Origin of the sequence: Kribbella sp. NPDC058245 (assembly GCF_042882005.1) — a bacterium.
Classification (GTDB): Bacteria; Actinomycetota; Actinomycetes; order Propionibacteriales; family Kribbellaceae; genus Kribbella.
On the sequence record NZ_JBHVWY010000002.1, the window covers coordinates 230,714 to 287,012 of the forward strand.

Annotated in this window: 58 protein-coding genes and 3 riboswitches (2 of these 61 cut by a window edge); of the genes, 12 read left to right on the forward strand and 46 right to left on the reverse strand. The window is 68.7% G+C overall.

What is annotated here, in order from left to right:
* From gcvP to ACFVWG_RS04625, 10 genes are all read right to left on the reverse strand, one after another.
* Positions 1-2,769: the 5' portion of an aminomethyl-transferring glycine dehydrogenase gene (gene gcvP, locus ACFVWG_RS04580; RefSeq protein ID WP_391541747.1), read on the reverse strand. The gene continues 63 nt to the left of window position 1, outside the view; only the first 2,769 of its 2,832 coding nucleotides appear in the window; the start codon lies at positions 2,767-2,769; its stop codon lies off the left edge, out of view.
* Positions 2,770-2,846: 77 nt separating this feature from the next.
* Positions 2,847-2,937, reverse strand: a riboswitch (glycine riboswitch).
* 20 nt (positions 2,938-2,957) lie between these two features.
* Positions 2,958-3,578 carry a MerR family transcriptional regulator gene (locus ACFVWG_RS04585; protein ID WP_391541748.1) on the reverse strand — a complete coding sequence of 207 codons (621 nt, stop codon included), beginning with the start codon at positions 3,576-3,578 and terminating at the stop codon, positions 2,958-2,960.
* A 189-nt stretch (positions 3,579-3,767) separates the two neighbouring features.
* On the reverse strand, positions 3,768-4,262 hold the full coding sequence (locus ACFVWG_RS04590; RefSeq protein ID WP_391541749.1) for a bifunctional nuclease family protein: 495 nt from the start codon (positions 4,260-4,262) through the stop codon (positions 3,768-3,770).
* 23 nt (positions 4,263-4,285) lie between these two features.
* A complete protein-coding gene (locus tag ACFVWG_RS04595) occupies positions 4,286-4,945 on the reverse strand; it encodes a MerR family transcriptional regulator (protein WP_391541750.1) in 660 nt (219 codons plus the stop codon).
* Positions 4,932-5,468 (reverse strand): FHA domain-containing protein, encoded by a 537-nt coding sequence (locus tag ACFVWG_RS04600; RefSeq protein WP_391541751.1) that lies wholly within the window; start codon positions 5,466-5,468, stop codon positions 4,932-4,934. The genes ACFVWG_RS04595 and ACFVWG_RS04600 overlap by 14 nt, the downstream gene beginning before the upstream one ends.
* 122 nt (positions 5,469-5,590) lie before the next feature.
* On the reverse strand, positions 5,591-5,974 hold the full coding sequence (gcvH, locus tag ACFVWG_RS04605) for a glycine cleavage system protein GcvH (RefSeq protein WP_391541752.1): 384 nt from the start codon (positions 5,972-5,974) through the stop codon (positions 5,591-5,593).
* A gap of 24 nt (positions 5,975-5,998) precedes the next feature.
* A complete protein-coding gene (locus tag ACFVWG_RS04610) occupies positions 5,999-7,066 on the reverse strand; it encodes a DUF881 domain-containing protein (RefSeq protein WP_391541753.1) in 1,068 nt (355 codons plus the stop codon).
* A gap of 1 nt (position 7,067) precedes the next feature.
* A complete protein-coding gene (locus ACFVWG_RS04615) occupies positions 7,068-7,400 on the reverse strand; it encodes a small basic family protein (RefSeq protein ID WP_391541754.1) in 333 nt (110 codons plus the stop codon).
* On the reverse strand, positions 7,397-8,236 hold the full coding sequence (locus tag ACFVWG_RS04620; RefSeq protein ID WP_391541755.1) for a DUF881 domain-containing protein: 840 nt from the start codon (positions 8,234-8,236) through the stop codon (positions 7,397-7,399). Before ACFVWG_RS04620 ends, ACFVWG_RS04615 begins: the two co-directional genes overlap by 4 nt.
* 3 nt (positions 8,237-8,239) lie before the next feature.
* Positions 8,240-8,833, reverse strand: coding sequence for a CDP-alcohol phosphatidyltransferase family protein (locus ACFVWG_RS04625; protein ID WP_391541756.1), 594 nt, complete (start codon positions 8,831-8,833; stop codon positions 8,240-8,242).
* Between the two features lie 165 nt (positions 8,834-8,998).
* On the opposite strand from ACFVWG_RS04625, the gene ACFVWG_RS04630 reads away from it, so the two are divergent.
* Positions 8,999-9,370 (forward strand): YciI family protein, encoded by a 372-nt coding sequence (locus tag ACFVWG_RS04630; protein ID WP_391541757.1) that lies wholly within the window; start codon positions 8,999-9,001, stop codon positions 9,368-9,370.
* On the forward strand, positions 9,367-10,566 hold the full coding sequence (locus tag ACFVWG_RS04635; protein ID WP_391541758.1) for an RNA polymerase sigma factor: 1,200 nt from the start codon (positions 9,367-9,369) through the stop codon (positions 10,564-10,566). The genes ACFVWG_RS04630 and ACFVWG_RS04635 overlap by 4 nt, the downstream gene beginning before the upstream one ends.
* Before the next feature lie 4 nt (positions 10,567-10,570).
* Here ACFVWG_RS04635 and ACFVWG_RS04640 read toward each other — a convergent pair whose 3' ends face one another.
* Positions 10,571-12,046, reverse strand: a complete 1,476-nt coding sequence (locus ACFVWG_RS04640) for a DNA polymerase Y family protein (RefSeq protein ID WP_391541759.1) — start codon at positions 12,044-12,046, stop codon at positions 10,571-10,573.
* Between the two features lie 65 nt (positions 12,047-12,111).
* Positions 12,112-12,828, reverse strand: coding sequence for a hypothetical protein (locus ACFVWG_RS04645; RefSeq protein ID WP_391541760.1), 717 nt, complete (start codon positions 12,826-12,828; stop codon positions 12,112-12,114).
* A gap of 212 nt (positions 12,829-13,040) precedes the next feature.
* Between ACFVWG_RS04645 and ACFVWG_RS04650 the strand changes: the two genes are divergently transcribed.
* Positions 13,041-13,505 carry a PPOX class F420-dependent oxidoreductase gene (locus tag ACFVWG_RS04650; protein WP_391541761.1) on the forward strand — a complete coding sequence of 155 codons (465 nt, stop codon included), beginning with the start codon at positions 13,041-13,043 and terminating at the stop codon, positions 13,503-13,505.
* Positions 13,506-13,508: 3 nt separating this feature from the next.
* Here ACFVWG_RS04650 and ACFVWG_RS04655 read toward each other — a convergent pair whose 3' ends face one another.
* From ACFVWG_RS04655 to ACFVWG_RS04720, 14 genes are all read right to left on the reverse strand, one after another.
* Complete coding sequence (locus ACFVWG_RS04655) at positions 13,509-13,898, reverse strand: DUF1761 domain-containing protein (protein ID WP_391541762.1); 390 nt, start codon at positions 13,896-13,898, stop codon at positions 13,509-13,511.
* Positions 13,899-13,984: 86 nt separating this feature from the next.
* Positions 13,985-14,677: a GntR family transcriptional regulator gene (locus ACFVWG_RS04660; protein WP_391541763.1), complete on the reverse strand. Its 693-nt coding sequence runs from the start codon at positions 14,675-14,677 to the stop codon at positions 13,985-13,987.
* 107 nt (positions 14,678-14,784) lie between these two features.
* Positions 14,785-15,729 carry a zinc-binding alcohol dehydrogenase family protein gene (locus tag ACFVWG_RS04665; protein ID WP_391541764.1) on the reverse strand — a complete coding sequence of 315 codons (945 nt, stop codon included), beginning with the start codon at positions 15,727-15,729 and terminating at the stop codon, positions 14,785-14,787.
* Between the two features lie 52 nt (positions 15,730-15,781).
* Positions 15,782-16,693, reverse strand: a complete 912-nt coding sequence (locus ACFVWG_RS04670) for an amidohydrolase family protein (RefSeq protein WP_391541765.1) — start codon at positions 16,691-16,693, stop codon at positions 15,782-15,784.
* Positions 16,683-17,075 (reverse strand): cupin domain-containing protein, encoded by a 393-nt coding sequence (locus ACFVWG_RS04675; RefSeq protein WP_391541766.1) that lies wholly within the window; start codon positions 17,073-17,075, stop codon positions 16,683-16,685. Before ACFVWG_RS04675 ends, ACFVWG_RS04670 begins: the two co-directional genes overlap by 11 nt.
* Positions 17,076-18,659 carry an FAD-dependent monooxygenase gene (locus tag ACFVWG_RS04680; RefSeq protein ID WP_391541767.1) on the reverse strand — a complete coding sequence of 528 codons (1,584 nt, stop codon included), beginning with the start codon at positions 18,657-18,659 and terminating at the stop codon, positions 17,076-17,078. It abuts the gene before it with no gap.
* Positions 18,656-19,387: an SDR family NAD(P)-dependent oxidoreductase gene (locus tag ACFVWG_RS04685; protein ID WP_391541768.1), complete on the reverse strand. Its 732-nt coding sequence runs from the start codon at positions 19,385-19,387 to the stop codon at positions 18,656-18,658. Before ACFVWG_RS04685 ends, ACFVWG_RS04680 begins: the two co-directional genes overlap by 4 nt.
* Complete coding sequence (locus ACFVWG_RS04690; protein ID WP_391541769.1) at positions 19,384-20,112, reverse strand: GntR family transcriptional regulator; 729 nt, start codon at positions 20,110-20,112, stop codon at positions 19,384-19,386. Before ACFVWG_RS04690 ends, ACFVWG_RS04685 begins: the two co-directional genes overlap by 4 nt.
* Positions 20,109-20,318, reverse strand: a complete 210-nt coding sequence (locus tag ACFVWG_RS04695; protein WP_391541770.1) for a fumarylacetoacetate hydrolase family protein — start codon at positions 20,316-20,318, stop codon at positions 20,109-20,111. Before ACFVWG_RS04695 ends, ACFVWG_RS04690 begins: the two co-directional genes overlap by 4 nt.
* 1 nt (position 20,319) lies before the next feature.
* A complete protein-coding gene (locus tag ACFVWG_RS04700; RefSeq protein ID WP_391541771.1) occupies positions 20,320-20,754 on the reverse strand; it encodes a RidA family protein in 435 nt (144 codons plus the stop codon).
* The gene (locus ACFVWG_RS04705; protein ID WP_391541772.1) at positions 20,754-21,842 is read right to left on the reverse strand and encodes an Ldh family oxidoreductase; all 1,089 of its coding nucleotides are present in this window, start codon (positions 21,840-21,842) and stop codon (positions 20,754-20,756) included. Before ACFVWG_RS04705 ends, ACFVWG_RS04700 begins: the two co-directional genes overlap by 1 nt.
* A complete protein-coding gene (locus ACFVWG_RS04710; protein ID WP_391541773.1) occupies positions 21,839-22,618 on the reverse strand; it encodes an ABC transporter permease in 780 nt (259 codons plus the stop codon). The genes ACFVWG_RS04705 and ACFVWG_RS04710 overlap by 4 nt, the downstream gene beginning before the upstream one ends.
* Positions 22,615-23,424: an ABC transporter ATP-binding protein gene (locus ACFVWG_RS04715; protein ID WP_391541774.1), complete on the reverse strand. Its 810-nt coding sequence runs from the start codon at positions 23,422-23,424 to the stop codon at positions 22,615-22,617. The genes ACFVWG_RS04710 and ACFVWG_RS04715 overlap by 4 nt, the downstream gene beginning before the upstream one ends.
* Before the next feature lie 6 nt (positions 23,425-23,430).
* A complete protein-coding gene (locus ACFVWG_RS04720) occupies positions 23,431-24,441 on the reverse strand; it encodes an ABC transporter substrate-binding protein (protein ID WP_391541775.1) in 1,011 nt (336 codons plus the stop codon).
* Positions 24,442-24,802: 361 nt separating this feature from the next.
* Between ACFVWG_RS04720 and ACFVWG_RS04725 the strand changes: the two genes are divergently transcribed.
* Positions 24,803-26,065 carry a sensor histidine kinase gene (locus tag ACFVWG_RS04725; protein ID WP_391541776.1) on the forward strand — a complete coding sequence of 421 codons (1,263 nt, stop codon included), beginning with the start codon at positions 24,803-24,805 and terminating at the stop codon, positions 26,063-26,065.
* A gap of 5 nt (positions 26,066-26,070) precedes the next feature.
* Positions 26,071-26,727, forward strand: coding sequence for a response regulator (locus tag ACFVWG_RS04730; RefSeq protein WP_391542141.1), 657 nt, complete (start codon positions 26,071-26,073; stop codon positions 26,725-26,727).
* A 3-nt stretch (positions 26,728-26,730) separates the two neighbouring features.
* Here the strand turns inward: ACFVWG_RS04730 and ACFVWG_RS04735 are convergent, their stop codons facing one another.
* Positions 26,731-27,282 (reverse strand): MarR family winged helix-turn-helix transcriptional regulator, encoded by a 552-nt coding sequence (locus tag ACFVWG_RS04735; protein ID WP_391541777.1) that lies wholly within the window; start codon positions 27,280-27,282, stop codon positions 26,731-26,733.
* A 126-nt stretch (positions 27,283-27,408) separates the two neighbouring features.
* Between ACFVWG_RS04735 and ACFVWG_RS04740 the strand changes: the two genes are divergently transcribed.
* Entirely contained in the window at positions 27,409-28,077 is a 669-nt protein-coding gene (locus tag ACFVWG_RS04740; protein ID WP_391541778.1) for an FMN-dependent NADH-azoreductase, read from the forward strand.
* A 111-nt stretch (positions 28,078-28,188) separates the two neighbouring features.
* Here the strand turns inward: ACFVWG_RS04740 and ACFVWG_RS04745 are convergent, their stop codons facing one another.
* The 9 genes from ACFVWG_RS04745 to ACFVWG_RS04785 all read right to left on the reverse strand — a co-directional run bounded on the left by ACFVWG_RS04745 (position 28,189) and on the right by ACFVWG_RS04785 (position 38,185).
* Complete coding sequence (locus tag ACFVWG_RS04745; RefSeq protein WP_391541779.1) at positions 28,189-29,028, reverse strand: putative RNA methyltransferase; 840 nt, start codon at positions 29,026-29,028, stop codon at positions 28,189-28,191.
* A 15-nt stretch (positions 29,029-29,043) separates the two neighbouring features.
* Positions 29,044-29,904, reverse strand: coding sequence for an ABC transporter permease (locus tag ACFVWG_RS04750; RefSeq protein ID WP_391541780.1), 861 nt, complete (start codon positions 29,902-29,904; stop codon positions 29,044-29,046).
* Positions 29,891-30,892 (reverse strand): ABC transporter ATP-binding protein, encoded by a 1,002-nt coding sequence (locus tag ACFVWG_RS04755; protein WP_391541781.1) that lies wholly within the window; start codon positions 30,890-30,892, stop codon positions 29,891-29,893. The genes ACFVWG_RS04750 and ACFVWG_RS04755 overlap by 14 nt, the downstream gene beginning before the upstream one ends.
* Before the next feature lie 2 nt (positions 30,893-30,894).
* Positions 30,895-32,022, reverse strand: coding sequence for an outer membrane lipoprotein carrier protein LolA (locus ACFVWG_RS04760; protein WP_391541782.1), 1,128 nt, complete (start codon positions 32,020-32,022; stop codon positions 30,895-30,897).
* Positions 32,023-32,138: 116 nt separating this feature from the next.
* A complete protein-coding gene (locus ACFVWG_RS04765) occupies positions 32,139-32,750 on the reverse strand; it encodes a hypothetical protein (RefSeq protein WP_391541783.1) in 612 nt (203 codons plus the stop codon).
* Positions 32,747-34,150, reverse strand: coding sequence for a 5,6-dimethylbenzimidazole synthase (bluB, locus tag ACFVWG_RS04770; RefSeq protein ID WP_391541784.1), 1,404 nt, complete (start codon positions 34,148-34,150; stop codon positions 32,747-32,749). Before bluB ends, ACFVWG_RS04765 begins: the two co-directional genes overlap by 4 nt.
* Positions 34,147-35,481, reverse strand: coding sequence for a cobyrinate a,c-diamide synthase (locus ACFVWG_RS04775; protein ID WP_391541785.1), 1,335 nt, complete (start codon positions 35,479-35,481; stop codon positions 34,147-34,149). The genes bluB and ACFVWG_RS04775 overlap by 4 nt, the downstream gene beginning before the upstream one ends.
* 14 nt (positions 35,482-35,495) lie before the next feature.
* Entirely contained in the window at positions 35,496-36,110 is a 615-nt protein-coding gene (cobO, locus tag ACFVWG_RS04780) for a cob(I)yrinic acid a,c-diamide adenosyltransferase (RefSeq protein ID WP_376031823.1), read from the reverse strand.
* On the reverse strand, positions 36,110-38,185 hold the full coding sequence (locus ACFVWG_RS04785) for a putative cobaltochelatase (protein ID WP_391541786.1): 2,076 nt from the start codon (positions 38,183-38,185) through the stop codon (positions 36,110-36,112). The genes cobO and ACFVWG_RS04785 overlap by 1 nt, the downstream gene beginning before the upstream one ends.
* A gap of 80 nt (positions 38,186-38,265) precedes the next feature.
* A riboswitch (cobalamin riboswitch) is annotated at positions 38,266-38,341 on the reverse strand.
* Positions 38,342-38,427: 86 nt separating this feature from the next.
* Between ACFVWG_RS04785 and ACFVWG_RS04790 the strand changes: the two genes are divergently transcribed.
* On the forward strand, positions 38,428-38,595 hold the full coding sequence (locus ACFVWG_RS04790; protein WP_391541787.1) for a 3-keto-5-aminohexanoate cleavage protein: 168 nt from the start codon (positions 38,428-38,430) through the stop codon (positions 38,593-38,595).
* A 1,066-nt stretch (positions 38,596-39,661) separates the two neighbouring features.
* Here the strand turns inward: ACFVWG_RS04790 and ACFVWG_RS04795 are convergent.
* From ACFVWG_RS04795 to ACFVWG_RS04820, 6 genes are all read right to left on the reverse strand, one after another.
* On the reverse strand, positions 39,662-40,522 hold the full coding sequence (locus ACFVWG_RS04795) for an alpha/beta fold hydrolase (protein ID WP_391541788.1): 861 nt from the start codon (positions 40,520-40,522) through the stop codon (positions 39,662-39,664).
* Positions 40,519-41,280, reverse strand: a complete 762-nt coding sequence (surE, locus tag ACFVWG_RS04800; protein WP_391541789.1) for a 5'/3'-nucleotidase SurE — start codon at positions 41,278-41,280, stop codon at positions 40,519-40,521. The genes ACFVWG_RS04795 and surE overlap by 4 nt, the downstream gene beginning before the upstream one ends.
* 12 nt (positions 41,281-41,292) lie before the next feature.
* A complete protein-coding gene (gene cobN / locus ACFVWG_RS04805; protein ID WP_391541790.1) occupies positions 41,293-45,000 on the reverse strand; it encodes a cobaltochelatase subunit CobN in 3,708 nt (1,235 codons plus the stop codon).
* 35 nt (positions 45,001-45,035) lie between these two features.
* Positions 45,036-45,172: riboswitch (cobalamin riboswitch) on the reverse strand.
* 120 nt (positions 45,173-45,292) lie between these two features.
* Positions 45,293-46,246, reverse strand: a complete 954-nt coding sequence (locus ACFVWG_RS04810; RefSeq protein ID WP_391541791.1) for a DUF3500 domain-containing protein — start codon at positions 46,244-46,246, stop codon at positions 45,293-45,295.
* Entirely contained in the window at positions 46,237-46,920 is a 684-nt protein-coding gene (locus ACFVWG_RS04815; protein WP_391541792.1) for a phosphoglycerate mutase family protein, read from the reverse strand. Before ACFVWG_RS04815 ends, ACFVWG_RS04810 begins: the two co-directional genes overlap by 10 nt.
* The gene (locus ACFVWG_RS04820) at positions 46,911-47,837 is read right to left on the reverse strand and encodes a cobalamin biosynthesis protein (RefSeq protein ID WP_391541793.1); all 927 of its coding nucleotides are present in this window, start codon (positions 47,835-47,837) and stop codon (positions 46,911-46,913) included. Before ACFVWG_RS04820 ends, ACFVWG_RS04815 begins: the two co-directional genes overlap by 10 nt.
* A gap of 43 nt (positions 47,838-47,880) precedes the next feature.
* Here ACFVWG_RS04820 and ACFVWG_RS04825 point away from each other — a divergent pair, with 43 nt between their 5' ends.
* Genes ACFVWG_RS04825 through ACFVWG_RS04835 form a run of 3 tightly spaced genes read left to right on the forward strand, consistent with a single transcriptional unit; the run spans position 47,881 to position 50,596 of the window.
* Positions 47,881-48,675 (forward strand): serine hydrolase, encoded by a 795-nt coding sequence (locus ACFVWG_RS04825; RefSeq protein ID WP_391541794.1) that lies wholly within the window; start codon positions 47,881-47,883, stop codon positions 48,673-48,675.
* Positions 48,672-49,730, forward strand: coding sequence for a mandelate racemase/muconate lactonizing enzyme family protein (locus tag ACFVWG_RS04830; protein ID WP_391541795.1), 1,059 nt, complete (start codon positions 48,672-48,674; stop codon positions 49,728-49,730). Before ACFVWG_RS04825 ends, ACFVWG_RS04830 begins: the two co-directional genes overlap by 4 nt.
* Positions 49,727-50,596: an NlpC/P60 family protein gene (locus ACFVWG_RS04835; protein ID WP_391541796.1), complete on the forward strand. Its 870-nt coding sequence runs from the start codon at positions 49,727-49,729 to the stop codon at positions 50,594-50,596. Before ACFVWG_RS04830 ends, ACFVWG_RS04835 begins: the two co-directional genes overlap by 4 nt.
* Before the next feature lies 1 nt (position 50,597).
* On the opposite strand, the gene ACFVWG_RS04840 is transcribed toward ACFVWG_RS04835, so the two are convergent.
* The 3 genes from ACFVWG_RS04840 to ACFVWG_RS04850 form a co-directional block, all read right to left on the reverse strand.
* Positions 50,598-51,632, reverse strand: coding sequence for a TerC family protein (locus ACFVWG_RS04840; protein ID WP_391541797.1), 1,035 nt, complete (start codon positions 51,630-51,632; stop codon positions 50,598-50,600).
* A gap of 260 nt (positions 51,633-51,892) precedes the next feature.
* Positions 51,893-52,630, reverse strand: coding sequence for an SDR family NAD(P)-dependent oxidoreductase (locus ACFVWG_RS04845; protein WP_391541798.1), 738 nt, complete (start codon positions 52,628-52,630; stop codon positions 51,893-51,895).
* Between the two features lie 65 nt (positions 52,631-52,695).
* Positions 52,696-53,067, reverse strand: a complete 372-nt coding sequence (locus ACFVWG_RS04850) for an MmcQ/YjbR family DNA-binding protein (protein WP_391541799.1) — start codon at positions 53,065-53,067, stop codon at positions 52,696-52,698.
* A gap of 278 nt (positions 53,068-53,345) precedes the next feature.
* Here ACFVWG_RS04850 and ACFVWG_RS04855 point away from each other — a divergent pair, with 278 nt between their 5' ends.
* Positions 53,346-54,371, forward strand: a complete 1,026-nt coding sequence (locus ACFVWG_RS04855) for a LacI family DNA-binding transcriptional regulator (RefSeq protein WP_391541800.1) — start codon at positions 53,346-53,348, stop codon at positions 54,369-54,371.
* Entirely contained in the window at positions 54,358-55,617 is a 1,260-nt protein-coding gene (locus ACFVWG_RS04860; protein ID WP_391541801.1) for an MFS transporter, read from the forward strand. The genes ACFVWG_RS04855 and ACFVWG_RS04860 overlap by 14 nt, the downstream gene beginning before the upstream one ends.
* On the opposite strand, the gene ACFVWG_RS04865 is transcribed toward ACFVWG_RS04860, so the two are convergent.
* Positions 55,590-56,299: the 3' portion of a class I SAM-dependent methyltransferase gene (locus ACFVWG_RS04865; RefSeq protein WP_391541802.1), read on the reverse strand. Its footprint extends 190 nt past the window's final position; only the last 710 of its 900 coding nucleotides appear in the window; its start codon lies beyond the right edge, outside the window; its stop codon occupies positions 55,590-55,592. The two genes, ACFVWG_RS04860 and ACFVWG_RS04865, sit on opposite strands and share 28 nt — an antisense overlap.

The window sequence follows — 56,299 nt, forward strand, 5'->3', positions numbered from 1 at the left end:
GATGCGGCGGACCGGCGGCCAGTACTTCGAGGCGCGGTCGACCGACTGCGGGAAGGCGGCCTCTTCGCGGGTGTAGGCGTGCTCCCACTTGTCGTTGATGACCGAGGCGGCGGTGTGCGGGGCGTTGACCAGCGGGTTGTCGTCGGCCGGCCACTCCCCTGCCGCGACCCGGTCGATCTCGTGCTTGATCGCGATCATCGCGTCGCAGAAGCGGTCCAGCTCGCCGAGGTCTTCGGACTCGGTGGGCTCGACCATCAGCGTGCCCGCGACCGGGAACGACATCGTCGGCGCGTGGAAGCCGTAGTCGACCAGGCGCTTCGCGACGTCGTCGACGCTGATGCCCGTCTCCTTGGTCATCGGCCGCAGGTCCAGGATGCACTCGTGTGCGACCAGGCCGTTCTCACCGGTGTAGAGGACCGGGAAGGCGCCCTCAAGCCGCTTGGCGACATAGTTCGCCGTCAGTACGGCGGCCTTGGTCGCGGCGGTCAGACCCTCGCCACCCATCATCCGGATGTAGGCCCACGAGATCGCCAGGACACCGGCAGAACCGAAGGGAGCCGCGCTGATCGGGCCGACGCCGGACTCGGGGCCGGCCTGGTCGAGCAGCGGGTGGTTCGGCAGGTACGGCGCGAGGTGCGCGGCGACCGCGACCGGGCCGACGCCCGGACCGCCACCGCCGTGCGGGATGCAGAAGGTCTTGTGCAGGTTCAGGTGGCTGACGTCGCCGCCGAACTGACCCGGCTTCGCGAGCCCGAGCAACGCGTTCAGGTTCGCCCCGTCGACGTACACCTGGCCGCCGTGCTCGTGGACGATCCGGCAGACCTCGGTCACGCTCTCCTCGTACACCCCGTGGGTGGACGGGTAGGTGATCATGATCGCGGCCAGCTTCTCCGCGTGCTCGGTGGTCTTGGCGCGCAGGTCGTCCAGGTCGATCGTGCCGTCATCGTTGCCCTTGACAACAACAACCTTCATCCCGGCCATCACGGCCGACGCAGCGTTCGTTCCGTGAGCGCTGGAAGGGATCAGGCAGACGTTGCGGTCCCCGTTGCCCTGGGCCCGGTGGTACCCGCGGATCGCGAGCAGCCCGGCGAGCTCACCCTGTGAGCCGGCGTTCGGCTGGATGGACACCTTCGCGTACCCGGTGACCTCGGCCAGCCAGCGCTCCAGCTGACCGATCAGCTTCACGTATCCGGCGGCGTCCTCGATCGGCGCCAGCGGGTGCATGTCGGCGAACTCCGGCCAGGTGACCGCTTCCATCTCGGTGGTCGCGTTCAGCTTCATCGTGCAGGAGCCGAGCGGGATCATGCCGCGGTCGAGCGCGTAGTCCTTGTCGGACAGCTTGCGCAGGTAGCGCAGCATCGACGTCTCGGACCGATGCGTGTTGAAGACGGGGTGCGTCAGGTACTCCGAGCTCCGCGGTACGGCGACCTCGGGCGCGGCCAGCGTGTCGTCGTACTGGACTCCGAAGGACTGGCAGACCCGGGTCAGCGCGGCGGCGTCGGTCTTCTCGTCACAGGAGATGCCGACGTGGTCGGCGTCGACCTGGCGCAGCCAGATGCCGTTCTGCCGGGCAGCGTCGACGACGTCGGCGGCCGCGCCGGGGACGCGGGCCAGCACGGTGTCGAAGAAGTCGCCGTGCACGACCTCGACGCCACCGGCGCGCAGCGACGCGGCCAGCTTGCCCGCGTAGTCGTGCACGCGGCCGGCGATAGCCTTTAGCCCATCCGGTCCGTGGTAAACGGCGTACATGGAGGCGACCACGGCCAGCAGGACCTGCGCCGTACAGATGTTGGAGGTCGCCTTCTCGCGACGGATGTGCTGCTCACGGGTCTGCAAGGCGAGCCGGTACGCCGGAGCGCCGTCCGCGTCGACCGAGACGCCGACGAGCCGGCCGGGCAGTGACCGCTCGAGACCGGCGCGGACCGAGATGAAGCCGGCGTGCGGACCGCCGTAGAAGAGCGGGACGCCGAAGCGCTGCGAGGAACCGATCACGATGTCGGCCCCGGCCTCACCCGGCGCCTCGAGCAGCGTCAGCGCGAGCAGGTCGGAGGCGACCGCGACCAGCGTCTCGCGCTCGTGCGCGGCGGTGATCAGCGGCTTGAGGTCGCGGACGGCACCGCCGGAGCCCGGGTACTGCACCAGGAAGCCGAAGAAGTCGCCCTCGGGCAGACCGCCGGTGGTGTCGGCGACGACCACCTCGATGTCCAGTGCCTCAGCGCGCGTCTGCACCACGGCGATCGTCTGCGCGAAGGTGTCCGCGTCGACGAGGAAGCGGTTCGACTTGCTCTTGCGGTTGGAGCGGTGGGCGAGCGTCATCGCCTCGGCGGCCGCGGTGCCCTCGTCGAGCAGCGACGCGTTCGCGGTCGGCAGACCGGTCAGGTCGGAGACCACGGTCTGGAAGTTCAGCAGCGCCTCGAGCCGGCCCTGGGAGATCTCCGGCTGGTACGGCGTGTAGGCCGTGTACCAGGCCGGGTTCTCGACCAGCCGGCGGACGATCACCGACGGCGTGAAGGTGCCGTAGTAGCCCTGGCCGATCATCGAGGTGGCGACGTTGTTGCGGGCCGCGAGCTGGCGCAGCTCGGTCAGCGCGTCGACCTCGGAGGCCGGCTCCGGCAGCCGCAGCGGCTCGGTAGACCGGATCGAGGCCGGTACGGCGGCATCCGCGAGCGCGTCGACATCGGCGTACCCGAGGAGTTCGACCATCCGCGCGACCTCGTCCGGGCGGGGCCCGATGTGCCGGTCGGCGAAGATTGCTGAAATTTCCGTCATCAAAGAGGCTCCGTTGCTGGCTGTAGCTTCCGGGGGCCTCCCCCTCTGTCACGCACGAGCGCACGCTTCAGAGTCGCCTATCGCACCCGGTCCATGGGCCTGAGAGGTTCCGGGGAGGAATTGCCCCTTCGGCGCCCGGTTTGCACGGGTCTCTCCCGAGTGCGGTGAACAGCTAGGTAGAGGGTACCTCAGCCGGTCATGCGGGCCCGGCGGCGGGCAGCGAGCTCGTCGCTCGCGTGGTTCTCGCCGTCGCCCTCACCGTGACCGTCGGCACGCTCGGTCGGCAGCTCGGACAGCGAGCCCTCGACCTCCCGCCAGACACCGCCGAGCGCGATGCCGAAGACGCCCTGGCCACCGGCCAGCAGGTCGATGACCTCGTCCGGCGAGGTGCACATGTAGACCGACGCGCCGTCGCTCATCAGCGTGATCTGGGTCAGGTCGTCGATGCCGCGCTTGCTCAGGTGGGCGATCGCGGTCCGGATCTGCTGCAGCGAGATCCCGGCGTCGAGAAGACGCTTGATCACCTTCAGCAACAGGACGTCACGGAAACCGTACAACCGCTGCGTACCCGAGCCGGTCGCCGGACGCACCGACGGCGAGACCAGGCCGGTGCGGGCCCAGTAGTCGAGCTGGCGGTAGGTGATCCCGGCCGCGGCGCAGGCCGTCGGTCCACGGAACCCGACATCCTCCGGCATCGGCCGCAGGTCGTCGTCGAACAGCAAGCCCTGGACGCCGGCCGCGGCGACCGCCTCGGCGCGTGCTTCGGACGTCGACTGCGCCGTCAGATCCGTGTCGCCGGTGCGTGTCACGCCTGAGCCTCCCTGGATACCTACTGGAACGAGTCACCTCCGTGGAGTAACTGCACCCCACAACTCCTTCACGGTAAGCCGCCGACCTGAGAGGGTCAACGACAACCGCTCCGAGCCGAATGCGTGTCGCGGCTCCCGCCCGAATCGTTACCTTCCCGGTCTTGCCTGGTTCAGGCGCCCAGAACCGGTTCAGCTCTTGTCGAAGTCCTCGGGGGTGATCTGGTCGAGGAACTCGCGGAAGCGCTCGACCTCCTCCTCTTCCTGGACCTCGTCGACGGCTCCGGACTCACTCTCCGGCACCGGGATCCCGGCCTCGGCGAGGATCTCGTCGGCGCAGAACACCGGCGTACCGGTCCGCAGCGCGATCGCGATCGAGTCCGACGGGCGGGCCGAGATCTCGGTCTTGTCGTCGAAGACCAGGATCGCCTCGAAGACGCCGTCGGTCAGGTTCACGATCCGGACCTGGGTGAGCGTGTGCCCGAGCACCCGGATCGTCTCCGCGAACAGGTCGTGGGTCAGCGGCCGGGGCGGCTCCATCCCCTGCTGGGCGAACGCGATCGCACTCGCCTCGGCCGCCCCGATCCAGATCGGCAGGTACCGCTCGCCGCCGACCTCCTTGAGCAGCACGATGGGCTGACTCGAGGGCATCTCGACCCGGACTCCGACTACGTCGACTTCGCGCACAAGTTCACCCTACTCCGCGCCGGTCAGCGCGGCAGCCGGGATCTCACCAGTGCCGTGTGCAACCGCACAGTCAGCGCCGCCAGCTCCTGGGTCTGATCGGTACGGCGGGGTCCGGTCACCTGCTCGATCAGCCCCACCTCGCGGTCGGCCGCGGTCCGGAACGGCCGCAGGTGCCGCGGCTCGATCCCGTACGTCGCGAGCTCGGCCGCCACCTGGGCGACCACGATCGCGTCCCCGCCGAAATGCTTGCCCTCGGCCACGATCAGGCCGTGACTCTCCAGTTCGGCGAGCAACGCCGTACTGACTCCGGCCGCGGCGCAGAGCTCCGCCCTGGTCAGCCGGAGATCGGTGCCGGTGGCACCGAAGTCGTCGGCGGCCGGCCCCGCGGCCGGCGTACTGGGAGCGATCGGCGGTCCACCCGCGGCCGGGCGCAGTCCGCGGTCGAGGGCACCGAGGTGCTCCTTGATGACCTTCAGCGGCAGGTACTGGTCGCGTTGTGCGGTCAGCACGTAGCGCAGCCGCTCGACATCGCCCGCGCTGAACTTGCGGTAGCCCGACGCGGTGCGCGCCGGTGTCACCAGCCCCTCGGCCTCGAGGAAACGGATCTTGGAGATGGTGACATCGGTGAACTCGGCCTGCAGCAGCTGCAGGACCTCGCCGATCGACAGCTCAGGCTTGGCCACTGGCGTAGTAGACGAGCCGGTACTTGCCGATCTGGACCTCGTCGCCGTTGCTCAGCTGGACCTCGTCGATCCGGTCCCGGTTCACGTAGGTGCCGTTCAGGCTGCCGACGTCACGGACCTTCACGCCGTACGCGTCGCGGCGGAACTCGGCGTGCCGGCGCGAGACCGTCACGTCGTCGAGGAAGATGTCGCTGTCCGGGTGCCGCCCGGCGGTGACCACGTCGACGTCGAGCAGGAACCGGCTGCCCGCGTTCGGGCCGCGCTGGACGATCAGCAGGGCCGACCCGGCCGGCAGCGCACCGACCGCGGCCTGGTCGTCGGCCGACAGCGGCTCGCCCTGGTCGAAGCGCTCGGTCTCCGGCTCGGCGCTGATCGGCGTCAGCATCGCGGTGTCCGTCACACCAGGCGTCGGCGTCGGCGTCGCGGCGGCCGGCCGATCCGCCCCAGGGAGCAGCGCTCCGCACTGCGAGCAGAAGCGGCTGCCCTCGGAGTTCTCGTGCCCGCACTGGTTGCAGAACGGCATGCTGTGATCCTCCCGATCGCCGTTAGGCGACGTTGTTTTCGTAGACCCCGTGATGACAAGTGTGGACCCGGGCCCCAACCCTCGACCAGCGGTTGAGGTCCGGTAAACCTATCAGTGCGTACCTAGCTCGGGTCGAGCTGGCCCTGGTAGGTCTCGGCGTCCATCAGCGCCTCGACCTCGGCGATGTCGTCGACCTCGATGTCGAGCAGCCAGCCCTCGCCGTACGGGTCGGTGTTGACCAGGTCGGGCTGATCGGCCAGGGCCTCGTTCACCGCGCGCACGGTGCCGTTCACCGGAGCGAACAGATCGCTCACACTCTTGGTCGACTCCAGCTCACCGCAGGAGTCACCGGCGCGCACCGCGCTGCCGACCTCGGGCAGCTGGACATACACGATGTCGCCGAGCGCGTCCTGCGCGAAGTCGGTGATACCGATCCGCACCGGAGCGTCCTCGTTGGCCTTCACCCATTCGTGCTCGGCCGTGTACTTCAGGTCTTCGGGGTACACCGTCGTTCCTCTTTCTCGAAGGAATTACTTGGTCGGGCTGGGCGCCGGGCGAGCGTAGCGATGCTCCTCCTGCGCGTGCAAGGCGGTGATGGAGACGCTGAGTTCCTCGTTCACGTCCGCCGTACCGCCGATCTGGGGACCGGTCACCTCACTGACCAGACCACCAGGAAAGTTGGACGCCTCGGCCAGGCTGTGCGAGTCGCCGATCGCCTCGATCACGTACGGCGAGTTCACCTTCGTGCCGTCGATCTGGATGCCGGGGGCGTCGTCGACGAAGTCCGTACTGGCCACGACCCGCGCCGTACCGTTGATCTGGATCGCCTCGGCGCCGGCGTCGCGCAGCTCCTCGATCGCGTCGAGCAGGTTGCTGGAAGTCATCTTGCCCTGCGGATCGTTCAGCGTGATCCGGACCCCGGGACCCCGGGCGGGCAGCGTGCCGGCCAGGATGCCGAGCGTCCGGATCTGGGCGTCGGCCTGCTCCTGAGCGGTCTTCGCCTTGTTGGCGCTGGAGGACAGCGTGTTCTTGCGCTCCTCCAGCTCGGCGATCTCGCTCTCCAGGCGCCGGGTGTTCTGGCCGAGGCCGTCGAGGATCGCGATCAGGTCCTCGCGGCGCGCGTTCTGGTAGCCGTCGTCGGCCCGGTTCACCCGGACCTGGACGACCGCGGTCGCGGCGACGAGGGCGAGGACCACGGCCACGATCGCCTGACCGCGGGACGGCTTGAAGCCGGCCTTCAGCCGCCGGAGGGCGAGGTTCGGGGTGCGCGGCTTCTTCGCGGACGGCATCGGCGTCGGTTCCACCGGGTGCGCCTGCTCGAGAGGCTCCGGTTGCGGACGCGGCTCCGGCTTGGTGACCGGTGGGTCGAAGCGCGGCGGCTTGGCGTGCTCGGACTTCGGGCGGCGCGCGGGATCGTCCGGCGTACCGGCCGTCTTCTCCTCGGCGGGCTTCGGGGTATCGGCGGGCTTCGGGGCGTCGGCCGGCTTTGAGGCGTCGGTGGGTTTGCCGTCGGCGCTCCACCAGCTGGCGACGACCGTCGGCTGGTCGTCCGCGGCGGACTTGTCGGGCTCCGGGACGTCCGGCTTCTCGTCACTCATGTCAGGCCCGGAAGATGTGCCGGCGGATGGCCGCCATGTTGGTGAAGATCCGGATGCCCAGGACGACGACCACGCCGGTGGACAGCTGCGAGCCGACGCCGAGCTGGTCGCCCAGGTAGACGATCAGCGCCGCGATCAGCACGTTGGACACGAACGACACGACGAACACCTTGTCGTCGAAGATCCCGTCCAGGAACGCCCGCAGGGCGCCGAACACCGCGTCCAGCGCCGCGACCACCGCGATCGGCAGGTAGGGCTGGGCCCACTCCGGTACGTCGGGCGCCAGCAGCAGCCCGAGCACCACACCGATGACCAGTCCCAGTACGGCGATCATTTCCCGATCACCTTCGCGTATCGCAGCGCGATGGTCGCGTCCGCCGGCACCAGCAAGGAATCCTCCGTCGTGATCGTCTTCCGGACATCGAAGTTGCTGACCAGGTACTGCACCCACTGGCCCCCTGAGCTCTGCGCGAACCGGGCCTCGAGCGTCCCGGTGTCGCCGATCGCCAGCACCGTGTACGGCGGCGTCAGCGACACGTAGTCGACCGTGATCGCACTGCCCGCACTACGGATCGCGGTCATCGCGGTGAGCCGGTGACCGTTCACCGAGACCGCCTCCGCACCGGCCGTCCACAGCCCGTTGACGAGCTGCTGGAGGTCGACGTCGAGCAGCCGGCCCTCCTTGTCCGCGTCCTTGGCGTCGTCGACGACGACCTTGACTCCCGGGCCGGTCACCGCGACCGCCCCGGTCTGCAGCTCGAGATCATCGAGCTGCTGCTGGAGCGCCGTACCGTCGCTGTCGCTGCCCAGTCCCTCGGCCTGCAGCCGGCGGACCTCGTCGGCGAGCTGGGTCTGGTCGGTGCGCAGCCCGGACAGCCGGTCGTCGGCCTGGTTGATCCGGGTGATCAGCTCCTTGCGCTGCTTCTCCGCCTCCGGCGCGGCCTGGTAGTTCTGCGCCGCCGCGACCGCGAGCAGGAAGCCGAGCACCAGGGCCGCGACCGTCAGCATCACCCGGTGCCGCACCCGGGCCGGCTTGCCGTCCTGCTGCGGCCGGCTCCGGGCGGCAACGGCGTACCCCTCGTCGATCGGGTGCGCCATCAGGTTGTTCAGCAGCGACATCGACGCGTCGACCCGCCGCGGCGGTGCTGGTTTGGTCGCGGGCTCGGTCACTGGCTACCGGGCCTTGTCGATCGGTTTCACTGTCTGGATCAGATGCCGCAGCTGCTCGAAGTAGAGCACTCCGGCCCAGTAGTAGAGCGCCGTACCCCAGATGGCGAAGGCCCAGCCGAAGACGCGGGCCAGCAGGTTCAGCGTGCTGTCGCCGTCACCGAGCAGCAGCAGCGGGAACGCGTAGAGCAGGCAGAAGGTCGCCGACTTGCCGAGGAAGTGCACCGGCAACGCGTTGAAGCCACGGCGATGCAGCGCCGGCAGCGTGAACGTGAGCAACAGGTCACGCAGCGGCAGCGCGATCGCCAGCCACCACGGAATGATGTCGCGCAGCGCCAGCCCGAGCACCGTGGCGAAGATGTACAGCCGGTCGGCCACCGGGTCGAGCATCTGCCCGAGCCGGGTGGTCTGGTTCATCCGCCGCGCGATCTGGCCGTCGGCCCAGTCCGTGAACCCGGAGATCGCCAGCACGAGCAACGCCCAGCCGTCCTCCTTGGGTCCCAGGATCAGCCACAGGAACAGCGGCACACCCAGCAACCTGAGGAAGCTGAGCGCGTTCGGGATCGTGAGCACCCGGTCGGACACTTCCAAGTCCGGCACGCGCCCCCTCCTCTCTCACCCCTTGGCTCTATCGTTTGGATAGGCGGTCGTAACTGTACTTGGGGCCATGGCCCGGGCCATGGCCGGACACCCTCTACACCTGAACGTCTCGGCGGGTCACCCGCTATGGGTGCTGCGAACCGGTAATCCGATCGATACTGGACCGTGTCTAAGTTCCTGGTACTCATCTACGGCAATCCGGAATCCCGCGCGGTGTGGGACGGCCTGAGTGACGAGCAGAAGCGTGAGGGCATGGCCGGGTACGCCGCCCTGCACGAGGCCCTCGCCGAACGGGACGAGCTCCTCGCCTCCGAGTCCTTGGCTCCACCGGCCGCGACCAAGCAGGTGCTGGTCCGCGACGGCAAGCCATTCACCACGGACGGTCCGTTCGCTGAGGTGAAAGAGCAGCTGGCCGGCTTCTATCTCCTCGACTGCGAGTCGATGGAGCGGGCGGCCGAGATCGTCGCGCTGATCCCGGAGGCGCCGTACAGCGTGGTCGAGGTGCGGCCGGTGCGCGATCTTTCGGCGTACCGATGACTTCGTTGGAGGAGGTGCTGCGTGCGGAGGCACCGCGGGTGCTGAGTGCGCTGACACGCCGGTACGGCGATTTCGACGCCTGCGAGGACGCGGTTCAGGAGGCGTTGCTCGCGGCATCGATGCAGTGGCCTTCCGATGGTCTGCCGGACAATCCGCGGAGCTGGCTGATCACGGTCGCGTCCCGGCGGCGGATCGAGGTGCTGCGGTCGGAGGCAGCTCGGGTACGGCGTGAGTCGGTGACTGGTGAGGTGGCGCCCGACTCGGTGTCGTCGGTCGACGACTCACTCACGCTGCTGATGCTGTGCTGTCATCCGGACCTGACCACGCAGTCCCAGGTCGCCCTCACCCTGCGCGCGGTCGGCGGCCTGACCACCAGCGAGATCGCCCGGGCGTTTCTGGTGCCGGAGGCAACCATCGGCCAGCGGATCAGCAGGGCGAAGGCCAAACTGCAGGACGCCCGGTTCGCCCTGCCCCCGGCCGACGAGCTGCCGGCCCGACTGACCGCCGTACTGCATGTGCTCTATCTGATCTTCAACGAGGGCTACACCGCGTCCTCCGGGGATTCCCTGCACCGCGTCGAGCTCAGCACCGAGGCCATCCGGCTCACCCGGCAACTCCACGCGCAACTACCGGCCGAAGGTGAAGTCGCCGGTTTGTTGGCGTTGATGCTCCTCACCGACGCCCGCCGCCCGGCCCGCACCACCCCCGACGGCCACCTCGTCCCCCTCCCCGACCAGGACCGCTCCCGCTGGAACCGCGAGGCCATTGCCGAGGGCACCGACCTGATCACCACCACCCTCGCCACTGCGCCGGTCGGCACCTACCAACTCCAGGCCGCCATCGCCGCCGTCCACGACGAGGCCCTCCAGTCCGACGCCACCGACTGGCGCCAGATCCTGATGCTCTACGAACTCCTCGAGTCCACCGCCCCCGGCCCCATGGTCACCCTCAACCGCATAGTCGCCGTAGCCATGGTCCACGGCCCCACCGCCGGCCTGACGCTGCTGGACGACCTCGACCCCGCTCTGACCGACCATCACCGCCTGGCCGCCGTCCGGGCCCACCTCCACGAGCTAGCCGGCGACAGGGCAGCCGCTCGCGAGTGCTACCTCGTGGCCGCCCGCCTCACCCAGAGCACCCCCGAACAGCACTACCTCCAGTCCCGAGCCGAAGCTCTGACCAACCCGAGCACCTGAAGGGTCAGTCGTAGGTGGCCTGTAGGTGCCAGGTGTTTTGGCGGAGGGTGAAGAGCCAGGCTCGGGTGTCGGCGGTGACGAACTGGAAGCGGGCTTGGCGGGAGGTGGTGGTGGGGTCCCACCAGCGTTCTTCGGTGGTCCAGGGGCCGGCCCAGACGGTGATGGGGTGGAGTTTGTTGCTGTCGGCGACGCGGCGGCCGGGGGCGAGGCGGAAGGCGGTGGGGGCTGCGGAGAGGTCGCCGCGGGCGGTGACGGAGACGTGGGTGCCGTCGGCGGCGTAGACCTGAGCCGGGAGGGGGTCGGGGAAGACGGTGGTGGGGGCGAGGGCGGTGATGGCGCCGGGCCAGGGCTGGTCAGGGGCGTGGGCCGGGACCGGGCGGTCGCCCCAGGGGATGTGGGTCTGGCGTTCGGCGAAGCCGCGGCCGCCGCCGACCACCACTGAGACGACGGCGCCATGGCCGAGCATGCTCTGGACTCGCGTCAGCGCGCGATGGATCCGCTCGTCCGGTCCACCACCCCACAGGCCGTCGGCCTGGGAGCCGATCGGGTCCACCTGCTCGGGGACCAGCCGGAGCCGGGTGACCGGTGAGGTCAGCCCACTGGTCGCCGTACCGCTGCCTTGGAGTTGCCCGCGGACCCGGTCGACCACGTCCGCGGCGGTGAACCAGCGCGGGTGCAGCCACTCCCGCTCGTGGATCCGGCCGGACTCGGTGCCGACCTCGACTCGCAACGTCGTACAGACTCCGCCGAGCTCGGTCAGCCGGGCGACCAGCTCGTCGGCCACCGACCGGACCGCGAACGCCACCTGGTCGACGCGGTCCACCGGCGGCTCGAAGTCGAGCGTTCGGGTGAGCTCCGGCGGCACCTCCCTCGCGACCACTGGCCGGTCGTCCGCCCCACGAGCGAGCCGGTGCGCGAAAGCGCCGTCGGGGCCGAACCTGGTCAGCACCTCGGCCCCGGGCAACTGCCCGAACGCCCCCAGCGACCGCAGCCCGAGCCGGCGCAGCAGTCCGGTGAGTGTGGGCTGCTCGAGTACGTCGACGCTGAGCGGTGCCAGGAATCCCGGCGACTCCCCCGGCGGTACCACCAGCACCCGCGTCTGCTCCGAGCTCGCCCGAGCCGCCTGCTCGGCCGCGAACGGACCATCCGCAACCCCGATCCGCCCACCCGGCACCTCGAACGTCTCGAGCCGGTCCAGCAACTTCTCCGCGGCCTTGGCCTCACTCCCGTAGAACCGCGCCGGCCCGCGCGCCTGCACCGCGCACATCCCCGGCCGGATCACCTGCACCCCCGGCGTCAGCGCCTCCAGACACTCGACCACCGGATCGAACGCCCGCGCATCCGTCACCTGGTCGTACTTCACCACCACCAGCTCCGGACACCGCGCCTGCGCCTCCCGGGCCCGCTGCCCCCGCCGCACTCCCTCCCTCCGAGCCGCCGCCGAAGTAGCCAGCACCTTCCCCTTCTCCAACACCGCCACAGCCCCGTCCCCCACCCCTGCCGCCACCACAGGCCAGTCCGGCACCCAGACCACCATTACCCGCCTCATCCGACCGCCTCTTCCTGCCAACTCGGGGCAGTAGTGAGAGCAGGGGTGGTGGGGATAGTGCGGAGGGTGCCGTCGGGGGCCGGGAGCCAGAGGTGGTGGCGGCGTGGAGTGGTGCCGGCTCGGCGGGTGGTGACGACGACTGTGGCTTGGCGAGCGGCGAGTAGTCCTTCGCCCTCGCCGAGGCCGGTCCAGGTGTTGCTCTCGATCTCCAGCCGCGCCTCACTGCCCGGCCAGGAGCCGGAAGCGATCAGGAGCGCACCACGTGTCCGCAGCCGAGCCGCCAGACGGGACGCCTCCCCCGGCGTCACCTCACCGGGCGGCCGGACCACCACGACCGTGAGCGCATCGACCAGCGCCGCGACCACGCTGAGCCAGTCCGTCCCGGGATTCGGCACCAGCACCAGCCGCTCCAGGTCGACCCCGAGCGCCCGCGCCGCCTCCGCGCCGAACGACGGCAGCCCGACCACCCCGCACCAGGCCCCCTCCGCGGACGGCCCCGCCATCAGCGCCATCACCAGCGCGGTCGACCCCTGCACCGAATACACCGCGCCACCGCGCAGCGGAGCACCCGCCAGCAGCTCGGAGACCACCGGCGACGTCGGCAGCCCCCGGTCCACCGTCGCCGTGTCCAGCGCCTGCTGCACCCGGGCCTTCGTCCCCCGTGTCTTGGACAGGAAAGCACGAGCCTCGTCGAGCGCCGTGATCCCCGTCATGACCCCATGTTCGAACACCTGTTCGACTGTGTCAATCCACCGCCCACACCCCCCTTGAGCACCGCTCAACCATTTCGCCCGCGATGACGTGGTCGATGGGTGCTCAAGGTGAAGGCCGACCGCGACCTTGAGCACGGCTCAGTCACTCCCGCGCGCCGAAAATGGTTGATGGGTGCTCAAGGTGCGGCGGGGGCGGGTCATAGGGTGGAGGCATGGCTCGAGCTATTGCTACGAATACGAAGGTTGATCTTGAGGGGCTGCTGGAGTTCGTGCGGCCTCGTCATCACATGTTGCTGATCACCACGCGAGCGGACGGTACGCCGCAGGCTTCGCCTGTGTCGGGTGGGGTGGACGAGGAGGGTCGCATCGTCATCTCGTCGTACCCGGGGCGCGCGAAGAGCACCAACGTCGAGCGCAACCCGCACACCAGCGTCGTGGTGCTCTCTGACGAGTGGAACGGCGCGTGGGTCCAGGTGGACGGCGAGGGCGAGGTCATCCAGCTCCCGGAGGCGGTGGAGCCTCTCGTCGACTACTACCGCTCCATCTCCGGTGAGCACCCGGACTGGGACGAGTACCGCGAGGCGATGCGTGCCCAAGGCAAGTGCCTCATCCGCATCACCCCCACCCGCTGGAGCCCTCTGGCCACCGGCGGCTTCCCCGCCCACCTCGCCGACTGAACCTCACCGGAACAGGCCGACCACCACGCTGATCACCAGGAGCTTCAGGAGCCAGTCACCGGCGTGGATGGCGGCAAGGCGCCAGTTGACGTTGTCCCAGATGACCGAGCCGGTCAGGAGGACGAACGGGAAGCCGACGAAGAGTGTGAGGCCGAGCAGGACCACCTCACCCACGCTGTCGGCAGAGAGGTGGACGGCGAGGCCTGCCATCACGGAGGCGACGAGGGCGCTGCGGAGCAGCTCCAGTGCGGCCTTCCAGGGTGCGGGCCGTTCGTCACCGCCGGCCGCGTCGGGGACGAAGGCTTTGCGTTGCGCGGCGAACACGACGTACCAGATGCTGCTGACGACGAACACTGCGACGGCCGAGACGGCGATGGCGAGTGCGAGCTTCACTGTGGTTCTCCTGGTCTAGGTGGTGCCTTTGACCAGAGGTAGAAGCTCGCCCGGCGATTTCGACATCGCTGCCTGAAATCGTCAGGTCAGGTTCGGGCGGTACGGCGTTCCATGGTTTCGGTGATGCGTTTCATCGCGCCTTCGAGGTGGTCGCGGAGGGCGGTTTCGGCGCCGGCTTCGTCGTGGGCGGTGCAGGCGTCGAGGATGGCCTGGTGTTCGCGGCGGGTTTGTTCGATGCGCGCCTTCGTCTGGCGGGAGCCGAAGCGGTAGCGCTCGCTGTTCTGCCAGACGGGTTCGATGGCGCGCGGGAGCCAGCGGGAACCGCCGGCGCGGTAGATCGCGAAGTGGAACTCGGTGTGCGCCTGGCGGGAGGCGATGTTGTCACCGAGCTTGGAGAGGCGGACGTGCTCGGCCAGCGCCGTGCGGGCGGCGGTCGCGTCGGCGTCGGTGAAGCGGGTGGCGGCGGCGCGGACGGCGAGGGACTCCAGGGCCAGGCGGGTCTGGTGGGTGTCGCGGAGGTCCTCGACCGACAGTTCGCGGACCCAGGCGCCCTTGTGCGGCACGATCTCGACCAGTCCGAGCGCGGCCATCCGGCGCAGCCCTTCGCGGATCGGCATCTGGCTCATGTCGAGCCGTTTGGCGAGCTCCTCGAGCCGGAGCGCCGTACCGCTGGGGAGCTCACCGGACAGGATGAGCTCGTGCAGTTCGGCAGCAGCTTCCTCGGCGAGAGTACGACGGCCGGTCGGTCCACCGGGCGTGAGCTCGAGTCGTCGGGTCATTGGGCGCGGGCTGCCTCTCTCCTCCACACAGAACAGCTCTGGGAGGTAACCGTACGGCAGGCAAGGCCGTCAACGCGCCTTCGCCAACAGATTGCTCAGCTCGAAGTTCAGCCGAGTGCGGTCAGGTCGAGCAAGAACCGTGCACCGGAAGCGGATCGGTCCAGAACCTCACTGATCCGGCTGGCCGGCAACAGGTCGACTTCCGGCCGCAGCCGCGCTGGTGCGATGTCCGCCAACGCCTGTCCGACCGCACCGGGTTCGAGCGTCGTCCGCTGCACGTTGACCGGCAGCACTCGCAGGTCGCGGCCGATCAGCTGATGCAGGTCGAGTGTTGTGAACTCACCAGTCTTGTAACCCAGTAGGGCGATTCGCCCGCCCGGTGTGATGTGCCCGAGCACCCCACTGGTCACCGGCCCGCCCAGGGTGTCGACCGCAAGGTCACACCACGGCAGGTCCCGGCCCACTTGACCCAGCTCGTCCACGCGGACGATCTGGTCGACCAAATCCCCCACCAGCGCTATGGACTCACTGACTCCGGCCAACCCGATCACTCGAGCCGCACCGGCCGACCGAGCGACCGCTGCGCACAACCGCGCGACCAGTCCGGTGATGCCGGTGACGACGACCGTCTCTCCAGCCAGAACCTGACCAACTCGCCGTACGGCGGTGTGTGCCGTCAACGCCGGTGTCAGCAACGCCAGTGCAGTCGCCGGCTCCATCGACGCGGGCAGCGGATGCACAGCAGCATCGGGTACGACGGCGTACCGTCCCCACAGCCCGGACCGGGTCACGCCGATCCCCTCACCGCGCAGCACGACCCCAGCACCGGTCTCGGCAACTGAGGAGCTGATCACTACGCCATAGCCCTCAGAGCCCGGTGTGAAGGGCGCATCCGGCTGTTTGCCGCCCAGCACTGCCCGGTCCTGCGACGTCACCGCCAACCGCATCTCGACCAGAGTCTCGCCCGGACCAGCGGTCAGCGAGATCTCCTCGACCGCCAGCTCCGGTCCAGGTCCGTGACTGCGCAGCGCAGTCCCCTCCTGTGACCTCATCCGTCCCCCATTTGATATGTGATCACGACAACCCTCACAACAAACCGCCACCTCACCGGGCAGAGACCTCCTTGGCCAGTGGCGCGGTCAGCTCCCCAGCAGTCACCGCACGCTCGCCCACCACCTCGTCACTTCCCATCGGGAACGGCCAGTCGCTACCGGCCAGCACATGGGCCGCACCGAACGTCCGGACAAGCAGCTGCAGCATGGCCTCGTCGTGCACGAGGTCGTCGACGTAGAAGCTGCGGACCGCCTCGGTCACCGGCATCGAGAGCGGCTCGATCCCCGGCCGGGCTGTCTCCAGCCCGCGCTGCCACCGTCCGGCCACCGCTGCCGTCACCCCTCCCCCATGACATAAACAGAATCTGATCCCCTGGAACCTGCCCGGCACATCCGCGAAGACCAGTGACGCCGCGGCCAGCCCGGTCTCGTACGGATTCCCCAAGAGGTTCGACAAATAGAACGAGCGGAGCCGCTTGTCGTCACTGTGTCCCGGATGAATCAGCGTGAAGGCCTCCAACTCGTGCAGCACCTGCCACACCGGATCCAGGCCCGTGTAGTCCGGCGTACCGAGGGCGAACCCGCTGAACACCCCCTCACGCGCCAGCCCAGCAGCCACCGCAGGAGCGGACGGATCCAGCAGCGGCAGCTGACCGAGCACCCGCAGCTGCGGAGTGGCGAGCTCACGCAGCCCCTGGTTCACCAGCTCGGCCCACTCGACGCCAGCGTCGTACCTGAAGAGCGCGGGCGGCACCGAGACCACTGCGCCCTCCAGGTCCTGGTCTGCGATCCACTGCAGCAGTGCAGCCGGGTCCGCCAGCCGTTTGAGTGGCAGCCGCTGTCCGTCGACGACCAACGAGCCACTGTCGACGGACAGCCCGTACTCACCCCGGTACGCCGCCGTGAGTACGGTCGGCGGTATCAGGTGTGTATGGACGTCCCAGCCCGGCATGTCAGCGCGCATCCTCGTCGTTGTCGTAGAACTCCGGCCGCTCCGGATAGTGCGGACCGTCGTACACCTCCAGCAGCACCGAGGTCTCCTCAGCGCGCGTCGGCCCGTGCACACAGCCCTTGGGGTTCCAGTAGAAGCTGCCCTTGGTCAGCGTCACTCCCGTCGGCACGTACACGTACCGTCCGCTCAGGCAGAACATGAACTGATTCGAAGCATGCTGATGCGACGACGGGATCCCGGTCCCCTGCTCGAATCGCACCAGCGCGATCGAGGCCTCGGTCTCCGGATCACGCCACAACATCTTGTGTGACAACCCGTCCAAGGACTTCTCGACCCACTCCAGGTCGTCGGTCTGCACCAGCAGCTCACGCAGCGGTTCGTTGAGAGAAGCCATTCAGCTCTCCTCTCGCGGCACAGGTCGGCCAGTGACCCGCGTGTACAGCTCCGCGGCCACACCAGGCCGCAGCGGCTCCACAGCAGCCACATGTCCATCCGGACGCAGCAGTACGACGCTCTCCGCCGGTACGCCGTACCGGTTCGTGGCAACGCTTCCCGGATCGAACAGCGACCTGTCACGCAGCCCTGAGTCGTGAGGCGCGTCCCAGCGGGACACCGCGTAGTGGCGCAGCGCAGGTGAGTCGTTGACCGGGATCTCCGGCCGCCGCCGCACGTCAGTGAAGTACAGCGCCACAAACGAATCCCGAACCAACTCATGCACAGTCACTCGCCCAGCCGGCCCCTGCAGCGCCAGGTCCGGCGCCCGATCACCAGCCCGTACGGCGGGTGGCGCAGCCGTCGTGGCCACCATCGACCAGTCACCCACGCCGTCCACGTCCAACCGCACGCTGAGCAGAGTCCGCGTGTACGCCGTCGCCCAGTCACTCGTGTCAGCAGTCACCGCACCACGCTGGTGGGACATGTACTTCCGGGCCGCCTCGGCCATCTCACCGGACCCCTTGACCGCCACCGGCCGCTGCTCCTGCTCGTACCCGTCCAACAGCGAAGGATCGGCCCAGCCACGCAGTACCCAGGCCAACCGCCATGGCAGGTTCGACGCATCGAGCGCACCGGTGTTCAGACCCAGCGCCCACATCGGTGTGATCAGGTGCGCCGCATCACCCATCAGGAACACCTTGCGGTCGACGGTCCACTTCTCCGCGACCCGGTGGTGCACGTTGTAGATGACCGTCCCGAGCAGCTCGATCCGGTCCACCTCACCGATGAACTGCTTCACCTTCACCAGCAGGTCCTCGTCACCTGGCGTCTCCGCCCCCGCCGCGAGCGGGAACAGGAACCGCCAGTTGTCCGGCTGCCGGATCAGCACCATCCACTCGGTCCGGTCCGCGAAGTACGCGAGGTACGGGTAGTCCCGCGCGTTGTCGACGTCCAGATCGACCGCGACGTCGATCAGCATGTACCGCTCGGGCAGCGTCTCACCCACCACCGGCACACCGAGCGCATCACGCACCTTGCTGCGCCCACCGTCACACGCCAGCAGCTGTGCGGCCTCCAGCGTCTGCGGACCGTCCGGCGTCTCCACCTGCAGCACGACCCGATCGTCCAGCACCTCGAACGACGTGACCCGGTGCTGCAACCGGACAGTGTGCCCGGCACGCTCCAGTGCGGCCGCGAGGATCGGCTCCATCCGCTGCTGCGGCAGGTTGATCACGAACGGGAACTGGGTGTCGTTCACCAGCTCGGCCAGCCGCACCGACGCCCGCGGCGTGTTGGTGGCCCGGTCGATGTCGCCGATCTCGTCGATCCGCACAGCCGCGTTCAGGATCTCCTCAACCGCGCCGTACCGGTTCCAGATCTCGAGGGTCCGGCTGAGCGTCGTACCGGCCTTGGTGTCCGACGACAGCGTGGCGTCCTCTTCGAGGAGCAGGAACGGTACGCCGTAGTGCGCGAGACCGAGGGCCGTGGTCAGACCGATCGGTCCGGCCCCCACGACGACGACAGGCAGTTGGTCAGCAGTCAAAGGTCACTCCCTGGAAGACGCACGGAATACGCACGCTCCCGGGTCAGCGTCGACCCGGTCATCGTGGCCGCATCGGACAACAGGAACAGCAACGGGCCGACCACGTCCTCGGGGTCGCCGATCCCTATCGTCTCCCGCCAGTGCTCCCGGTCCGCGCCCTGGTTCGCACTGCGGAACTGCTCGGTGTCGATCACGCCGGGTGCCAGCACATTCACCCGCACCCGGTCCGAGGCGACCTCAGCCGCGAGCGTCTTCGCGAACGCGACCACGCCGGCCTTGCTCGACGCGTACGCCGATGCGCCCGGAAAGCCCGTCGCAGCCATCCCGGAGGTGAACACCACGACCGACCCGGACCGCTGCGCCACCATGTGCGGTACGACGGCCTGACACGCCCACACCACGCCATCCAGGTTCACCTGGAGCGTGTGAGTCCACTCGGCCGGATCCAGCTCCAGAACCGACGACCGCGGCTGCACCGCCGCACCGGCGACCAGCCCGTCGATCCGCCCGTACTGCGCGACCACGCCGGCGACCGCACGGTCCACAGCATCCCGGTCGGCCACATCCACCTCAACAAACACGACCGCCGGATCAGACGGTCGCACCACGTCGAAGACCACAGCGGTTCCGCCGTACGACGTGATCGCTCCCGCCAGCGCAGCACCGATGCCCTGAGCGCCACCGGTGATCACGACGACCACTCCGGTCGCGTCAAAGCGCACCTTCACGACGTTTCCTTCTGCGTAGACGGACTGTGCTGGCTTCCCTCGGCCCGCCTCGTCATGGTGTCCGTGATCCGCTGGAACGCACCAGCCAGATGGTCATGCAAAGCTGTCTCAGCACCGTCAACGTCCCGCGCAGCGCACGCGTCGAGGATCGCCTGGTGCTCGCGCCGGTTCTGCTCGATCATCGCCGCGGTCTGCCGGCTGCCGAACCGGTAGCGCTCACTGTTCTGCCACACGGGTTCGATCGCTCGCGGCAACCACTGCGACCCGCTGGCCCGGTAGATCGCGAAGTGGAACTCAGCATGCGCATCCCGAGCCCCAGCAAGGTCCTGTGCCTGCGACAACCGGAGGTGGTCGGCCAGCGCAGTCGCAGCCTTCTCCGCGTCGGCTTCGGTGAACCGCTCCGCCGCGGCCCGGACTGCAAGCGACTCCAGCGCCAGCCGGGTCTCGTGCGTATCCCGCAGGTCCTCCAGAGACAGGTCACGCACCCACGCACCACGGTGCGGGATGATCTCGACCAGTCCGAGCGCCTCCAGCCGCCGGAGGCCCTCCCGGACCGGCATCTGGCTCATCTCGAGCCGGTTGGCCAGCTCCACGAGCCGCAACGGCGTACCGCTGGGCAGCTCACCGGACAGGATCAGCTGGTGCAGCTCCGCGGCCGCATGCTCAGCCAGAGTCCGGCGCCCACTCCGGCCACCACCAGTCAGAAGCTCCAACGGCCCGTTCATACCAGCACCACCCGATTCCGCAGTTCACCGAGCTTGTCGGCGCGAGTGACTACTACGTCGCCGTCCTGCAAGAACACCTGTGGCTCACGGGCGTTGCCGATCCCCGCGACCTCGGAAAGATCTGTTGCCACCAGCAACAGAACCGAGTCCCCTTCGAGTACGCCGGGACGCTCCACCTTGCCGTCCGCGACCATCACGTACCGCATCTCAGGTCCACTCAACGCCGCGCATGGACTCACTTCCAGTAGGGGCTATCACAGCGATGGCATTGATCTCGATCAGGTAGTCCGGGTGCGCCAGCTTGCTGACCTCGACCATCGTCGAGGCGGGCAACGGTTCGCTGAAGAACTGCGCGCGGACCTCGTGGATCTTCGCGAAGTCCTCCATGTTGCGGACGAACACGTCCACCCGGCAGACGTCGGCCAGGATTCCGCCGGCCGCGCGGACCGCGGTGGCGACGTTCTCGCACACCTGGCGGGTCTGCTCCCGGATGTCGCCGACGCCGGCGATGCTGCCGTCCGGACGGCGCGCGGTCATCCCGGAGACGAACACCAGCCGCCCGGTCGCGGCGACCGTGGTCGCCTGGGAGAACGCGCCGTTCGGGCTGTGCAGTTCGGTCGTCGAGATCTGCGTCTTCGCCATCAGTTCAGTACCCCTCCGGCCGGGATGACGGCGCCGACCGCGCGTGCGGTCGCCAGGAGTCCGTCGAGTCCCGACCTCTCGATCAGTACGCCGTTGCGCCGTTGGTGAGCAGCGCGTTCCGCTTCGATCTCACCCGGCAGGTACAGCCGGTCCACCCCGGGAGCGGTCGCGCTGCCGCGGACCCGGGCCGCGAGCCCGGACGACCGGCGCCGGAAGCTCTCGGCTCCACCGAGCAGCTCCGGGTCGATCGCGAGAAACAGGTGGGCGCAGTCGTTCGGCTGGTCCGGCTCCCGGTACAGCGGGCGGACCTGGTCACCCCAGCCGCCACCACTGAGCACCCCGGTCAGTACGTCGATCATCAGCGCCAGCCCGAATCCCTTGTGCCCGGCGGCCGGCAGCAGCATGCCGAGCACGGCCTCCTCCGGATCCGTCGTCGGCGTCCCGGACGGGTCAGTGGCCCAGGTGTCCGGGATCGGCCGCCCGGCCGACGCCGCGAGCCGAATCTTGCCCAAGGCAACGGCCGACAACGCCATGTCGAGCACGATCTCGACCCCCGAAGCGGTCGGTACGGCGATCGCCAGCGGATTGTTGCCGACGATCCGCTCGGCCCCACCCGGTGCCGGCATCAACGGTGTCGTGTTCGACATCGCGATCCCGATGCAGCCGGCCTGTGCGGCCTGCATGGCCCACCGGCTGGCGGCGCCGAAGTGATGTGCGTTGCGGACCGAGACCAGGCCGATGCCGTACCGCCCGGCGCGCTCGATCGCCTGCCCCATCGCCTGCGGGCTGGACAACTGGCCCATCCCGCCGCGGGCGTCCACGACCAGTGCCGCACCGGCGTCGGACAAGACGTCGAGCTCGCGCTCGCGGGTGACCCCACCGGCGTTCAGGCGATCGACGTACATCGGCACGAGCATGACGCCGTGCGAGCTGACCCCGCGCAGATCCGCCTCGACCAGGGCGACCGCGATCGAGGCCGCGTCGTCCGGTTCGAAACCGACCGCGCTGAAGACGGCCGAGACTGTTGCCTCCAGCCACGACGGCCGGACCAGGACGCGGCGATCGGCGTCCGATGCCTGGGTCGTCACCGAGTCTCCTGCGCCCACGGCAGCAGCAGATGCTCCAGCAGCACCAGACCGTAGAACAGGATGAGGCTCATGACGCTGAGCAGGGTGATCGACGCGAAGGCCAGCGCGGTGTCCGCACTGGCACCGGACTGCTGGATCAGATAGCCGAGCCCTTGAGTGGCGCCGACGAACTCACCGATCACCGAGCCGATCACGGCCAGCGAGATCGCCACCTTGAGCCCGGTGAAGATCTGCGGCATCGCATGCCAGAGCCGGAGCTTGAAGAACTCCTGGGTCCGGCTCGCGTTCAGCGACCGCAGCAGCTCGACCAGCTCGGCCGGGGTCGACTTCATCCCCTGCGCCGTCGAGATCACGATCGGGAAGAAGCACATCAACAGCACCATCAGGACCTTCGGGCCCTGGCCGAAGCCCATCCACACCACCAGCAGCGGGGCGATGGCCACCTTCGGGATGGCGTTCACCATCAGCAGCAACGGGTAGACGAGCCGCTCGAGAATCGCCGACCGGACGATCAGCAGCGCGATCGGAACACCGATCACGATCGCGAGCAGGAACCCCTCGATCGTCTCCAGCAGCGACACCAAGGCCGCCTGCAGCAGGATCACCGGGTCCGCCACGAACCTGGCCAGTACGTCGCCCGGGCTGGGAACCAGGAACTCCGGGATCGTGAAGACGATCGTGGCCAGCCACCACAGCGCGATCACCGCGATCAGGCCGACGATCGGCAGCAGGACGGCCGCGGCCCGGGAGTCGGTCCACCACGACGTCCTCGTCATCGCGGCCACACCTCGTCGACCAGCCGCTCCGCGATCGGCGGCGTCTTGTCGGAGAGCAACGCGTGCAACCGCGCACTGATCCGCGCGACGTCTTCCAGGTGCGCGTGCTGACCGAGACTGCGGGGCCGCGGGATGTCGATGTCGACCACGTCGCGCAGGCGCCCCGGCCGCGGCGACAGCACGACAGCCCGGTCAGCCAGTACGACGGCCTCGTCGATCGAGTGCGTGACGAACACGATCGTGGTCGACAGCTCCATCTTGATCCGCTGCAGCTCCTCGGACAGCTCGGTCCGGGTGAGCGCGTCGAGCGCGGAGAACGGCTCGTCCATCAGCATCACCTTCGGGTCGCGGATCAGCGACCGGCACAGTGACACCCGCTGTTGCATGCCGCCGGACAGCTCGTGCGGCAACCGCCGTTCGAACCCCTGCAGCCCGACCAGTTCGAGGAGTTCGTGCGCCCGGTTCTGGTACGCCGCTTTGTCGCGGGCACCTGTTGATCGATCCAGCTCGACCGGCAGCAGCACGTTGGACAGCACCGACCGCCACGGCAGCAGGGCTGAGCGCTGGAACATGAACGCGACGTCCGGGCGCGGTCCGGTGACAGGCTCACCCGCCACCTGGACCGTGCCCGACGTCGGTGACAACAGTCCCGCGATCAGCCGGAGCAGGGTGGACTTGCCACACCCGGACCGGCCGATCAGCGTGACGAACTCACCGGCGTGGACGTGCAGGTCGATCTTCTCCAGGGCCGTGATCCGGCCCTCGCGTCCGTCGAAGACCTGCCCTACGCCGTCCAGCCGGATCATCGATGGTTAGCCCTTCGGCGCCAGATCGACGGTAACCACGTCGGACGGCTTCAGCGCACCCTTGGTGAGCTGCTGGGCGTCGACGATGGTGTCGATGACCTTCTGCACCCGGTCGGTGTCGACCGCGCCGAGCGGAACGTCGTTCACCACCGAGTACGGCTTCATCAGGTTCAGTTCCTCGGTGGCCACCCCGACATCGGTCGTCGGCACGTATTTCTTCAGCGTCTCCGCAGCGGCCGCCGGGTCCTTCATCGCGTCGTCCAGGCCCTTGAGCAGGGCCGCGGTGAACTTCTTCACCTGGTCCGGGTGGTCCTTGGCGACGTCGGCCCGGGCCAGGATCGCGTTCCCGTACAACTGCGGCAGCGCGTCGCCGTACGGCAGCATGATCGCCTTGCGGCCGTCCTTGTCCGCCTTCTCGATCAGCGGTTTGCCGACCACGAACTGGCCGATGGCGTCGACCTTCTTCGTCGAGAGCAGCGTCGGCAGCGCCGGCGGCGGTGACGCGACGAAGTTGACCTTGGTGGGGTCGATGTCGACCGCCTTCGCCCAGACCGGGAACATCACCTGGTTGGTCGAGCCCGGCTGGTCGCCGACGCTCTTGCCGATCAGGTCCGACGGCTTGGTGATGCCCATGCCTTCGAGCGTCATCAGGCCCGCCATCGACTTCTGATGGATCATGCCCACGGTGGTGACGGGCAGCTTCTGCTTGCCGAGGGTGATCACGATCGCGGTGAAGTCACCGATGCCGTAGTCGGCCTGACCTCCGGCCACCTGCTTCATCACGTCGACCGTCCCGCTGCCCGGGGTGATCTTGACGTCGAACCCGGCGTCCTTGAAATACCCCTTGTCCAACGCGACGTACGCGTAGGCCTCCCGGCCGAACTGACCGAAGGAGGTCTGGTAACTGACCTTCTGCAGCCCGCTGTCCGTGCCCTTGTCGTCCCCGCTGTTGCACGCGCTGACCAGGGCGAGCCCCAGGACCGCCGTCAGCGCGACGACGGAACGCCTCAACCTCATATCGACCTCTCTCATCCGATATTTGATCAAACATCAAATATGGAAAGGTGGTCAATCGGCCCCCTGGGACTTCACAGTGACTTTACCTGCCCGTTCCGCACTGTGCTTCCCGCGGTTCCCGCTGTGCCACCAGTCCTGGAGCCGTTCCCCTCGGCCCGACCCTTCCCGGTCAGTCCTCCCGCCCCGACCACAGACCGTACCCGCACCGACAGCAGATCGCGACGGCAACGAGGTGCCGATCCGGGACTTCGGCATCAAATTTACGTAAACCCTCAACCTCTTGTGATCCCGAGCACTTCTGCCCGGCCCCTTCACTCCGCCGAGGGAGGTCCGGACCCCTGGGGTTTGACACCATGGGGAGGTGATCACCGCGCTCAGGTCCCTCGGCCGAGCATCGACGTACCTGCGCTGGATCTATCTGCTGATCGGCGCCGCCCTGGTGCTGGCCGTGCTCCTGGTCGGCAGCGCGGTCGGCGGGCTCACCCACGACCTGGGGCTGCCGGGTCCCGCGAGTGCGGTCCTCCTGGCGCTGCTCGGCGTCGCGCCGCCGCTCGCGATCGGGCTGCTGCCCGCGGTGCGGGAGGTCGAGGGCATCGCGGTGTCGTCGCTGCTCGGGGTGAAGTTCGAGGAGCGACCGCTCGGCCCGGCACGGACCTGGGCGCAGCGCCGCCGTACCGCAGCCTGGCTGACTCTGCATCTGGTGATGGGCGGTCTCGTCGGCATTCTCAGCACCATCGTCTTCGGGGCCGGGTCGGTGTTGCTTGCAGCCCCGTTCCGCTCGCCGGGTTCGCGAGACCTGGTGCCGGGGATCGACTACGACGTCACCGGGACCTGGACCGACGTGTGGATGCCACTCGTCTTCGTGGCCGCACTGGTCGGCCTGTTCCTGATCTCGTCGGCCGTCGGCGCACTGCTCGCCTACCTCGCACCCCGCATCCTCGGCCCGACGGCGGCCGAGCGGATCGAACTGCTCGAACGCCGTACGGCGACCCTTGCCGAACGCAACCGTCTTGCCCGCGAACTGCACGACAGCGTTGGTCACGCGCTCAGTCTGGTCACCATCCAGGCAGCGGCCGCACGGCGAGTGCTGGCCAGCGATCCCGAGTTCGCCGAGACGGCACTCGGCGCGATCGAGACCTCGGCAAGGTCGGCGCTGGCCGACCTCGACCACGTGCTCGGCCTCCTGCGCGACGACCGGCGTCCGGGTTCCGCGACCGCACCGCAGGCAACACTCGACGATCTCGACCGGCTGGTGGATGCCACGCGAGCCGGTGGGATCACGGTCACGATCGAGCGCTCCGGGGCACTCGACCGGCTGCCCTCGACGGTCTCGCGGGAGGCGTACCGCATCCTCCAGGAGGGGCTCACCAACGCGATCCGGCACGCCGGTCACCCGGACGACCAGCTCACCGTGGCCCTGGAGATCCGGCTCGACACGTCGGGTCTCCGGCTGACGGTCACCAACCCTGTGACCGGCGAATCGGCCAACACCGGGGGTGGCCGGGGACTGGCCGGCATTCGTGAAAGAGTCGCCGTACTGCGGGGCGCGGTCGCGGCCGGCCGGGACGACAACGACTGGCGGCTGACCGTGAGCCTGCCGGTCGCCGTGACGACGAAGGGATGACGGACGTGACGCTGTCCGTGGTGGTGGTCGACGACGAGCCGCTGATCCGCAGTGGGCTGCGCGCGATCATCAACGCCGAGCCCGACCTGACCGTGGTCGGCGAGGCCGCCGACGGCGCCGAGGTCCTGCCGGTGGTCCGCCGGACGCGCCCTGACGTCGTACTGATGGACGTCCGGATGCCCGCTGTGGACGGTATCCAGGCCACTCGGCTCCTGCTCGACAGCCTCGATCCGGCACCGCGCGTACTGGTCGTGACCACCTTCGAAAACGACGACTACGTGTACGACGCCCTCCGGGCCGGCGCCTCCGGATTCCTGCTGAAGCGGACTCCGCCGGACGACATCATCGCCGCGATCCGCACGGTCGCGGGCAGCGAGTCACTCCTGTTCCCGGAGGCGATCCGGGCGCTCGCACTCGCTCACGCCGGCGCGCAGCCGAGCCGCCCGACCGGGCTTGGCGAGTACCAGTTGACCGACCGCGAGCAGGAGGTCCTGCGCTTGATGGCGCGCGGGCTGTCGAACGCGGAGATCGCGGCCGAGCTCATCCTCGGGCTGCAGACCGTCAAGACCCACGTGGCGAACGTGCTCGCGAAGCTGAACGCCCGCGACCGCACCCAGGCGGTCATCAAGGCCTACGAGTCAGGCTTCGTGCCGCTGCACTGATCGCTAGGTCGTTGCCGGGTCGACGTTTTCGTCGGCCAGTGCACAGGCGTTGTGCAGCGGGTCCAGCGCGTCCGCCTTCAGCGCGACGCGCCGCAGCAGCATGCGGAAGCTCGACCGCTCGTCCTCGTCCAGCATGCCGAGCACCTCGTCCTCGGTGGCTGTCAGCCGGCGCTCCAGGTCGCAGAGGGTGATCTTGCCCTGCTCCGTCGGCACGATCAGCCGGGCGCGTCGGTCGGCCGGATCCGGCTGGCGCTGCACGAGTCCGGCAGCCTCCAGGTCGTCGAGGAGGTATGTCATCACGGTCCGGTCGACACCGAGCTGCGCGGCCAGATCGAGCTGCCGCTTCGGGCCCTCGGAGTTCACCGTCGCGATCACCTGGTAGCCGCGCGGCCCACCCGGTACGTCGCCCAGCGCGGCTCCGGAGGCCTTCGCGTAGCGGCGGAACACGACGCCGAGCGCCCAGCCGAGATCCGTCTCGACCGGCGCACCACTGGCCACGCGTGGCGCTACGCCACGGGCCGTCTTGGCTCCCACATCCGCCGAAGTGCTGGTCACGGACCCAGTCTACGTGGTCTACGCCACCCGGAATACGATCTGACTTGAATATGTTCTGTCTAGCAGACTATCTTCAGAACAGCTCGAATTGAACAGCCCCCTCAGCAACCTCAGGAGAGACCGACTATGACCACCTTGCTCCGCGTCGACGCCAGCGTCCGCCTGCACGGATCCGTGAGCCGCGCGCTGGCCGACAGCGCCGAGGCCGCCTGGAAGGCCGAGCACCCCGACGGCGTCGTCGTCCGCCGCGACCTCGGCCGCAACCCGCTCCCGGCCACGGCCTGGCCGGCCATCGCCCGGATGGCGGTCGGCGAGAGCCCAGCCACCGACGCCGAACGCGACCAGCTGACCGAGGCCCTCGCACTGGTCCAGGAGATCAGCTCAGAGGTCAAGAACGCCGACGCGATCCTGCTCGCCGTACCGCTGTACAACTACGGCATCCCGCAGCACGTGAAGGTCTGGATCGACCTGTTCCTCACCGACGAGCCCTACCTGCGCGGGGTGAACCCGCTGGTCGGCCGGCCGATCATCTTCACGCTGGCCCGTGGCGGCGGCTACTCCCCCGGTACGCCGAAGCACGGGTGGGACCACTCGACGCCGTACCTGGAGCGCATCTTCGGTGACGTCCTCGGCATGAAGATCCGTACGGCGGCAGCCGAGCTCACCCTGGCCCCGGTCACGCCCGCGATGGCAGACCTGATCGACGCGTCCAAGGTGTCCGAGACCGAGGCACACGTCACCGCAGAACAGCACGGCAACGTAGTAGCCAAGGAACTCGTCGCCAACGCCGCCTGACGCCCCGGCCACCACTAGTGGCCGGAGACAGCCAAAGATGGCCGGAGACCTCGCACCACAGGTCTCCGGCCATCACTGGGTGTCTCCGGGCTTCAGTGGTGGCGCGAGACGTCAAGTGCGGGGGCGCCAGGTGGTCAGGGTGACCGAGAGGGTGACGAGCGCGGGCTCGGGGAGGATGGCGATCCGGTCCGCGAGCTCGTACGGCGCGATGTGCCGCGCGCTCGGCGTCATGAGCACCAACTGTTCCACCGCAGTGCGGTCGAGCCGCATCGGCTCCTCGATCAGCGTGCGGCCGGTCTCGACGAAGGTCCCACCGAGCGCGTCCTGCAGGCGCCGCTCCTTGTCCTCGTCGACCGACACCATCCCCAGTACGCCGACCAGCTCGGCCAGGTGCTCCGGATTCGGAGTCACCACGAGCAGCACGCCACCCGGCTTGAGGATTCGAGCCATCTCGGCAGCGTTCCTGGGGGCGAACACGTTCAGCACCACCTGGGCCGCGCCGTCCACCACGGGCAGTTCGCGCCAGGCATCACACACCACTGAGCCGATCCGCGGATCCACCTTGGCCGCTCGGCGAGCGGCGTACCGGGAGACGTCGAGCGCGAGTCCACGTCGCGATCGTCCGGCGACGCCCGCCAGGTAGTACCCCGTCCCCGCGCCGACCTCGACCACCAGCTCGTCGCTGTCGGGCCGGAGATACTCGGCCGCGCGCAGGATCAGCGCGTCCCGGATCGGCGCGTAGTGACCGCCGCCCAGGAAGACCGTCCGGGCGCCGATCATCCCGGCCGAGTCGCCCTCGATCCCATTCGATGCCGAAGGCAACAGATTGAGGTAGCCCTGCTTCGCCAGGTCGTACGCATGCCCCTGCGCGCAGCCCGCCGTCCGGCCGGTCAGCGCCAGTCCATCGGCACAGACCGGACAGCGCAGTACGGCGACCAGGTCGGGATCCATCCGCCTATTGTCGCCTCAGACGATGTCGCGACTCGTGATCCGGGCCCACGCCGCGCAGTAGAAGACGGCCAGATAGCCGGCTTGCAGCAGCAGGTTGCGGACGATCGCATCCCAGTACGGCGGGTCGCGGAGCAGGTCGGCGAACGACGTCCAGCCGTACATCAGCAGCCACGGGTGGATCACATCGATCTGCGGGATCGCCGACATGATGCCGAGCACGATGAAGGTGCCGAACGTGGCCGCCATCGCCGCGAGCGGCGTCGAGGTCAGCGACGACACGAACAGCCCGATGCCGGCCAGGCCGAGCAGCGACAGCGCGATCAGCACCGCGATGGCCAGAGCTCGCAGCAGGCCCTCCCCCAGCGAGATCGTCGAGCCGGACAGCAGCAGGACATCGCCGACGGGGAAGAGCAGGAAGCCGACGATCAGCCCGGCGACCCAGATCGTGAGCGTCGCGGTCAGGCAGAAGACGGCCAGCGCGACCATCTTCGCAGCCAGCAGCCGGGAGCGTCCGGCCGGAGCGGTCAACAGGTTGCGCAGGGTGCCGAGGCTGGACTCACCGGCCAGCGACTCCCCCGAGATCACGGTCACCGCGGTCGGCAGGAAGAACGGGAGCGAGAGCCCGAGACTCGCCACGATCAGGAACAGCCCGTTGCCGGCGACCTGACCGAGGAATCCCTCGGCGCCGCCTTCGGTGCCGGACAGCTTGATCGCGACGCCGATCAGCAGCGGTACGGCGGCCAGGACCGCGAGCAGCACCCAGGTCCGGGCGCGGCCGAAGACCAGCTGTAGTTCGGACTTGAACAGCGCGAGCGTGTGCCGGCCGGCGCTCGGTTTGGCGATCGGTACGTCGATTACCGCGCTACTCGGCGACATCGAAACCCTCTCCGGTGAGCGCGACGAAGGCGTCTTCGAGGCTGGGACGCTCCAGGCCGAAACCGTGGATGCGGACATCCGCGGCGACCAGCCCCGCGGCGAACTTCTCGATCGGCAGGTCGGCCGCGTCACCCTCGACGGTCTCGTCGGAGGTCCGCAGGTCGGTCACGCCGAGCCGCTTCAGGGTCTCGGCGGCCGCGGCGACATCCGGGGTCCGGACGATCAGGCGCGGCCGCAGCTCGGAGCGGAGCTCCGCCATGCTCGACTGGCGGATCAGGCGGCCGCGGCTCATCACCGCGGCGTGCGTGCAGACCTGGTCGACCTCGGCCAGCAGGTGGGTCGAGGTGAAGATCGTCGTACCGTCTCCTGCCAGCTCGCGGATCAGGTTCCGCACCTCGCGGGTGCCCTGCGGGTCGAGGCCGTTGGTCGGCTCGTCGAGCACCAGCAGCTCGCGGCGCTGCATCAGCGCGACCGCGATCGCCAGCCGCTGCTTCATGCCGAGCGAGTACGCGCGGACCTTCTTGCCGGCCGCGTTCGAGAGCCCGACCCGCTCGAGGGCCTCACCGGCCCGGGCCTTGCGAGTGCGCGGGTCTGCCGTCCGGTCGGCCGCGTCGAAGCGGAGCAGGTTCGCCTGGCCGCTCCAGAACGGGTAGAAGGCCGGGCCCTCCACCAGCGCGCCCACGTGCGGCAACACGCGCAACGAAGCCTTCGGCATCGGCTGGCCGAGCAGCTCGACCGCACCCGAGGTCGGGGCGATCAGGCCGAGCACCATCCGGATCGTGGTGGTCTTGCCCGACCCGTTCGGCCCGAGGAAGCCGAAGACGCTCCCAGCCGGCACCTCAAGGTCGACCGAGTCCACCGCCACCTGCCCACCCCGGAACCGCTTGGTCAGCCCTCTCGTGATGAGCGGACTCCCGCCGGTCGGGGTGGCAGGTGGGGGCTTGACGGCCACGGCGGTTGCCGCGGCCAGCTCGTGAGTCTCTGTCACGGTCAGCGGGGCGCCTTGGCGGCGGCGTCCTGCAGGGTCTGCGCGGTGACCAGTCCGGCGAACACTCGTCCGTCGTCGGTAATCAGCGCGTTGACCATCTTGCTGGACACGAGCTTGCCCTTGCCCCACGAACCCTGAACCGTCGGCGCGCTCGCCAGCAGCTGGTCAACCGGACCACCGCTACCGGTCAGCTTCACGCCCTTGACCATCACCACGGCGTCCCAGCCCTCACCGAGCACGGTCGGAGCGTTCGCCGTACCGGGCTTCTTAGCGTCGGGCTTGCTCGGGACAGCCTTCGGGTCGGTCGGCTTGACCGGCTGATCCGGCCGCGTCGTCGGCACCTTCGGCTGCGTGATCTCGACACCCTTCGGCGGGGTGAACGTGAACGTGCTCGCCGCCGGTACGGCGAAGTCGACCTGCGTGAAGCCGATCTCGATCGCCGGGTCCTTGCCGGTCCGCGGCAGCACGGTCACCTGCAGCGGGACGTAGGTCTTGGAGTCCACCGCCAGCGTCACGGAACCGACCGTGGTCTTGTCCGTCTTCGGGGTCAGGCGAAGCTTGTAGGCGTCCCGCCCGGCGACCTTCTCGGTGCCGCTGACATCGACCTTCGTGGTCGGGTCGATCGCGTCCAGGAACTGCTTGGCCACGGCCTGCGGGTCGTACGACTGCGGGGCCTTCTCGGGCTTGCCGCTCTCGTGCGCCGGGATCTGCAGCTTGACGGCCTCGCGCTTGGACGAGTCGTAGGCCCAGGCGGACTTGCCGTCCGACGTCCAGACCCGCTCAGCCATGTTGTCGAGGACCGAGACCCGTGCCTTGTCCGGCGCGGCGAACGCGACCCGCGCGGTGTGATCACCGCTCAGCATCTCGGTCACCTGACCGCTCGGCGAGCTGCTGTCACCACCGGTCACGCCGGGTAGTGCCGGCAGACCGAGATCCGCGGACGAGTGCACCGTGCCGCTCAGCCCGTCGACCTTCGCGGTCTGCACCTTGGCCAGCAACTCCTGAGCGGAGATCCCTGGCAACTTCGGTGAGGCATCCGCGACCACCGGCCCGAGCGTCCCCACTCCGGCCACCACGGCCACCGCCGTAACCGGAACCAACCACCGTCGACTGCGCTGAGTTGCACTCATGTCCTCAAGACTCGCACCGCCGGCAAGCCCAGCCAAGGGTCTTCGGGGTCAGTTCACCCGAAAGAGTGAGCCCGCTGTACGACCGGGGTCGTACAGCGGGCCTCGTTCCTGCAGTATCAGCGGCTCTGGAGCGCGTCCAGCGCGACCGTCATCGCGGCCGCGACCCGGAAGTCGACCCGCTGGTCCTGGACCGTCACGCGGTACCGGTCCCGGATCGACATCTTCCGCTCGACCGACAGCACCGGCTGCTGGCTGGCGTTGTCGGTGAAGTCGAAGTGGAAGATGAACGGCAGCGGGATCTCACCGACGAACGGGACGAAGTCCCAGACCCGGCGCAGGATCGCGATCCCGGCGCTCCGCTCGGTGCCGGACGACTCGAACCCGGCCCCGCTCAGCTGCCAGCTCGACCGCAGCAGGCTCTTGCCGAACTCCTTCTTGAACCAGCCGATCTGCTGGCCGCCGGCGTCGAAGACGTCGTACCCCGACCCGAGGTCGATCCGCTTGCGCGCCTTGAACGAGAACACCACCTGCGACTTGCTGTCGTCGGTGTAGAACGTGACTTCTTCCTTGAACGCCATCCGCTTCTGCTGCGCGAACGCCAGCAGCTGCCCGTCGGACCCGTCCGGGTTGGTCGTGATCAGCTCGTACTTGTTGGCCATCAACGTGATCCGCTGCTTCATCGAGAAGGCGGGTACGTGCATGGATCCCCCACTGGGTGGCACAGTCATGCGGGTGAGTCTGACAGCTCCACCGGCTCATCACGCCATCGAACCCCGCAGGCACTCGCCCCGACCCGCAGCCCGCGCCCCACCGCGGCCGCCACGTCGCCGTCCTCGACCACCTGTACGGCGATCTGTCCCACGCCCTGCAACGCGAGATCCCGCACGATCTCCACGCCCACCTCGACGCCTTCGGCCGGGTCCCGCGCCGGCCGCCAGAGCACTCCGAAATCCGCCTCAGGCTTAGCACCAAGCTGTACGACGACGGTGTCCGCCCGCCCGAGGTAGTCAGCCGGCTCCCCACCAACCACCACTCGAACCGACTGCCCCGACTCTCGTGGCGCCACATCGCGGGCTGCTTGCTCGGCGTCCTGGGTGATCGAGGTTGGCTCGGCACCTGGCAGGCCTCGCCTCCCCCACGCCTCGTGATGCACCGCCCACGCCAGCGGACGACGCGACGCCCACCCGGTCCGCACCAACTCCGGTGCGGGCGCGAACTCATCGACGTACCCGATGCAGAGATAGCCGACCAGCTCGATGTGCGCGGGCAGGTCCAGCACCGCGGCCACTTCACCCGGCTCGAAGAACGACACCCATCCGACGCCGAGTCCTTCGGCGCGCGCCGCCAGCCAGAGGTTCTGGATCGCGATCGCCGCCGAGAACCACGTCGTTCGCGGATCTGCATGCCGTCCAAGCACGTGGCGTCCGCCGCGCCCGGCGTCGCACGTCACCGCGATGTTCAGCGGGGTGTCGAGGATCGCCTCGATCTTCAACCCGTCGAACCGCTGCCGCCGTTCATCCGGCAACGACGCCGCGAACGCGTCCCGCTGCGCACTCGCCAGATCGTGAATCTTCCGCCGCGTCGCCACCTCGTGAATCAGCAGGAAGTCCCACGGCTGGCTGAGACCCACACTCGGCGCCCGATGCGCCGACTCCAGCACCCGCGTCAGCACGTCATCCGGAATCGGCAGGTCCACGAACCCCCGCCGTACATCCCGCCGCTCCGCCAGCACCCGATGCACGACGTGCCGCTCCCCCGGCGCATACCCAGGGGCCGCCGCGAGCCGCCCTACCGCAACAGTCGCCGCATCCGACTTGCGTTTGGGGACCACGAGCTCAGCGCCGGTGCTCAGTACGGCGGCCTCCGCGACGCTCGGCGTACCGGCAAGGTCGTCGACCTGCTCGCTCGGACTCGGCACGTTCTGCCTGCGCAGTTCAGCCGGGGCGACCGTCTGCAGTTCGGCACCGAGGTGGGCCGCGAGCCGTTGGACAGCTGGTTCGCTCTCGCGCCCCTCGACCGTGATGAGGATCCGGACCTTGCCTGCATCAGCGACGGCTTCCGTGACCAGATCGCGCAGTTCACGGTACGACGTACCGGCGCGCAGGCCGACGCCGACGACCAGGTTCATTTCTCCAACCCCGCATGCACCCGCGCCGCCGCCACCAGCCGCGCCGGCACATCAGGGCTGGCGGTCCAATGCAGATGCAGGTACGACGCATGCACGCGCGGCTGCGCGATCCCCTCGACCCCGCCCGGCAGGTACCAAGCCGGAGCAACCTCACCGTCGAACTCCACCGCAGTCCGGTGGAACTCGTGCCCGCGCACCCGACGGCCCTCGTCGAAGAAGGTCGTCGTGGTCGCCGCGATCGCGGTCCGGTAGCCGAGCGTCAGGCTCCCGGTCATCCGAGCCGTCGCGGGAAGGACGCCGGTCATCTGGTGACCGTCGAGTTCACGGCACAGGTACAACAGGCCTGCACACTCTGCGACCACCGGCAGCCCAGCGGCGATCTCCGTCGCGACCTGCCGGCGCAACTGCTCGTTGGCCGACAGCGCCTCCGCATGCAGCTCAGGGAATCCGCCGCCGAGATACAGTGCAGCGGTTGCCTCCGGCAACGGATCGAGCAGTGGATCGAACCGCACCACATCAGCACCGGCAGCAGTCAGCAACTCCGTCGTCTCGGTGTAGTGGAACGAGAACACCGGGCCGCCCGCAACTGCCACGACCGGCCGCCCTTCCTCCGCCGGCGTCACCTCGGCCGCCGGATCCCAGGTCTCTGTCGCAAGCTCCGAGGCCGCCCGCGCCGCAGCGACAAACGCCTCCAGATCGACCCCGGCGCGCACCAGCTCGGCCGCAGCCTCGACCGCGTTCTCAGCCTGCTGACGCTGCTCATCAGCCGGGACCAATCCGAGATGCCGGCTAGGAACCGTCAGCCTGGTGTCCCGTCGCAACACCCCAAGAACCGGTACGCCGGTCGGCGCCACCCCGGCGCGGACCTCAGCCTCATGCCGATCCGAGCCGACCTTGTTCAGGATCACCCCGACGATCCGCACCTCGGTGTCAAAGGCAACAAACCCCTGAACGACCGCCCCGACGCTCCGTCCTGCCGCGGAGGCATCAACCACCAGCACGACCGGTGCCTTCAGCAACTTCGCCACATGCGCGGTCGACGAGAAACCCTCGGTTCCCAGCGCACCGTCGTACAGGCCCATAACGCCTTCGACGACCGCGAGGTCCGCACCCTGCGCGCCGTGTGCGAACAGCGGCGCGACTCGCTCCTCGCCGCTCAGCATCGCGTCGAGATTCCGCCCCGGCCGGCCGGTCGCGACCGCGTGGAACCCGGGGTCGATGTAGTCCGGCCCCACCTTGAAGCCGGCCACCACATGACCGGCCCGCCGCAGCGCGGCCATCAGACCGACGGCGACCGTCGTCTTCCCGGCTCCCGACGAAGGCGCCGCCACCACAATCCGCGGAACTACCACTCGATGCCCTTCTGCCCCTTCTGGCCGGCATCCATCGGGTGCTTGACCTTGGTCATCTCGGTGACCAGGTCCGCCGCGTCGATCAGGCGCTGGTCGGCGTTGCGGCCGGTGATCACGACGTACTGGTGTCCGGGCCGGTTCACGAGCGTCTCGACGACCTCGTCGACGTCGACCCAGCCCCACTTCATCGGGTAGGTGAACTCGTCCAGCACATAGAGATCGTGCGTCTCGGCGGCGATCCGGCGCTGGATCTCCCGCCAGCCCTCCACGGCATCGGCGGCGTGATCCTCTTCGGTACCGGCCTTGCGCGACCAGCTCCAGCCCTCACCCATCTTGTGCCACTCGACCGGCCCGCCCTGACCCGTTGCCTCATGCAACTGACCGAGCGCCTTGAAGGCGCCTTCCTCGCCGACCTTCCACTTCGCGCTCTTCACGAACTGGAAGACCCCGATGTTCCAGCCCTGGTTCCAGCCGCGCAACGCCATCCCGAAGGCGGCGGTCGACTTCCCCTTCATCTCACCGGTGTGCACCATCAGCAGCGGCCGGTTGCGGCGCTGCCGCGTCGTCAGCCCGTCCTGCGGCACGACCTCCGGCTGTCCCTTCGGCATCAGGCCACCTTCCATTCCGAGACCGTCCGCACAAGGTTGCCAGCAGCAACATCACCGAGGTCGAGGTACTCCGCCCCGAGATCGCCCGCCAGCTCACCCGCCAGCCCCAGCCGCACTCCGCGCCGCGGCTCGCAGTCCACCACCACAGTCGCGATCCCGCGCTGCGCCAACCACCCAGCCGCCTGCTTGGCCCTCGCGAACGCCTTCTCCCCCTGCGTCGCCCGACCATCCGTCACCAGCACCAGCAACGGCCGCCGCCGCGGATCCCGAATCGCTGCGATCCTCAACACCTCTGCCGCCTGCATCAACCCCTCGGCCAGCGGTGTCCGACCACCCGTCGGCAACGACTCAAGCCGCCGTACAGCAGTCTCCACACTCCCCGTAGGCGGCAGCGCAACCGTCGCCTCCGCCCCGGCAAACGTCACGAGCCCCACCGTGTCCCGTCGCTGATAAGCATCAAGCAACAACGAAACGATCGCCGTCTTGACCTCACCCATCCGCTTCTTCGTCCCCATCGACCCTGAAGCGTCCACGCAGAACAGCACAAGATTTCCCTCACGCCCTTCCCGAACGGACAGCCGTACGTCGGTCGCTCGGACGGACAGTCCGGCGCCGGTGCGGCCGCGCGCGTGCTGGTGGGGTGCTGCTGCTCGGATCGTCGCGAGGAGGTGCGGTCGACCTGACTCGCGTCCGACGCGGGGGCGGTCGCCGACTACGCGGCCGACCTCGGTGATCGCTCGCGACCGACGGCCGGCTACGCCTGCACCTGCGGCCTGCACGCTCAGCAGCCTTGCCTTGTAGGGCTCGGAGCTGCCCGCCACCTCGCCTACCGGGGTCGGTCGGCCCGGCTGTTCGGTGGACTGGTCGGCTGGATCCGGGTCAGCGGAGTTCCGGGGAAGGTCCGGCCCCGTCGCGGGGGTCTCTGCCTCGTCCTGCTCGTTCGTGGGGTTGCGGTCGCCGGACGAGTCAGTGGGCGGTGCCGTGTCGGGGTCGGTGCCGCCGCCGGAGCCTCCGTCGGGTCCACCATCGGGGTCGTCGTCCGGGTCTTGCGGCATGCTGTTCTGGATGGCTTGTTCGAGCTGGTCGTCGTCCATGCCGGGTGCGTCGAACGGGTTCCGCCGGCGGCGGTGCGGCAGGGCGAGCTTGGCGGCGGCGCGCACATCCTCGACCTCGACGACCGTGCGTCCCGACCACGCCGCGTGGGCGACGGCGGTTCGGGCGGTGACCAGGTCGGCGCGCATCCCGTCCACGTCGAACGACGCGCAGATCTCGGCGATCTGGCGCAACGCCGAGTCGGTCAGGATCACTTCACCCAGGAGGTCGCGTGCCTTGACGATCCGCTCGGCGAGCTCCCGCTGCGGCCCGTCGTACCGGGTGACGAACGCCGCCGGGTCAGCCTCGTAGGACAACCGCGCGCGCATCACCTCGACCCGTACGGCGGGGTCCCGGCTCGCGACCACGTCAACCGTCAGGCCGAACCGGTCGAGCAACTGCGGCCGCAGTTCGCCCTCTTCCGGGTTCATCGTGCCGACGAGCACGAACCGCGCCGGGTGCGTCACCGACACCCCGTCCCGTTCAATCGTCGCGCGTCCCATCGCGGCCGCGTCGAGCAACACGTCGACCAGGTGGTCGTGCAGCAGGTTGACCTCATCGACGTACAGGAGTCCGCGGTGCGCGGCAGCCAACAGCCCCGGCTCGTACGCCGTGACTCCCTCGGCGAGCGCCTTCTCGAGATGCAACGACCCCAGCACGCGGTCCTCGGTCGCACCCACGGGCAACTCCACCAACCTCGCTGCGCGGCTGACCGCCTCCGGCACCGCATGCGGTCCGTCGGGACAGTCCGCCGCCGGAGCCTCGGGATCACACGAGAAGCGGCAGCCCAGTACGACCTCGACCGGCGGCAGGATCTCGGTCAGGGCGCGGACGGCGGTCGACTTCGCCGTGCCCTTCTCACCCCGGATCAGTACCCCACCGATCGCCGGTGAGATCGTCGCCAGGATCAGCGCAAGCTGGAGGTCGTCCATCCCGACCACCGCGGTGAACGGAAAGCCGGTCGAGGGTGGCGCAGGCCGCATCAGCGGGAAGTCCCTTCGTCAGCGGGTATCCACGCCCGCGCAGCTGGTACGCCGCGAAACCGCGGCGGACGCGGTGTGGATGTTCTGGCTCCCGGTCTCCCGGTCACAGTGGCGGGACCGCCCCGGAGTCCCGGCCAAACCCGGTCACCGGTGTTCCTCCACACCCGTCCGCTCGATCATGGCACACCCCGCCCCACCCCTCAGCGACGAGGTTCACACCCACCGGCGCTTATCGTCGACGGGTGATCAAGGCGTGCCTCAACGGAGACCGGACCCGAGCCGACCACCCCGGTGTCCCCATCACCCCTGACGAACTCGCCCACGCCGCCGCGGCCGCCGTACCGGCTGGCACAAGACCGGGGGATGCCTTGAGCACGGTTCAACCATTGCGACGAGCGCCGCGTGGTTGAGGGGTGCTCAAAGTGATCCCCTACGGCCGGCCGTCGGCCGCTGGGCCAAATCAGGGGGATATCCGCTCAATGTGCTGGTTCTCTGCCCAAATTTTGAGGGGAGAAGGGTCAACCTCAACGGATAGCCCACCAGATGAGGCTCTTCTGACCCACTCGTGGGTGGAGCGGCGTACCGATCTCTTCCCCGTGTGGTGGGGCAGTGCGGTGAGTCAGTTGACCGGTGTGGTGGGCCAGTGCGGTGAGTCAGCTGACCGGTGTGGTGGGGGCAGTGCGGTGGGTCAGTTGACCGGCGGCTGGTGGGCTGGCTGGGCACTGTTCCACCGTTGGCAGTAGGTGACCGGCTTGCAGTTGCTGGGGTGTGGACAGGAAATGGGGGCTGTGAACAAGGCATAGCTTGTTCAAGGCCCCCGCGGGGTGTGCACGCCCCCCGGGCTGTATCCCGGCGCCCTCCGGGTAGCGGACCTGTGCCACCGTCTAACCTCTCGTGCGGCTACTCGGGCAGGTGATGCTGAGCGTGAACTGTCCGAGCCGCGCAGAGTTAGACGGTGCTGGCGGTCCGCCCCGCCACTCCACCTCACGCCCTCCCGCCGCATCCCTCTGCCCCCTGGCGAGCACGGTGGGTTCAGTCGCCGTGCAGAAACAGCGATCCGACGTCGAGTGGAAGGAGATTGCGGTCCGCCCCCGCCACCCCACACCCTCCCACCGCATCCCTCTGCCCCTGGCGAGCACGGTGGGTTCAGTCGCCGTACAGAAACAGCGATCCGACGTCGAGTGGAAGGAGATTGCGGTCCGCCCCCGCCACCCTGCGCCCTCCCCGCCGCATCCTCCGCGCCCTGGCGAGCACGGTGGGTTCAGTCGCCGTACAGAAACAGCGATCCGACGTCGAGTGGAAGGAGATTGCCGCCAGGAATCGATGTCCGGCAGCACAGTGCGTTCAGTCGAAGACATCCTCCCCACACTCGCCGATCACATCGCCGGCGACCCTGCGATCGGACGGCGACCCGCCGGTCCGACGACGCGCGAACCACCCACACCTACGTCACAAGAGCCTCAAATTCCGAGGCGGTCAGCTTCGGCCGACACTTCCTGTCGTCAGGAAGGTCAGCACCACTTCGGCGTACAGGTCGGGCTCTTCGTAGTGGGGGAAGTGGCCGGAGTGGGTGAAGGTGATGGCGGGGCGGCCGGTGGCTTGGTAGGTGGCTACTGAGTGGGGGTCGGTGGCGGGGTCTTTGGTGCCTCGGATGAGGAGGGTGGGTTGGGTGATGTCGGCCAGGCGGTCGAGTTTGGAGGTGTAGAGGTCGGCGAGGGTGGAGAGGTGGCTGTAGCCGCGGGCCCATTGGTCTTCGGTGAGGTCCGCGTCGCGGCCTAGTTGTTCGAAGGCGGGGCGGCGGGAAGGGTCGTACCAGGAGAAGTCCTGGAAGGCGTCGCCGAGGCCGAAGGCGAGTTCGTAGGTTTTGTCGTCGGGGGTGAGGCGACGGGGCAGGGCGGCGAGGGCGCGGCAGCGGGCGGCGGTCTCGGGGTCGCCGGCTTGGTCGTAGAGATCGGCGAAGATCGGGAGGCGGTAGCGGTCGTTGGCGTCGAAGTCCCAGCAGGGGCAGTCGAAGATGACGGCCGAGACCGACGACGGGTGCCGGATGGCGTATTCGACGGCGTAGTTGCCGCCGGCCGAGTGACCGAGGATCGCCCAGCGCTCGATACCCAACTGCCGGCGGAGTTCCTCGAAGTCGTCGATCAGGAGGTCCATCCGGATCTCGACATCAGCCGGGTCCGACCGCAGTACGCCGCGCTGGTCCGGCGAGATCACGTGGAGCTGCGAACCGAGTCGCGCACCCTGGCACTGCGTCCAGTGGTACCCACCACCGTGACCGTGGATGAACAGCAGCGGCGGCGCATCCGGGTCGCCGTACTGCTCGACGTACAGGCTCATCGGTACGACGACAGTCGCTTCGCCAATGCGATCGCGGCATCGTCCTCCGGCAACACGCGGATCCCGACGAGCGGACTGACCGTAACGTAGCCGGCGCGCAGCAGCGCCTCGTCGGAGCCGGCCGGTGGGTCGGGGCGGAGCGGGGCGACAGTGATCATCGGTTCGCCGGTCGGAGCCGTGGTCGCCACCAGCCGCTCGCGCGTGATCGGGGTCAGCGTTGCGTGCCGCACTCCCGCCAGCTCGTCGATCGGTAGGTCCGGCACGTTGAGGCTGAGCGCAGTCCCCACCGGCTCGGCCGCGATCCACGTCAGCGCCTCGCCGGCCATCGTTGCCGCCGTCGACCAGTTCACCGGGTCGATGCCCTGGATGCTGATCGCGACGCCGGAGACCCCCTGACCGGCTGCGGTCAGCGCCGCGGCCACGGTGCCGGAGTGGAAGATCGGTACGCCGATGTTGTGGCCGCGGTTGATCCCCGACAGCACCAGATCCGGCGCCGGGCCGAACGCGCCGAGCGTGGCCAGTGTCACCGCGAGTGCCGGTGTCCCGGCGACCCCGCGGTAGCTGATGCCGCCCGCTTCCTCGACGACGGTCTGGATCGGCCGGTTGGCCACCCCGACCCGCGCCGAGCCGACGCCACTCTGGTCGTCGAGCGGCGCGACCACGAAAACGTCGTGGCCGAGCTCGGCGATCGCCGGAGCGAGCGCGCGGATCCCGGGTGCGGTGAAACCGTCATCGTTGGTGATCAGAATCCGCGCCATAGCTCCACCCAATCAGCCGCGGTCCTCGATGTCACCCTCCGTCTCAAGGACTGCGTTCCGCAGGGTCTCCAGCGCCTCGTCGGTCGGTGCGGACCACAACCCGCGCTGGGCGGCCTCGAGCAGCCGCTCGGCGATCCCGTGCCGGGCCCAGGGGTTGGACTTGCGGAAGAACTCGGCCATCTCCGGATCCGCGACGTACTCGGTGGTGAGCGTCTCGTACATCCAGTCGTCGACCACGCCCGCGGTCGCGTCGTACCCGAAGAGGTAGTCGACGGTCGCCGCCATCTCGAAGGCACCCTTGTACCCGTGCCGCCGCATCGCGGCCATCCACCGCGGGTTCACGACCCGCGCCCGGAAGACCCGCTTCGTCTCTTCCTCCAGCGTCCGGGTGCGAACCTGCGCCGGTACGGCGGAGTCGCCGACGTAGGCCTTCGGGTTCGACCCGGTCAGGTGCCGCACCATCGCGATCATGCCGCCGTGGTACTGGAAGTAGTCGTCGGAATCCATGATGTCGTGCTCACGGGTGTCCGCGTTCTTCGCCGCCACCTGGATCCGCGCGTAGGCACGCTCCATCGATCCGCGCGCCTCGGTGCCGTCCAGGTCCTTGCCGTACGCGTACCCGCCCCAGACCGCATACACCTCGGCCAGCTCGGCGTCGGTCCGCCAGTTCCGGGCGTCCACCAGCGGCAGCAGACCAGCGCCGTACGAGCCTGGCTTGGATCCGAAGACCCGAGCCGTTGCCGACCGTACGTCGTTGCCCGCGGCAACGTCATCGTCGACGTGAGCCCGGAGATAGTTGTCGGCGGCATCTTCGTCCAGCGCCGCGACCGTCCGGACCGCTTCGTCGAGCAGCTGTACGACGTGCGGGAACGCGTCCCGGAAGAAGCCGGAGATCCGGATCGTCACGTCGATCCGCGGCCGGCCCAGCTCCTCCAAGCTCACCACCTCGAACCCGGTGACGCGGCGCGAGGCCTCGTCCCACACCGGGCGGCAGCCGAGCAACCACAACACCTCGGCCAGGTCATCACCCTGGGTGCGCATCGCCGACGTACCCCACACGGTCAGGCCGACCGAGCGCGGCCATTCGCCGGTCTCGGACTGGTGCCGGGCCAGCAGCGAGTCGGCCAGCGCGACGCCGACGTCCCAGGCATTCCGGCTCGGGATCGCCTTCGGGTCGACCGCGTAGAAGTTCCGTCCGGTCGGCAGCACGTTCACCAGACCGCGGGTCGGTGAACCCGAAGGACCCGCCTCGATGAAGCGTCCGTCCAGGGCGCGCAGAACGTTCGTGAGCTCGTCGTCCGTGCGGTTCAACCGCGGCACGACCTCGGTCGCGGCGAAGGTCAGCGAGGACTCGACGCCCATCGACGACCGGCCGATGACCTCGGTGACAACGACCGGCACCTTCGACGCGTCCCAGTTCAGCGTCTCCATTGCGACGACCAGCTTGCGCGCGGCCGCCTCCAGGATGTCGACGCCGTCTGCACCACTCACGGCCGGCAGGTCGGCCAGCGTCGCGAGCTCGGTCAGCTCAGCGGCCAGGCCAGGGTTCGCGAGCAGCTCGGCCTCGTCGACACCGAAGGTCTCACCCAGCGCGGCACGCAGACCGGGGATCGAGTACGAACCGCCCCACATTTGCCGCGCCCGCAGTACGGCGAGCACCAGGTTGATCCGCGCCTCGTCGGCTGGCACACCGCCAAGGATGTGCAGGCCGTCACGGATCTGAACGTCCTTGATCTCGCACAGATACCCGTCCAGATGCAGAACGAATTCGTCGAACGCCTCGTCGTCCGGCTTCTCGTCGGTATGCAGATCGTGGTGCAGTTGCGCCGCCTGGATCAGCGTCCAGATCTGTGCCCGCAGCGTCGGGACCTTCTCCGGGTCGAGCGCCTGCACGGTCGCATACTCGTCGAGCAGATACTCCAGCTTGGCCATGTCGCCGTACGTCTCGGCCCGCGCCATCGGCGGCACCAGGTGGTCGACCACGACCGCGTGCGCCCGCCGCTTCGCCTGCGTCCCCTCACCGGGGTCGTTGACGATGAACGGGTAGACCATCGGCAGGTTCCCGAGCACGGCGTCCGGCGCGCAGTCGGCCGCCATCCCGATGCCCTTGCCAGGAAGCCATTCCAGCGTTCCGTGCTTGCCCAGGTGCACGACAGCGTGCGCCCCGAACCCGCCGTCGGCCGGCGCGTTCTCCAACCACCGGTACGCCGCCAGGTAGTGGTGCGACGGCGCCATATCGGGATCGTGGTAGATCGCGACCGGGTTCTCGCCGAAACCACGCGGCGGCTGAATCATCAGTACGACGTTCCCGAACCGCAGCGCGGCCAGCGCGATCGCAGTCTCGGGTCCAGAGGTGTCGACGTACAGGGATCCGGGCGCCTCGCCCCAGGCCTCGGTCATTGCCTCGCGCAACGTTTCCGGCACCTGGCCGAACCACTTCGCGTACGTGGACAGCGGCACCTTGGCGACAGCGTTCTCAAGCTGGTCGTCGGTCAGCCAGTCGACATCGTGACCGCCGGTTGCGATCAGCCGGTGGATCAGCCCGTCCGCACCATCAGCGCCCTGCAACTCGCTCAGGTCGAGGCCGCCGAGGTCGTACCCAGCCTCCTCGAGCTTGCCGAGCAGCTGGACCGCCGAGGCGGGGGTGTCGAGACCGACCGCGTTGCCGATCCGGGCGTGCTTGGTCGGGTACGACGAAAGCACGAGCGCGAGCCGCTTCTCGGCCACCGGGACGTGCCGCAGGCGAGCATGCGCGACCGCGATCCCGGCCAGCCGGGTGCACCGCTCCGGATCCGGCGCATACCGCGCCAGCCCGTCCGCGTCGTACGCCTTGAACGAGAACGGGATCGTGATGATCCGGCCGTCGAACTCAGGGATCGCCACCTGCGTGGCAGCGTCCAGCGGGCTGATCGCCGCGTCACTGGCGAGCCACTGTTCGCGGGTCGACGTCAGTGCGAGCCCCTGAATCAGCGGGATGTCGAGTGAGGCGAGCGCGCCCGCGTCCCAGGCGTCGTCCGCACCCCCGGCGCTGGCGTTCGCAGCCACCGATCCGCCGGCTGCGAGCAGCGTGGTGACCAGTACGTCGCATTTGCGCAGCAGCTCGAACAGACCTGCGTTCTCGTCGCTCGTCGGGTCCAGCCCGCGCAGTGTCCCGCAGTACACGGGCAGCGGTTGCGCACCGGCCTTGGTGACCTCGGCCGCGAGCACGTCGACGAATGCGGTGTTCCCCGCGATCTCATGCGCCCGGTAGTAGACGATCCCGACCACCGGCCGGTCGTCATCAGTGAAGGTCCCCCGCACCCCGTACGCCGGAAGCGCGGCAGGGGGGTCGAATTCGTCGCCGGTGAGCAGAATGGTGTCGCTCAGGAAGCCGGCCAGGTTCCGCAGGTTGTCCGCGCCACCCTCACGCAGGTACGCCAGCGCCTCGGTCACCGCACCCGCCGGCACAGTCGACAGCGACATCAGCTCCGCATCGGGTGCCGCCTCACCGCTCACAACCACAGCGGGCTTCCCAGACGCGAGTACGGCGTCCAGTCCGTCCTCCCAGGCGCGCTTACCGCCCAGGAGCCGCACCACCACGATCTGGGCGGCGTCCAGCAGCGGACCGAGCTCAGACAGCTCCAGGCGCGCCGGGTTCGCGACCTTCCAGCCGGTTCCCGCCTCCGCCGCAGCCAGTAGGTCAGTGTCGGCAGTAGACAACAGCAACAGGTTCGCGGGCACGCTGAACCGGTCCTTCCTGGGGGTATCCACGCCCCGGCCGGAGGTGCGACAGCAGCAGTTCCTGACTCCCCGCGGCGGTGTCTCTTGCCGGTGGGTCACAGTGGCGGGACCGTCCCGGACTCACACCGGGTTCCTGCCCAGCTGTCGCTGAACCTCTGAACCCTATCCGACCCCCTGCACAACGTCCGAAGCCCCGTAGTACCTCGTCGGCGTGTTTTCGGACGTTGCGAACGCCTGATCCACAGCGTCCGAAGGTTTGCAGTACGTGGTCAGCGTGTTTTCGGACGCTAGGTCAGCGGTGGGCGGCGTAGTGGGCGGCGAGGAGGTCTGTGCCCCAGTCGGAGCGGTGGGAGCGCCAGACGGCGTGGATGTGGTTGGCGTTGTCCTGGGTGTTGTCGTACTCGGCCAGGAAGGTGGGGGCGGCCAGGGAGTAGTAATGGCGGTGGCCGATGCCGGGGGTGGTTTCGCCGGCCCACGCGAAGGTGAGGTTCTCCATGCCCTGCTCGGTCAGGTCCTGCCAGGTCAGGAGGCCGATCGGGCCCGCCGCGCGACCGACGTACTGGCCGATCAGGAGGCTGAGGAGCTGACGCTGCTCGGCGGTCATGTCGCCGTACGCGAGTCCGCGGTGCAGGAGGGACGGGTCGGCGACCGGGTCGTGCCGGGTGAGGATGTCGTCGGGGGCGTCGGGTGAGACGACGGCGACAGCGCGCTGGCTGTCATCCAAAGCATCTAGGAGCTGGAAGCCCAGGTCGTGCTCCGCAGCCAGGAAGCGCCGGCCCGAGGGGGCGACGGCCGGGTTGGAGCCGATGAACGACGGTGTGAACGAGATCGCACCGTCGACCAGCGTCAGGTGGATCGCCAGGTGGTGACCGTTCAGCCGCCAGGCCCACGGCTCGAAGCCGGAGGGGTCACCCAGGATCCGCAGGAAGTAGCCCGGCGTGGCCAGCGAGTCCTGCCAGTCTGCGGTCGCAGGAACCGGATGCCCGCGCAGAATCACCTCAGCATCCAGTACGGCGAGTGAGTCGGCCAGTCCGCGTTCGCTGCAGCCAAGGGCGATCAGCCGCTGCGCCAACTGCTGCTGTTCCGGGCTGAGCGCGGACAGCGGCAGTCCGGGCCGGTGGCCGGGCAGGTAGGTCCAATCCTGGTGGTCCGGGGTGTCGAACGGCGCCTGGATCAGACTGCGCTGTGCCGGCCGCAGGCTCTCCAGCAGTTCGATGGCTGCCTGACGGGTCTGCTCTACAACCACGCGGCGCGCTCCTGTTCTTTCGGCTCGTAAGTCGTCGTCCACTGTTCGAACGGTCGGTCCAGCTTGTACCGGTAGTCCGGCTGCCGCAGCAGCACGCGTGTTTCGGCGTTGCCCGGGTTCCGCAGCGTCTCGAAGTACTTGACCGACCAGTGGAACCACCGCATGCAGAACAGCCGCATGGTCAGCCCGTGCGACACCAGCAGTACGTTGCGCGGCGCATCCGCCTGTTCGAAGTCACGGTGCATCGTTTCCAGGAAGCTCGATACCCGGTCGTACACGTCCGACCCCGACTCGCCATGGGTGAACCGGTAGAAGAAGTGCCCGTACGCGTCGCGCAGCTTCTCCTGCCGCTCGATGTCCTCGGTGTCCTGGAAGTTCGCCCAGTCCTGCTCACGCAGCCGCGGCTCTTCCCGGGCGATCCCGATCAGGTCGTCGAGCTTGAGCCCCTTGAGCGTCTCCAGCGTGCGCAGGTACGGCGAGACGTAGACCCGGATCGGCTCGTTCTCGAACAGGTCTCGGAGCTCCTGCCCGGCGAGCGCCGCCTGCTCCCACCCGTGCGCCGTCAGCGCCACAGAGTGGTCCGGCACTCGCTCGTAGATCGACTTGTCCAGGTTCGCCTCGGACTCGCCGTGCCGCATCAACACGATCCGCAGTGGTCGCCGGCTCAGTCCCATAACCGTCCTCTCGCCACTGCCAGGATCGCGGCCGCACCAGCCGCCGCGACTCCGACTCGCCGCGCCAGCACCGCCGTACGGCGGACGTCAGCGACTGTCGGCGTCGGTCCGTCCCCCAGCGTGCCACGGTCCTCGGTATAGGACCCGTAGTTGTTCGTCCCACCCAGCGACAAGCCCAGCGCACCAGCGAACGCCGCCTCGACCGGACCGGCGTTCGGACTCGGGTGCTGGGGCGCATCCCGTTCCCACACCCGCCGTGCCTCGCCATAGCGGCCAGCAACGACACCAGTCAGTACGGCGCATGCCCGGGCCGGCAGGAGGTTCACCAGATCATCCAGCCGTGCAGAGGCCCATCCGAAGTTCGCGTACTTGGGCGAGCGGTACCCGACCATCGCATCCAGCGTGTTGATCGCGCGGTACGCCAGCAGCCCCGGCACTCCGAGCGCTCCGCCCCACAGCAGCGGCGCCACACACGCATCCGAGGTGTTCTCGGCCAGAGACTCCACCGTGGCCCGGGCGAGCTCGTCAGCCTCCAGATGCGTCGCGTCCCGAGCGCATAGGTGGCTGAGCCGATCACGTGCCGCTGGGATGTCCTTCTCCTCCAGCAGCCCGGCCATGGTCTCGGCCTCGCGCTCCAGGCTCCGAGCGCCCAGCACACTCCACGTGGCCGCGGCTGTGACCAGCGTGTGCAGCACCGGCCGCTCACGCGTCAGCCGCTCAGCCATGACACCCGCGAGCGCCGTCGTACCGACCAGTGCAGTCGTGTACGCCGTACCGGCCACTCGCGAGTCGGCGTACAGGTGTGACTCCAGCCGGGCCGCGGTCTGCCCGAACCCGGCGACCGGATGGAAACGCCGCGGATCGCCGAGCACACGATCTGCGACGAAGCCGAGCAGCAGCCCGAAAGTTGTGGACACCCTGGCAAGTTTGCCAGGAAAGAAATGTGCGAGGCTGAGTGGCATGGGTATTGCGGGACTGCTCCGGGCGGTCGACGGGAGCGGCGAGTTCGGGGTGTGGCTGGGACGGGCCGACGGGACGCCGGTGTTCGAGCACCAAGCGGAGCGGACGCATTACTCCGCCAGCACGATGAAGCTGCCGGTGGCGATGGCGATGCTGCGCAAGATCGCGGCCGGTGAACTCGCCCTCGACCAGCCAGTGGCCGTGCACAACGACTTCGCCTCGCAGGCCGGCGGCCGGTTCGGCGTGAACCCGGACGAGGACGAGGCGCCGGCAAGCTGGACCAAGCTCGGCACGAAGGTCCCGCTCGGCTGGCTCGCGACCGAGATGATCACGCTGTCCAGCAACCTGGCCACGAACCTCGTCCTCGAACAGGTCGGCATCGACGCGGCGCAGGCAGTGCTCGCCGAGTACGGCGACGGGCGCAGCGCGATCCGCCGCGGGATCGACGATCGCGCGGCCCAGGCGGCCGGGATCAGCAACGAGATGAGCCCGGCCGGGCTGGCCGGCGTACTCGTTGCCGTGGACAACCAGTATCTGCGCGACCTGCTCGCGGGCAACCAGTGGAACGGCGAGATCCCCGCGCTACTCCCCGCCGGCACCCGGGTCGAGCACAAGAACGGCTGGGACGTCCGCATCCGCCACGACGGCGGCATCGTCCGACCACCCGACGCGGACCCGTTCGTCCTCACAGTCTGTACGACGTCCGACCTGCCGGATGCGCGTGCACAGCAGCTGATCGCGGAGATCGCGCTGGAGGCGTGGAACCACCGGCACGACCTGGGAGCGGTTCGATGAAGCTCACCACCCACCTGATCTCCGCGCCGCTGCACACCCCCTTCATCACCGCACTGCGGACCGCGACACATGCCGACTCGCTGCTGGTCGAACTCAGCGACGGCTCGCACAGCGGCTGGGGTGAGGCGCCGCAGGTCTGGAAGGTCACCGGCGAATCGCTCGCAGGCGCTCAAGCCTGTGTCGAGGGGCCGATCGCCACTGCCTTGAACGGCCTCGGTCCGGACGACCTGACCGAGGCACTGCGCCGCGTTCAGAACGCGACCGCCGGCAACTTCGGCGCCAAGGCCGCGGTCGACGTCGCCTTGCACGATCTCGCCGCCCGTCGGCTCGGCGTCAGCCTGCAGGCCTTCCTCGGCTCAACGGTCAACACCGTTCGGACCGACGTGACGCTCTCGGTCGGCGACGCGGATGCACTCGCGGCTGCCGCGACGGCACGGGTCGCGGACGGGTTCGACGTACTGAAGGTGAAGGTCGGTACCGATGCGGCCGGCGACGTCGAGCGGGTCCGCCGCGTGCGGGATGCGATCGGACCGGGACCACGGTTGCGGCTCGACGCGAACCAGGGCTGGTCTCGTCGCGACGCCGTCAACGCCATCCGGGCACTCGAGGACTGCGACCTCGAACTGGTCGAGCAGCCGGTCGCGGCCGCCGACCTCGAAGGCATGGCCTGGGTGACCGACCGGGTGAACACCCCGATCCTCGCCGACGAGTCCGTGTACGGCGTCCGCGACCTCGTGGCGGTGATCCGGCACGGCGCTGCCGACATGGTCAATGTGAAGCTCGCCAAGTGCGGCGGCCTCGGGCCGGCCCGGACCCTGCTGGAGCTCGCCCGCGAGCACGGCCTCGGTACTGCGGTCGGTTCGATGATGGAAAGTCATGTCGGAATCGGCGCCGCCGCCGCGTTGGTGGCCGCCTATCCGACCTCCGCGATCAACGATCTCGACGCGGCGTGGTGGCTCCGTGACGCACCGGTGATCGGCGGAATCCGGTACGACGGCTCGCTGATCCACCTTCCGTTTGAGCCTGGCCTCGGCGTGACAGGCTTGTCCTTATGAAGCTTGCCGCCGCCAAGGTCCCGATCAGCACGGTGTGGACCGGAACGGACGCGCCCCGTGAGGTCGACGCGCCCGCCATCGCCGCGCAGCCCGATGTGGCTGCCTGGGCGAAGTCGATGGACACGGAGAGCCGCCTCGGCCTGCACGGCCGGACGCTGTCCCAGCTGCTGTTCGCAGAACCCGTCCTGGTCCGCTCCGAGCGAGACGGCTGGTCGGAGATCATCGCGCCGTGGCAGCCGTCGTCCGGAGACGAACTCGGCTATCCAGGCTGGGTGCCGTCGAGCCACCTGGGTGAGCTGCCGAGCAGTGCGACCGATCCGGTCGCTGTGACCGTGCCTACTGCGCCCCTACTCGCAGAGCCGGGCTCTGGTGCACCAGTGATGACGCTGTCGTTCGGCACCGTGCTGGCCTCGGTCGAGCAGGCCGACGAGTACACGCGGGTCGCCACTCCCGACGGCGGGTCCGGGTGGCTCGCGAACGACGTACTGCGTGCTGTTGGTGAGCCGTCGACACCTGAGGACCGGTTGCGGCTCGGGTCACAGTTCCTCGGGCTGGAATACCTGTGGGGCGGTACGTCGGCGTACGGGCTGGACTGCTCCGGGCTGACGCACACGGTCAGCCGGGTGCTCGGTCTGCGGATCCCACGCGACGCCCACGACCAGGCGGACACACTGCAGAACATCTCGATCGACGAGGTCCAGCCCGGCGACCTGTACTTCTTCGCGCGCCCCGGCAAGATCGTGCACCACGTCGGGTTCGTCTCCCCCACCGGGATGCTGCACGCGTCCGAGACCGGGAAGCGGCTCGAGGACGCGCCGCTTCCCGACGAGCGGCGTAAGACGTTGGTCGCCGCCGCCCGGTTCTGAACTAGCTGTTCTTGGCGTCTGTTGCCTCAGGCGCCGGCTCGACCGCGGCAGCCTCCGCGTCGTCCGCCTTCTGGATGCGGGACTTGCGCAGGCTCAGCACCGTGGTGACGCCGAGCGTGACGATGATGAAGCCGAGCGAGAACCAGATCGGGATCTCGGGCGCCCACTCGATGTGGTGACCGCCGTTGATGAACGGCAACTCGTTGACATGCATCGCGTGCAGGACCAGCTTCACCCCGATGAACGCGAGCACCACCGACAGGCCGATCGACAGGTACACCAAGCGCTTCAGCAGATCGCCGAGCAGGAAGTACAGCTGCCTCAGGCCCATCAGGGCGAAGACGTTCGCGGTGAAGACCAGGAACGGCTCCTGCGTGAGGCCGTAGATCGCCGGGATCGAGTCGAGCGCGAACAGCAGGTCCGTCGTACCGAGCGCGATGATGACGATCGCCATCGGGGTGACGAGGCGCTTGCCGTTCTTCATCACGGTGAGCTTGACGCCGTTGTACTCGTCGGTCGCGTTCAGCCGCTTCTTCGCGAACCGGATGACCGCGTTCTCCTTGTAGTCCTCGTCGTCGTTCTCACCCTGCGAGGCCAGGTGGATCGCGGTGTAGACCAGGAACGCGCCGAAGATGTAGAAGACCCAGGAGAACTCGTTGATCGCCGCGGCGCCGACGGCGATGAAGACGCCGCGGAAGACCAGCGCCAGGATGATGCCGACCAGCAGCGCCGTCTGCTGGTACTTCCTCGGCACGCTGAACCTGGACATGATGATCAGGAAGATGAAGAGGTTGTCGACGCTCAGGCTGTACTCGGTCAGCCAGCCGGCGAAGAACTCACCGGCGTACTCGCCGCCGGAGAAGAACCAGACACCGAGCCCGAAGACGACCGCCAGACCGACGTAGAACGCGATCGCGATCGCGGACTCCCGGGTCGTGGGTTCGTGCGGACGGCGGCCGATCACGAAGACGTCGAAGGCGAGCAACGCCAGCAACAGACCGACCGTGATGTACCAAACGTAGTCAGCGACGTGCATAGACAACCTCCGGAGCGCAGCTGAAACAGGACTCCGAAGGTCTCTTCCGCCGACCACCTGGCCGACCGGGGCACCGGGCGTGAGCGTGAACCCACGGCCGTGATGACGATGCCGCCGCGAAGGAATACTCCCCTTCTTCACCCCCAGTCTGACGGGTCGCCGACCCAGACTCCAAATCCAGGACACCGTGTCCGCCTGTCGAAATCATCACAAGGCGGTTGGGGAATAGTCACGGACGGTGGCCGGTCACCGTCCGTGGACTACGGGACGCTGAAACCGCCATCCGCGACGATCACCGCGCCGGTGACGAAACTGGACCGCGGCGAGGCGAGGAACAACACCACCTCGGCGATCTCCTCCGCCGTACCGATGCGTCCCAAAGGTCCCTGCGCGCTGGTCTCCTGCAGCACCTCCTCCGGCACCATCGCCAGCAGCGTCTCGGTGCGAACCGCACCCGCGCAGACCGCGTTGACCCGTACGCCGGACGGCCCGAACTCGACCGCCCACGAACGGGTCATCGACTCCAACGCCGCCTTGGTCCCGCTGTACGCAGCCGCCACCGGCATGCCGATCCGGGCACCGATCGAGGACGTGTTGACGATCGTTCCGCCGCCACTGGCCGCCATCCGCGGCGCGATCGCAGCGGTCAGGAAGTAGGCGCTGCGCAGGTTCACGTCGTAGATGCGCTGATATTCGTCGGGGGTGAGCGCGGTCGTCGGGACCATCGGGTAGTACCCGGCGTTGTTGGCCAGGATGTCCACCTCGCCCACCAGTTGCGCCAGCCGCTCGACCTCGGCCATCTCGCCGAAATCAGCCTGCACGTACGTCGCCTTACCCCCGGCCCCGGTGATCAGCTCAACCGTCTCTGCTCCCTGCTCAGCCCTTCGGCCCGTCACCACGACCTCGGCTCCGGCCGCGGCGAAACTCCGCGCGATCGCCCGCCCGATCCCCGACGTAGCCCCGGTCACGAGCGCTTTCTTCCCCCACAGCTCAGTCATGCCCCGAGGCTAGATTCGCCGCTCCCCCGCCGCCCCGACTCGCCGACCACCACCCCCAAAACTGCTCAGGAAGGCCGACGGCTCTTCGGCAACTTCGCCACCACGGTCTGGTACGACGCGTCGATCAGCTCGAACACCTCGTCATCCGGTACCGCTCCCCCGAACCGCACCGTGTTCCACCCCGACCGCCCGATATAAGGCATCTTCCACACATCCTCGGGATAGGCCGCCACCAACTCGTCGGCCTCCTCCCGATTCGCCCCGCACTTCAGCCCCACCGTGTCGGACCCGAGAAACACGAAGATCTTCTCGGCGACCTTCGCCACCACATCCCCGTCCCAAGGCTCGTCCTGCCAGGCCCCCGCCTTCCCCAAGCAGTACTCCAGCACCTCGTCCCGCCCCATCACGCCACCTTCCCAAGCACCGTCAGCATCCACCGAGTCTCCCGAGTATGCCGCCGACCACCGGGGCCCAGTAATTTGAGGGGATCTCCGTTCGAGTTGCCGGTTCTCCCCTCATTTTTTGACCAGAGAACCGTCAACTTCAGGGGTTGTCCGTTCAAATGGCCGGGGCCGGGCGCCGACGGGGGCGGCCGACTTTCTCCTCACTCGCTTTCTCCTCACTCGGCGGATACCTTCGGCTGAGAGCGCTCTCAGGTCTACCGTTCGATGCACTTGCGCCGCAGCGCGCGCCCTGATGGAGAGTGCACCCGCCGATGAGCATGCTGAAACCCACGATCGAGGATGTCGCGCAGCTGGCCGGCGTCTCCCGAGCGACCGCGTCCCGCGTGATCAACGATGTGCCCGGCGCGTCCGCGCCGCTGCGGGAGCGGGTCCGCGCAGCGGTGACCGAGTTGGGCTACCAGCCCAACGAGACTGCCCGGGCCCTGGCCACCGGCCGTCAGCGCGCCATCGACGTCATCGTCGTGACCTCCCGCTCTGGCGTCGGCTGGCTCGGGACCCACCCGTACATCAGCCGCGTGCTGGCGGGTCTGATGCCCGTGGTCCAAGGCGTCAACGCACAGCTGCGACTGCACGCGGTCAGCCCGGACACAGCTGCCGACGAGATCGATGAGATCGCCTCGAACACCACGCTCGGCGCGGTCTTTGCCGACATCACCCCGGACCTGGCTGCCCGTTTCTACCGTCGATGCCGGCACGCCGTCTCGATGGTGCGCACCGATTCACCCGTGCCCGGTATGCAGGCCGACAACATCGGCGGCGCGGAGGAGGCGGTCAACTACCTTTACCAACTGGGCCACCGCCGGATCGCCGCCATTCACGGACCGGCGCTCAACCCCTGCGCCATTGACCGGCGGGCCGGATACCTGCAAGCCACGCAACGTCTTGGCATGGCCGATCTGAGTGCCGATGGCGACTTTCTGCGTGAGGGCGGGCATGACGCTGCGCAACAGTTGCTCGAACAGCACCCGGACATCGACGCACTGTTTGTCGCCTGCGATCTGATGGCTGCCGGCGCCGTCCAAGCCATCACCGCGAGCGGCCGACGGGTTCCGGACGACGTGAGCATCGTCGGTTTCGACGACAGCATCGCCGCCGTCTGCAGCAATCCGCCCCTGACCACGATGCGGCTGCCGGTCGAGGAGATGGCCGCCACGGCAGCACGTCTGCTGCTGGCGGGAGGGCCTGCGCGCGGACACCGACAACAGTTCCCGGTCGAGCTCGTCGTACGGGAAAGTGCCCGGGACCTGAGCGCGGGGAGGGCAGGTGGGAATCGGTGACACGATAGAGACTCCGGCGCGTACGTCGGCGCTCCGGCTGACGCTTGCCTCGCCGTTGTACCGCGGTGCCACGGTCGCCTTGTTCCTGTCCGGCCTGGGCTTCTCGGCAGCCGCACCGCAGATCGCGTCGTTCCTCGTCAACGACCTGGGGGCTTCGCTCACGGCAGCTGGGCTCTTCTATCTGACCAGCCTGACCGCGCCGATTCTCGGCTACCTCGTCGGCAGACGGTCGGACCGTACCGGCGCGCGACTGGGCTTGTTCCGGGTCTGCGCCGTCGCCGGGTTCGCGGGCTGGCTGGGTATCGCGTTCTCCACGCAACTGTGGATGCCCTATGCGATCAGTGCGATCGTGCTCGGCTTCGCAGGCGCTGCGACCTCCCAGCTCTTCGCTGCTCTTCACGATGGCCTGAAGGCGTCTCCGAATCCCGGCAACGACGGCGTGGTCGCCATCGTCCGGATGGCGCTCACCGGCGGCTGGGTCATCGGTCCCGTTGCCGGATCCTTCCTGGCAGCCCAAAGCTCGCTGCGGACGATGCTTGTCGCCACAGCGATCTGCACCCTTGCCCAGGTTGTCCCGCTCGGCCTCCTCCGCCCGCCGCCACCGTCGACGGACGAGCGGTCCGAACCGCATCTCCGTGCTCCCGGCCTCCGGGCGATGGCGCCGCTCCTCGCCTTCACGGGGCTCTATGTGCTCGTCTACGCGGGAGAACCGATCAAGTACGCCTACCTGCCGATCTACATGAACGAGCAGCTGCAGCTCCCCGCCGGAACCAGTGGCGCGATCATCGGCATCCAGCCCCTGGTCGAGATCCTCCTGATGCCGCTGGCCGTTCTGGTCGCACGCCGCATCGGAATGATGCGGCTGATGGTGGTCGGCGCGGCGTTCGGCGTCGCCGCCAACCTCTGCTTCGCCACCACCGGTACCGCCGTCGGCCTGTTCGCGGGCCAGATCCTGATGGGCGGCGTCTGGGGAGTCTTCGCCGCTCTCGGAATCATCGTCGCCCAACGACTCCTGCCATCAGCCGTCGCCACCGCCTCCGCCATCTTCCTCAGCTCCACAGCCCTGGCCTCCGCCATCGGCGGTGCCGGAGGCGGCCTCGGAGTAGCCACCCTCGGCCTGCCTCGCGTCTTCCTCATCCCAGCCGCCCTCGGGCTCTCGGCCGTCATCGGCCTAGCCGTCCAAGCCCGTTCGGATCCAACGCGCTCCGCGCAGGCCAGTCATTCGGACAGGACGCCGCTCACGTAGAGAGTGCTGGTCAGACGGAGGTCGTCGGCGGCGGGGAGAGCCAGGTCGCGGACGGCGAGGAGAGTGGTGACAGGGGTTGCGGTGAGGGTCCAGCCGAGAGAGGTCAGGTACGGCGCGGCTTCGTTGCGGGGGCCGTAGTAGCGGTGCTGGCCCATCTTGGGGTCGAAGCCTTGGGCGCGCCAGCGATCGGAGAGACGGTCGAGGCTCGCCTTGGCGGTGGCTTCGTCGCCGGGTCGGCTCTCGGTGGCTACTCGACTGCCGGGGGCGCTGAGATTGGTGAGGGTGTCCAGCAGAAGGTCTTGAGCCTCGGGTGGGAGATAGCCGAGCAGGCCTTCGGCGCTCCAGGCCGTGGGCAGGGCCGGGTCGAAGCCCGCGGTGCGGAGAGCGGTCGGCCAGTCGTCGCGAAGGTCGACTGCGACTGCTCGCCGGTCGGTGGTGGGCTTCGCGCCAAGGTCGGCGAGCGTGCGGGTCTTGAACTCGATCACGGCCGGTTGGTCGAGCTCGTAGACGACGGTCCCGGCGGGCCACGGCAACCGGTACGCGCGGGAATCCAGACCGGCCGCCAGAATGACGACCTGGGTGATCCCGGCGGCGGTCGCGTCGAGGAAGAAGTCGTCGTAGAACCTCGGGCGAACCTTCGCCACGTCGATCGCGACCTGCTCGACCAGGTCACCGGGCGGGA

Bases quoted from the DNA above. Each gene is read 5' to 3' on its own strand.
- ACFVWG_RS04600 (WP_391541751.1), bottom strand. From the start codon at position 5,468: ATGCCGTTCTGCAACCAGTGCGGGCACGAGAACTCCGAGGGCAGCCGC.
- ACFVWG_RS04610 (WP_391541753.1), bottom strand. From the start codon at position 7,066: ATGAGTGACGAGAAGCCGGACGTCCCGGAGCCCGACAAGTCCGCCGCG.
- ACFVWG_RS04615 (WP_391541754.1), bottom strand. From the start codon at position 7,400: ATGATCGCCGTACTGGGACTGGTCATCGGTGTGGTGCTCGGGCTGCTG.
- ACFVWG_RS04635 (WP_391541758.1), top strand. From the start codon at position 9,367: ATGACTTCGTTGGAGGAGGTGCTGCGTGCGGAGGCACCGCGGGTGCTG.
- ACFVWG_RS04645 (WP_391541760.1), bottom strand. From the start codon at position 12,828: ATGACGGGGATCACGGCGCTCGACGAGGCTCGTGCTTTCCTGTCCAAG.
- ACFVWG_RS04650 (WP_391541761.1), top strand. From the start codon at position 13,041: ATGGCTCGAGCTATTGCTACGAATACGAAGGTTGATCTTGAGGGGCTG.
- ACFVWG_RS04660 (WP_391541763.1), bottom strand. From the start codon at position 14,677: ATGACCCGACGACTCGAGCTCACGCCCGGTGGACCGACCGGCCGTCGT.
- ACFVWG_RS04665 (WP_391541764.1), bottom strand. From the start codon at position 15,729: ATGAGGTCACAGGAGGGGACTGCGCTGCGCAGTCACGGACCTGGACCG.
- ACFVWG_RS04670 (WP_391541765.1), bottom strand. From the start codon at position 16,693: ATGCGCGCTGACATGCCGGGCTGGGACGTCCATACACACCTGATACCG.
- ACFVWG_RS04675 (WP_391541766.1), bottom strand. From the start codon at position 17,075: ATGGCTTCTCTCAACGAACCGCTGCGTGAGCTGCTGGTGCAGACCGAC.
- ACFVWG_RS04690 (WP_391541769.1), bottom strand. From the start codon at position 20,112: ATGAACGGGCCGTTGGAGCTTCTGACTGGTGGTGGCCGGAGTGGGCGC.
- ACFVWG_RS04695 (WP_391541770.1), bottom strand. From the start codon at position 20,318: ATGCGGTACGTGATGGTCGCGGACGGCAAGGTGGAGCGTCCCGGCGTA.
- ACFVWG_RS04700 (WP_391541771.1), bottom strand. From the start codon at position 20,754: ATGGCGAAGACGCAGATCTCGACGACCGAACTGCACAGCCCGAACGGC.
- ACFVWG_RS04710 (WP_391541773.1), bottom strand. From the start codon at position 22,618: ATGACGAGGACGTCGTGGTGGACCGACTCCCGGGCCGCGGCCGTCCTG.
- ACFVWG_RS04715 (WP_391541774.1), bottom strand. From the start codon at position 23,424: ATGATCCGGCTGGACGGCGTAGGGCAGGTCTTCGACGGACGCGAGGGC.
- ACFVWG_RS04720 (WP_391541775.1), bottom strand. From the start codon at position 24,441: ATGAGGTTGAGGCGTTCCGTCGTCGCGCTGACGGCGGTCCTGGGGCTC.
- ACFVWG_RS04740 (WP_391541778.1), top strand. From the start codon at position 27,409: ATGACCACCTTGCTCCGCGTCGACGCCAGCGTCCGCCTGCACGGATCC.
- ACFVWG_RS04745 (WP_391541779.1), bottom strand. From the start codon at position 29,028: ATGGATCCCGACCTGGTCGCCGTACTGCGCTGTCCGGTCTGTGCCGAT.
- ACFVWG_RS04750 (WP_391541780.1), bottom strand. From the start codon at position 29,904: ATGTCGCCGAGTAGCGCGGTAATCGACGTACCGATCGCCAAACCGAGC.
- ACFVWG_RS04760 (WP_391541782.1), bottom strand. From the start codon at position 32,022: ATGAGTGCAACTCAGCGCAGTCGACGGTGGTTGGTTCCGGTTACGGCG.
- ACFVWG_RS04765 (WP_391541783.1), bottom strand. From the start codon at position 32,750: ATGACTGTGCCACCCAGTGGGGGATCCATGCACGTACCCGCCTTCTCG.
- bluB (WP_391541784.1), bottom strand. From the start codon at position 34,150: ATGAACCTGGTCGTCGGCGTCGGCCTGCGCGCCGGTACGTCGTACCGT.
- cobO (WP_376031823.1), bottom strand. From the start codon at position 36,110: ATGCCGAAGGGACAGCCGGAGGTCGTGCCGCAGGACGGGCTGACGACG.
- ACFVWG_RS04785 (WP_391541786.1), bottom strand. From the start codon at position 38,185: ATGCGGCCTGCGCCACCCTCGACCGGCTTTCCGTTCACCGCGGTGGTC.
- ACFVWG_RS04795 (WP_391541788.1), bottom strand. From the start codon at position 40,522: ATGAGCCTGTACGTCGAGCAGTACGGCGACCCGGATGCGCCGCCGCTG.
- surE (WP_391541789.1), bottom strand. From the start codon at position 41,280: ATGGCGCGGATTCTGATCACCAACGATGACGGTTTCACCGCACCCGGG.
- ACFVWG_RS04815 (WP_391541792.1), bottom strand. From the start codon at position 46,920: ATGGGACTGAGCCGGCGACCACTGCGGATCGTGTTGATGCGGCACGGC.
- ACFVWG_RS04825 (WP_391541794.1), top strand. From the start codon at position 47,881: ATGGGTATTGCGGGACTGCTCCGGGCGGTCGACGGGAGCGGCGAGTTC.
- ACFVWG_RS04830 (WP_391541795.1), top strand. From the start codon at position 48,672: ATGAAGCTCACCACCCACCTGATCTCCGCGCCGCTGCACACCCCCTTC.
- ACFVWG_RS04835 (WP_391541796.1), top strand. From the start codon at position 49,727: ATGAAGCTTGCCGCCGCCAAGGTCCCGATCAGCACGGTGTGGACCGGA.
- ACFVWG_RS04840 (WP_391541797.1), bottom strand. From the start codon at position 51,632: ATGCACGTCGCTGACTACGTTTGGTACATCACGGTCGGTCTGTTGCTG.
- ACFVWG_RS04845 (WP_391541798.1), bottom strand. From the start codon at position 52,630: ATGACTGAGCTGTGGGGGAAGAAAGCGCTCGTGACCGGGGCTACGTCG.
- ACFVWG_RS04855 (WP_391541800.1), top strand. From the start codon at position 53,346: ATGAGCATGCTGAAACCCACGATCGAGGATGTCGCGCAGCTGGCCGGC.